This window comes from Flammeovirga yaeyamensis, from assembly GCF_018736045.1.
Lineage (GTDB): Bacteria > Bacteroidota > Bacteroidia > Cytophagales > Flammeovirgaceae > Flammeovirga > Flammeovirga yaeyamensis.
Map to the genome: position 1 here is coordinate 3,515,047 of NZ_CP076132.1, position 57,671 is coordinate 3,572,717.

53 protein-coding genes and 1 pseudogene (2 of these 54 only partly in view) are annotated in these 57,671 nt (G+C 33.7%); 36 read left to right on the forward strand and 18 right to left on the reverse strand.

Going from position 1 to position 57,671, the window contains the following annotated elements; all coding sequences use genetic code 11:
* Window positions 1-418, forward strand: the 3' portion of a protein-coding gene (locus tag KMW28_RS13705; protein WP_169666234.1) for a nucleotidyltransferase substrate binding protein. Its footprint begins 11 nt before the window's first position; only the last 418 of its 429 coding nucleotides appear in the window; the start codon falls outside the window, past its left edge; it ends in the stop codon at window positions 416-418.
* 194 nt (window positions 419-612) lie between these two features.
* On the opposite strand, the gene KMW28_RS13710 is transcribed toward KMW28_RS13705, so the two are convergent.
* The 3 genes from KMW28_RS13710 to KMW28_RS13720 all read right to left on the reverse strand — a co-directional run bounded on the left by KMW28_RS13710 (window position 613) and on the right by KMW28_RS13720 (window position 3,713).
* Window positions 613-2,007, reverse strand: coding sequence for a nucleotide sugar dehydrogenase (locus KMW28_RS13710; protein WP_169666236.1), 1,395 nt, complete (start codon window positions 2,005-2,007; stop codon window positions 613-615).
* 585 nt (window positions 2,008-2,592) lie between these two features.
* The gene (locus KMW28_RS13715) at window positions 2,593-3,153 is read right to left on the reverse strand and encodes a helix-turn-helix domain-containing protein (protein ID WP_215585740.1); all 561 of its coding nucleotides are present in this window, start codon (window positions 3,151-3,153) and stop codon (window positions 2,593-2,595) included.
* A gap of 65 nt (window positions 3,154-3,218) precedes the next feature.
* The gene (locus KMW28_RS13720) at window positions 3,219-3,713 is read right to left on the reverse strand and encodes a hypothetical protein (protein WP_169666239.1); all 495 of its coding nucleotides are present in this window, start codon (window positions 3,711-3,713) and stop codon (window positions 3,219-3,221) included.
* Between the two features lie 709 nt (window positions 3,714-4,422).
* Here KMW28_RS13720 and KMW28_RS13725 point away from each other — a divergent pair.
* The 23 genes and pseudogenes from KMW28_RS13725 to KMW28_RS13835 all read left to right on the forward strand — a co-directional run bounded on the left by KMW28_RS13725 (window position 4,423) and on the right by KMW28_RS13835 (window position 24,395).
* A complete protein-coding gene (locus KMW28_RS13725; RefSeq protein ID WP_169666241.1) occupies window positions 4,423-4,935 on the forward strand; it encodes an ArsR family transcriptional regulator in 513 nt (170 codons plus the stop codon).
* Between the two features lie 369 nt (window positions 4,936-5,304).
* Window positions 5,305-5,712 carry a nucleotidyltransferase substrate binding protein gene (locus KMW28_RS13730; RefSeq protein WP_169666243.1) on the forward strand — a complete coding sequence of 136 codons (408 nt, stop codon included), beginning with the start codon at window positions 5,305-5,307 and terminating at the stop codon, window positions 5,710-5,712.
* A 102-nt stretch (window positions 5,713-5,814) separates the two neighbouring features.
* Window positions 5,815-6,012, forward strand: a pseudogene (locus KMW28_RS28695) (nucleotidyltransferase domain-containing protein); the annotation flags it as partial.
* 15 nt (window positions 6,013-6,027) lie between these two features.
* Window positions 6,028-6,528, forward strand: coding sequence for a UpxY family transcription antiterminator (locus KMW28_RS13740; protein WP_169666246.1), 501 nt, complete (start codon window positions 6,028-6,030; stop codon window positions 6,526-6,528).
* 4 nt (window positions 6,529-6,532) lie between these two features.
* On the forward strand, window positions 6,533-7,534 hold the full coding sequence (locus tag KMW28_RS13745; RefSeq protein ID WP_169666248.1) for an NAD-dependent epimerase/dehydratase family protein: 1,002 nt from the start codon (window positions 6,533-6,535) through the stop codon (window positions 7,532-7,534).
* Between the two features lie 64 nt (window positions 7,535-7,598).
* Window positions 7,599-9,029: an oligosaccharide flippase family protein gene (locus KMW28_RS13750; protein ID WP_169666249.1), complete on the forward strand. Its 1,431-nt coding sequence runs from the start codon at window positions 7,599-7,601 to the stop codon at window positions 9,027-9,029.
* Window positions 9,030-9,032: 3 nt separating this feature from the next.
* Window positions 9,033-10,262: a hypothetical protein gene (locus tag KMW28_RS13755; protein ID WP_169666251.1), complete on the forward strand. Its 1,230-nt coding sequence runs from the start codon at window positions 9,033-9,035 to the stop codon at window positions 10,260-10,262.
* Window positions 10,259-11,455 (forward strand): glycosyltransferase family 4 protein, encoded by a 1,197-nt coding sequence (locus tag KMW28_RS13760; protein ID WP_169666253.1) that lies wholly within the window; start codon window positions 10,259-10,261, stop codon window positions 11,453-11,455. Before KMW28_RS13755 ends, KMW28_RS13760 begins: the two co-directional genes overlap by 4 nt.
* Window positions 11,452-12,030: an acyltransferase gene (locus KMW28_RS13765; protein ID WP_169666255.1), complete on the forward strand. Its 579-nt coding sequence runs from the start codon at window positions 11,452-11,454 to the stop codon at window positions 12,028-12,030. Before KMW28_RS13760 ends, KMW28_RS13765 begins: the two co-directional genes overlap by 4 nt.
* A gap of 1 nt (window position 12,031) precedes the next feature.
* Window positions 12,032-12,727, forward strand: a complete 696-nt coding sequence (locus tag KMW28_RS13770) for a sulfotransferase family 2 domain-containing protein (protein WP_169666257.1) — start codon at window positions 12,032-12,034, stop codon at window positions 12,725-12,727.
* A complete protein-coding gene (locus KMW28_RS28515; protein ID WP_169666259.1) occupies window positions 12,727-13,344 on the forward strand; it encodes an acyltransferase in 618 nt (205 codons plus the stop codon). The genes KMW28_RS13770 and KMW28_RS28515 overlap by 1 nt, the downstream gene beginning before the upstream one ends.
* Window positions 13,341-14,513: a glycosyltransferase gene (locus KMW28_RS13780; RefSeq protein ID WP_169666261.1), complete on the forward strand. Its 1,173-nt coding sequence runs from the start codon at window positions 13,341-13,343 to the stop codon at window positions 14,511-14,513. Before KMW28_RS28515 ends, KMW28_RS13780 begins: the two co-directional genes overlap by 4 nt.
* Before the next feature lie 4 nt (window positions 14,514-14,517).
* The gene (locus KMW28_RS13785) at window positions 14,518-15,066 is read left to right on the forward strand and encodes an LbetaH domain-containing protein (RefSeq protein ID WP_169666263.1); all 549 of its coding nucleotides are present in this window, start codon (window positions 14,518-14,520) and stop codon (window positions 15,064-15,066) included.
* Entirely contained in the window at window positions 15,059-15,877 is an 819-nt protein-coding gene (locus tag KMW28_RS13790) for a glycosyltransferase family 2 protein (protein WP_169666265.1), read from the forward strand. The genes KMW28_RS13785 and KMW28_RS13790 overlap by 8 nt, the downstream gene beginning before the upstream one ends.
* Window positions 15,874-16,821: a UDP-glucuronic acid decarboxylase family protein gene (locus tag KMW28_RS13795; RefSeq protein ID WP_169666267.1), complete on the forward strand. Its 948-nt coding sequence runs from the start codon at window positions 15,874-15,876 to the stop codon at window positions 16,819-16,821. The genes KMW28_RS13790 and KMW28_RS13795 overlap by 4 nt, the downstream gene beginning before the upstream one ends.
* A gap of 28 nt (window positions 16,822-16,849) precedes the next feature.
* A complete protein-coding gene (locus KMW28_RS13800) occupies window positions 16,850-17,596 on the forward strand; it encodes a glycosyltransferase family 2 protein (protein ID WP_169666268.1) in 747 nt (248 codons plus the stop codon).
* Window positions 17,597-17,633: 37 nt separating this feature from the next.
* Window positions 17,634-18,746 (forward strand): GDP-mannose 4,6-dehydratase, encoded by a 1,113-nt coding sequence (gene gmd / locus KMW28_RS13805; protein WP_169666270.1) that lies wholly within the window; start codon window positions 17,634-17,636, stop codon window positions 18,744-18,746.
* Between the two features lie 20 nt (window positions 18,747-18,766).
* On the forward strand, window positions 18,767-19,195 hold the full coding sequence (locus KMW28_RS13810) for a DUF2061 domain-containing protein (protein ID WP_169666272.1): 429 nt from the start codon (window positions 18,767-18,769) through the stop codon (window positions 19,193-19,195).
* Between the two features lie 12 nt (window positions 19,196-19,207).
* Window positions 19,208-19,822, forward strand: coding sequence for an adenylyl-sulfate kinase (gene cysC / locus KMW28_RS13815; RefSeq protein WP_215585742.1), 615 nt, complete (start codon window positions 19,208-19,210; stop codon window positions 19,820-19,822).
* A 2-nt stretch (window positions 19,823-19,824) separates the two neighbouring features.
* Window positions 19,825-20,730: a sulfate adenylyltransferase subunit CysD gene (gene cysD / locus KMW28_RS13820; protein ID WP_215585744.1), complete on the forward strand. Its 906-nt coding sequence runs from the start codon at window positions 19,825-19,827 to the stop codon at window positions 20,728-20,730.
* A gap of 19 nt (window positions 20,731-20,749) precedes the next feature.
* The gene (locus KMW28_RS13825) at window positions 20,750-22,051 is read left to right on the forward strand and encodes a sulfate adenylyltransferase subunit 1 (protein WP_244994460.1); all 1,302 of its coding nucleotides are present in this window, start codon (window positions 20,750-20,752) and stop codon (window positions 22,049-22,051) included.
* 18 nt (window positions 22,052-22,069) lie between these two features.
* Window positions 22,070-23,014 carry a GDP-L-fucose synthase gene (gene fcl / locus KMW28_RS13830; RefSeq protein ID WP_169665072.1) on the forward strand — a complete coding sequence of 315 codons (945 nt, stop codon included), beginning with the start codon at window positions 22,070-22,072 and terminating at the stop codon, window positions 23,012-23,014.
* A gap of 250 nt (window positions 23,015-23,264) precedes the next feature.
* Window positions 23,265-24,395 carry a glycosyltransferase family 4 protein gene (locus KMW28_RS13835; RefSeq protein ID WP_169665073.1) on the forward strand — a complete coding sequence of 377 codons (1,131 nt, stop codon included), beginning with the start codon at window positions 23,265-23,267 and terminating at the stop codon, window positions 24,393-24,395.
* Between the two features lie 402 nt (window positions 24,396-24,797).
* Here the strand turns inward: KMW28_RS13835 and KMW28_RS13840 are convergent, their stop codons facing one another.
* From KMW28_RS13840 to hemB, 3 genes are all read right to left on the reverse strand, one after another.
* Window positions 24,798-26,141 carry a tetratricopeptide repeat protein gene (locus KMW28_RS13840; protein ID WP_169665074.1) on the reverse strand — a complete coding sequence of 448 codons (1,344 nt, stop codon included), beginning with the start codon at window positions 26,139-26,141 and terminating at the stop codon, window positions 24,798-24,800.
* 90 nt (window positions 26,142-26,231) lie between these two features.
* Window positions 26,232-27,866 carry a M61 family metallopeptidase gene (locus KMW28_RS13845; protein WP_169665075.1) on the reverse strand — a complete coding sequence of 545 codons (1,635 nt, stop codon included), beginning with the start codon at window positions 27,864-27,866 and terminating at the stop codon, window positions 26,232-26,234.
* A gap of 332 nt (window positions 27,867-28,198) precedes the next feature.
* Window positions 28,199-29,170, reverse strand: a complete 972-nt coding sequence (hemB, locus tag KMW28_RS13850) for a porphobilinogen synthase (RefSeq protein WP_169665076.1) — start codon at window positions 29,168-29,170, stop codon at window positions 28,199-28,201.
* Between the two features lie 230 nt (window positions 29,171-29,400).
* Here hemB and KMW28_RS13855 point away from each other — a divergent pair, with 230 nt between their 5' ends.
* Window positions 29,401-29,577: a hypothetical protein gene (locus KMW28_RS13855; RefSeq protein WP_169665077.1), complete on the forward strand. Its 177-nt coding sequence runs from the start codon at window positions 29,401-29,403 to the stop codon at window positions 29,575-29,577.
* Between the two features lie 187 nt (window positions 29,578-29,764).
* On the opposite strand, the gene KMW28_RS13860 is transcribed toward KMW28_RS13855, so the two are convergent.
* From KMW28_RS13860 to KMW28_RS13900, 9 genes are all read right to left on the reverse strand, one after another.
* Entirely contained in the window at window positions 29,765-30,109 is a 345-nt protein-coding gene (locus KMW28_RS13860) for a HepT-like ribonuclease domain-containing protein (RefSeq protein ID WP_169665078.1), read from the reverse strand.
* A complete protein-coding gene (locus tag KMW28_RS13865; RefSeq protein WP_317171277.1) occupies window positions 30,099-30,347 on the reverse strand; it encodes a nucleotidyltransferase family protein in 249 nt (82 codons plus the stop codon). Before KMW28_RS13865 ends, KMW28_RS13860 begins: the two co-directional genes overlap by 11 nt.
* 142 nt (window positions 30,348-30,489) lie before the next feature.
* A complete protein-coding gene (locus KMW28_RS13870; RefSeq protein ID WP_169665080.1) occupies window positions 30,490-31,539 on the reverse strand; it encodes a class 1 isoprenoid biosynthesis enzyme in 1,050 nt (349 codons plus the stop codon).
* Window positions 31,502-33,286 (reverse strand): mechanosensitive ion channel family protein, encoded by a 1,785-nt coding sequence (locus KMW28_RS13875; protein ID WP_169665081.1) that lies wholly within the window; start codon window positions 33,284-33,286, stop codon window positions 31,502-31,504. The genes KMW28_RS13870 and KMW28_RS13875 overlap by 38 nt, the downstream gene beginning before the upstream one ends.
* 125 nt (window positions 33,287-33,411) lie before the next feature.
* The gene (locus tag KMW28_RS13880; RefSeq protein ID WP_066212968.1) at window positions 33,412-33,768 is read right to left on the reverse strand and encodes an RNA recognition motif domain-containing protein; all 357 of its coding nucleotides are present in this window, start codon (window positions 33,766-33,768) and stop codon (window positions 33,412-33,414) included.
* A gap of 964 nt (window positions 33,769-34,732) precedes the next feature.
* Window positions 34,733-35,854: a D-alanyl-lipoteichoic acid biosynthesis protein DltD gene (locus KMW28_RS13885; protein ID WP_169665082.1), complete on the reverse strand. Its 1,122-nt coding sequence runs from the start codon at window positions 35,852-35,854 to the stop codon at window positions 34,733-34,735.
* A 3-nt stretch (window positions 35,855-35,857) separates the two neighbouring features.
* Window positions 35,858-37,321 (reverse strand): MBOAT family O-acyltransferase, encoded by a 1,464-nt coding sequence (locus tag KMW28_RS13890; protein WP_169665083.1) that lies wholly within the window; start codon window positions 37,319-37,321, stop codon window positions 35,858-35,860.
* 268 nt (window positions 37,322-37,589) lie between these two features.
* Window positions 37,590-37,988, reverse strand: a complete 399-nt coding sequence (yciA, locus tag KMW28_RS13895; RefSeq protein ID WP_169665084.1) for an acyl-CoA thioester hydrolase YciA — start codon at window positions 37,986-37,988, stop codon at window positions 37,590-37,592.
* Between the two features lie 819 nt (window positions 37,989-38,807).
* Complete coding sequence (locus tag KMW28_RS13900) at window positions 38,808-40,724, reverse strand: arginine--tRNA ligase (RefSeq protein ID WP_169665085.1); 1,917 nt, start codon at window positions 40,722-40,724, stop codon at window positions 38,808-38,810.
* Between the two features lie 157 nt (window positions 40,725-40,881).
* On the opposite strand from KMW28_RS13900, the gene KMW28_RS13905 reads away from it, so the two are divergent.
* From KMW28_RS13905 to KMW28_RS13930, 6 genes are all read left to right on the forward strand, one after another.
* Window positions 40,882-41,676 (forward strand): glycosyltransferase family 2 protein, encoded by a 795-nt coding sequence (locus KMW28_RS13905; RefSeq protein WP_169665086.1) that lies wholly within the window; start codon window positions 40,882-40,884, stop codon window positions 41,674-41,676.
* Between the two features lie 419 nt (window positions 41,677-42,095).
* Window positions 42,096-43,277: a class I SAM-dependent rRNA methyltransferase gene (locus KMW28_RS13910; RefSeq protein WP_169665087.1), complete on the forward strand. Its 1,182-nt coding sequence runs from the start codon at window positions 42,096-42,098 to the stop codon at window positions 43,275-43,277.
* Between the two features lie 385 nt (window positions 43,278-43,662).
* The gene (locus KMW28_RS13915) at window positions 43,663-44,259 is read left to right on the forward strand and encodes a hypothetical protein (RefSeq protein ID WP_169665088.1); all 597 of its coding nucleotides are present in this window, start codon (window positions 43,663-43,665) and stop codon (window positions 44,257-44,259) included.
* A 303-nt stretch (window positions 44,260-44,562) separates the two neighbouring features.
* A complete protein-coding gene (gene dcd / locus KMW28_RS13920) occupies window positions 44,563-45,099 on the forward strand; it encodes a dCTP deaminase (RefSeq protein ID WP_169665089.1) in 537 nt (178 codons plus the stop codon).
* Between the two features lie 2 nt (window positions 45,100-45,101).
* The gene (locus tag KMW28_RS13925) at window positions 45,102-45,908 is read left to right on the forward strand and encodes an MbnP family protein (RefSeq protein ID WP_169665090.1); all 807 of its coding nucleotides are present in this window, start codon (window positions 45,102-45,104) and stop codon (window positions 45,906-45,908) included.
* Entirely contained in the window at window positions 45,884-46,894 is a 1,011-nt protein-coding gene (locus KMW28_RS13930) for a cytochrome-c peroxidase (protein ID WP_169665091.1), read from the forward strand. The genes KMW28_RS13925 and KMW28_RS13930 overlap by 25 nt, the downstream gene beginning before the upstream one ends.
* Window positions 46,895-47,035: 141 nt before the next feature.
* On the opposite strand, the gene KMW28_RS13935 is transcribed toward KMW28_RS13930, so the two are convergent.
* The gene (locus tag KMW28_RS13935; protein WP_169665092.1) at window positions 47,036-47,623 is read right to left on the reverse strand and encodes a DUF4625 domain-containing protein; all 588 of its coding nucleotides are present in this window, start codon (window positions 47,621-47,623) and stop codon (window positions 47,036-47,038) included.
* Window positions 47,624-47,866: 243 nt separating this feature from the next.
* On the opposite strand from KMW28_RS13935, the gene KMW28_RS13940 reads away from it, so the two are divergent.
* The 3 genes from KMW28_RS13940 (at window position 47,867) to KMW28_RS13950 (ending at window position 53,298) form a co-directional block, all read left to right on the forward strand.
* Complete coding sequence (locus KMW28_RS13940) at window positions 47,867-50,092, forward strand: FUSC family membrane protein (protein ID WP_169665093.1); 2,226 nt, start codon at window positions 47,867-47,869, stop codon at window positions 50,090-50,092.
* 367 nt (window positions 50,093-50,459) lie between these two features.
* Window positions 50,460-51,383, forward strand: a complete 924-nt coding sequence (locus tag KMW28_RS13945) for a PP2C family protein-serine/threonine phosphatase (RefSeq protein WP_169665094.1) — start codon at window positions 50,460-50,462, stop codon at window positions 51,381-51,383.
* A gap of 88 nt (window positions 51,384-51,471) precedes the next feature.
* Window positions 51,472-53,298, forward strand: a complete 1,827-nt coding sequence (locus tag KMW28_RS13950) for an ABC transporter ATP-binding protein (protein ID WP_066205747.1) — start codon at window positions 51,472-51,474, stop codon at window positions 53,296-53,298.
* Window positions 53,299-53,332: 34 nt separating this feature from the next.
* On the opposite strand, the gene KMW28_RS13955 is transcribed toward KMW28_RS13950, so the two are convergent.
* On the reverse strand, window positions 53,333-54,805 hold the full coding sequence (locus KMW28_RS13955) for a hypothetical protein (RefSeq protein WP_169665095.1): 1,473 nt from the start codon (window positions 54,803-54,805) through the stop codon (window positions 53,333-53,335).
* A 372-nt stretch (window positions 54,806-55,177) separates the two neighbouring features.
* On the opposite strand from KMW28_RS13955, the gene KMW28_RS13960 reads away from it, so the two are divergent.
* Window positions 55,178-55,408 (forward strand): hypothetical protein, encoded by a 231-nt coding sequence (locus KMW28_RS13960; protein WP_066205743.1) that lies wholly within the window; start codon window positions 55,178-55,180, stop codon window positions 55,406-55,408.
* 78 nt (window positions 55,409-55,486) lie between these two features.
* Here the strand turns inward: KMW28_RS13960 and KMW28_RS13965 are convergent, their stop codons facing one another.
* Window positions 55,487-56,686, reverse strand: a complete 1,200-nt coding sequence (locus tag KMW28_RS13965) for a J domain-containing protein (protein WP_183363976.1) — start codon at window positions 56,684-56,686, stop codon at window positions 55,487-55,489.
* A gap of 201 nt (window positions 56,687-56,887) precedes the next feature.
* Between KMW28_RS13965 and KMW28_RS13970 the strand changes: the two genes are divergently transcribed.
* Window positions 56,888-57,671, forward strand: partial view of a phospho-sugar mutase gene (locus tag KMW28_RS13970; RefSeq protein WP_169665097.1) — the 5' end (the start) only. It continues 941 nt past the right edge of the window; the window shows 784 of its 1,725 coding nt (coding positions 1-784); the start codon lies at window positions 56,888-56,890; its stop codon lies off the right edge, out of view.

Sequence of the window (57,671 nt, forward strand, 5' to 3'; positions counted from 1 at the left end):
CATCCGATGGAAACAACGTTTTCAAAACCTTAAAAAAGCATTTACACAGTTAGATAATGCATATAAGCTTTCTCAAGAGCGAGAACTTAGCGAATTAGAAAAACAAGGCCTAATTCAAGCCTTTGAATATACCCACGAACTTTCATGGAAAACTCTTAAAGACTTTTTAAACCACAAAGGTTATACGGATTTATATGGCTCTAAAGATGTAACTAAACTAGCATTTGAAATGGACCTTGTTAACGATGGGTATGTTTGGATGGAAATGATTAAAAGTAGAAGTCAAGCTTTAGGCTCATATGAAATTGAGATATCTGAAGCAATTAAAAACAACATACTCAATAAATATATGTCCAAATATTCTAATTTAATTAGTAAGTTAAATAGTTTAGCGGAATACTCTGGTTCGAGTGTTTAGCGCAGCGACACTCGGACCCACAAACTTCAGAGGTCTCCCGACCTCGTTTATTAATAACAAAAAACGAGCGTTAATTCAGCACCTGCTACCTAAAAAAAAGAGTCATCAGGCTAACCCAATGACTCCATCAATATCATAATAATAAATAACAAAATTTCCTCCCCACCTGCTACCTGCTACTTGCTACCTACTACCTATTTCCCAATATTATATACATTAAAACCAATCACCTCCAAAGCCTTTTTATCAAGTATGTTTCTTCCATCAAAAACATTCGCCGGCTTAAGCGTTGAAGCAAAGATCTTATTCCAGTCATACTCCTTAAATTCATCCCATTCAGTCAATACTGCAATAGCATGAGCTTCAGAAGTCGCTTCATACGGATCGTTTACAATTTTTACTCTTTTACGAATTTCTTCAGGATCATGAGTATTTAAGTATTCCAAATCAGCATATACTTGTTCAGCTGGCACTTTTGGATCATAGACAACCACTTGAGCGTTTTCGTCTAATAGATGATCTGCTACATAGATTGCTGCTGATTCACGGGTATCGTTCGTATCTTTTTTAAACGCCCAACCCAAGAATGCAATCTTTTTATCGTTGACTGTATTGTATGATTTCTTGATGATCTTATCTGCAAAACGACGTTTTTGATAATCGTTCAATTGGATCACTTGATCCCAATATTCAGCTACCTCAGTTAAACCGTAAGATTTAGCAATATATACCAAGTTCAATACATCTTTCTGGAAACAAGAACCTCCAAAACCTACTGACGATTTTAAGAATTTTGGACCAATACGAGAATCCATACCTATCGCTCTTGCAATCTCATCTACATCTGCTTCTGTTTCTTCACATAAAGCAGACATTGCGTTAATAGATGAAATTCTTTGTGCTAAGAAAGCATTGGCCGTTAATTTAGACAATTCTGAAGACCAAACATTTGTTTGTAGTACTTGTTCCTTAGGCACCCAAGCCTCATAAATAGCTGATAAAGTATCTTTAGCCTCTTGCCCAGAAGGAGTATCATCACCACCAATCAACACACGATCGGGAGCCATTAAATCATCTATTGCTGTACCCTCTGCTAAAAATTCAGGGTTAGATAAAATTTCGAATTTGAAACCACTTTCAGAGTTGGATAAAATATCTTTTAATGCTTCTGCAGTTCTTACTGGAAGTGTTGATTTCTCAACAACAATTTTATCTCGTTTGGCAACTCGTGCAATTTGTCTCGCACAAAGCTCAATATATTTTAAATCCGCAGCCTGACCTTTTCCTTTTCCATACGTCTTTGTTGGCGTATTTACAGAAATAAAGATCATATCCGCATCCTGAATCCCTTGATCAACATTTGTTGAAAAGAACAGATTACGTCCACGAGTTTCTGCAACCACTTCTTTTAAACCAGGTTCATATATAGGTAATTTATCTAAATCAGCATCATTCCAATCAGCAATTCGTTGCTCATTGATATCTACAATATTTACTTTAATATGTGGGTTTTTTAAAGCAATCACTGCCATTGTCGGCCCACCAACATACCCTGCACCGATACAGCAGATATTTTTTACTTCTTTCATTTTATGAGTTACATTTTAAAAAACCCGAATTTAAATGAGTTTATCCTTTTATGCAAAGAAATATCTTTTTTGGTGAGATTATTTATGAAAAGGGTTGGAAAGGTGATAGTTTAGGGAGGAGGTAGGAATTAGGATTTAGGAGTTTGGTAATAGTATTTGACGAATTAAGATTGAATTATATGAAGTAAAAGGTAAGAAGTAAGAGGTAAGGGAAAACTACAAATTGTAACTTGACTCATAATCAGCAAATAAACCTTCATTTAAGATTAAATTTATTCTTTTTGAAATAGTATAATCAATTTATCAAATGTCTCAATTTACAGGTCTGATTATTTCAAGAAAAGAAAGGGAGATGATTAATAAATCGTGAGCAAATGCGAATTGATTTATTTAATGAAAAAGAAGGCTAAGAAAATTAGATTTTGCTTAATTTTCTTAGCCTTTAAATTATCATTTTGATAATTCTTTTGAGATTTTTAAGAGGGAATTATTAAAAATCGTAATTCATTGCTTCGTCTTATGCAGGCTTATCGCATAAGTCCCAAATATATTAGCATATAAAACCTTATCATCAATAAAAGATTCTCAAGCTCCTCTTGCATATTTATAAAACACCACCCTCACGTACTTATTCATCATCTCATTTTTTGCTTTCTCTTCTCTTCTTTCTACCTTAAAAGTCAGATATTTATTGGGCTTTCTAGTTTTCAACATAAGCACCATTAATTCTTTTAGAACAGGAACATCATTTTTATAATGATGAGTCTTTTCCCAGCCTAAACGAATTTTATATCTGTGATATTTACCTCCAAAATACCATCGTATGATAAAGTATGTTTTCCGAGTCCAAGGTGTATCTGAATGCCAATAAATATGTCTACGATCGGCATATAGTTCGTATCGGTTTGTTCTTTTAATTGTCTTGGTTCTTTTGATTTTAGGCAAACTCCCTACCACTTTCTTTCTAGCTACAGCCAAAGTATTGGCCTTTTCTGCTACATATTTTCCATCCACACTATTTCTCTTGATCTCTCTATATAAAGTAGACAAATGAATACCCAAGATTTGGGCGATTCGTTTTTTTGCACCACCATGTTGAAGAAGGTATTCCAGTTGTTTTCTTTGAGATAGATTAAGTTGTGACATAGTTTTTATTGATGTAAACAAGAAAAGAACAGTGGCTAACTCACTGTTCTTTATAAATAGATAGATTAAACGACTACTTCTAGTTCTTTGATCTGATGATCGTTTAAAGTCCATGCGTTTGTTGCAGCATGATCTTTAATTTGGTGTAGAAGTTCGTGCAATAAAGTAGTTTCTGTATCCAACATGATGTTGTCGATTTCTTGGAAATACACCTCCATTCCATCGTTCTGTTCCAGTTTTAGCTCTAGTTCGCTAATATCGGCCACTAATTTATTTTTCTCTACCACTTTCTCTTTGTACTTGGAATGAGAAGTATCCATAGTCGTCAATTCATTTTCGACATACGTTAATTGATTTCTCTTTTCATTCAGTTCCGAAGTTCTACTTTCGAAACGAGTTCTCTTTTTCTCCGAAGAGATCTCCTTCAATACGCTTGAAGAATTGTGGTAAATGTATTCCTGATGAATACCATCATACGTTTTCTGAGTATCTTCTTGTGTTGTACAAGAAGTAGAAAGTACTCTTGCAAAGAGTGCTGATTTGTCTGTTTCTAAAGGCATGTTTGAAATCTGTTAAGTCAGTGTAATGAAATCGTTAGCTTATTTTTTACACTAGATTGAATAATTATTTGACGCAATGTTAATATGATTAAATACCCAACACAAACATTTCTCTTAATTTTTAAAGCAAATGGATATCAAAATACTAAAGTTCAATTAATTGTACAAAAACTACTATATATAATTCTATTATAACTCCAAAACGGTCAACCCTATTTAGGGAAGTACAACCTGCTACCTGCTACCTGCTACCTAATATAACCTCAAACCTCACTAAAGTCCAAAATCAAAACCAAGTTATTAAACGTACACTACACACCTTTTCTCCTCATAAACCAAAAAAATAACAGTATAATCCAATCAATTTTAACATCTTAATTTATCATAAAACGCTCTAACTGTTTCATTTTATTACATTTACGATTTCGAGTAAAAAAAATACTCATAAAAATTTGACATTAACATTCATTGCTATCATTTTTGGCTTGCCTTAATGATGCAGTCACGGAAAAAACTGGATGTGACTGACGGGGCGAAGCCATGGAAAAAAATCACTTTTCAACTTCCACACATCTTCATAAACATCAGATTTATAGCATTTTAAAACAACTGCGATATAGGTAAAAGGTAAGAAGTAAGAGGTAATGCTAATTTATTTATGTAAAAAAGCGAAAACCTACTACCTACTACCTACTACCTACTACCTAGTATGATCGACGCCTTAATTACCTCCAAAACCAGACTAAAACTCCTTCTAAAATTCTTTCTAAACCCCGCTAACACTTCCTATTTAAGAGGATTAGCCACAGAGTTTTCCGAATCCACCAACAGTGTTCGTGTGGAATTGAACAGATTAGAGCAAGCGCAAATGCTCGAGTCATTTTTTGAAGGAAACAAGAAATTTTTTAAGGTAAATACCTCACATCCCTTGTTTGTCGACATACAGGCAATCATTAAAAAATACATAGGGATTGATACTATTATAGAAAACGTATTAAACCGTTTAGGAAATCTGCAAGAAGTCTATCTCATCGGAGATCTTGCTCTAGGCAAAGAAGCAGATAAGATTGAATTAATCCTTGTTGGTGATATTAATTTGGTTTATCTCGACCAATTGATCCTAAAAATGGAAAATACTATTGAAAAGTCTATTTCATACACAAGAGTGGATGAGGTGGATGGAAATGATTCTTCTAATATGTTGAAGATATGGAGCAGGTAAGAGGTTTGAGGTAAGTTATTTTATAGATGAGCTTGATCCTAATATTGAAAGAAAAAAATAGATGTAATAATATAATTTCTCAATAGATTTTATTGAAAAGACGTCTAAATAAACAAACCTCTAATCTTAAATAATTGTAGGCTACAACTCCGTCTCCAACGAGGTGGCCTTGGCCCCACGGTACGCGAGCTGCTTACACAGGCTGGTTACATGTCCTAGATACACATACCGGTTACACTTACTACTTACACACATTATAAGTGAACATATAGTAATTAGGTAGAAACAAGAATTTATATTAGACGTTGTTTTTAAATAAAAAAAGTATCAAAAGCCCAGGAATTCATTCCTGGAATATGTAATAAATCTATGGAACAATTAAGATATCAACAACGGTTTGAAAATTTCAAAAGAGCTTTTGCTCAACTTGAAAGGTTCATGCAGCATCCTAATCTGAATGAGATGGAGGCACAAGGTCTAATTAAGGCTTTTGAATATACTTATGAGTTATCATGGAAAGTCCTTCAAGATTATTTAAAAGAAGTAAAAGGCTATGTTGATATTAGTGGACCAAACCCTGTTATTAAACAAAGTTTTCAAGACAATATTATAAGTAATGGGACTGATTGGATGAAAATGCATAAAAGCAGAAATCTCACCTCTCATGTCTATGATGAAGAAATTGCAAATGATATTGTTCAAGATATTAGAAGTATATATTTTGGTTTATTTTTAGATTTTAAGAATAAAATTGAAGCTGAAATCAAATTATCATAAGGTAGGATTAAGTCCTGAAGAAATAGACATAATTTTGGAGAAAGTGTCTCAAAACAAGAATATTACAAAAGTTGATATTTTTGGATCTAGGCTAATGGGAAATTTAGAGATGGATCTGATGTAGATTTAGCCTTGTATGGTGATTCATTAAAATTAAATGATATTTTGGAATTGTCTATTCAGCTTGACGAAACACTTTTACCTTATAAATTTGATTTGATAATTTTCAATCAAATAAAAAATACTGCTCTAATTGAACATATTGATACAATTGGGATAACATTATACCAAAAACAATAAATAAAACAAACCACATTGACAGAAAACAAAAAACAATGGATGGCCATCTACACCAAACCACGCAACGAAAAAAAAGTAGCTGATCGTTTGGGAAAATCAGGCTTTGAAGTCTATTGTCCTATGTACACCACTCTCCGACAATGGAGTGATCGTAAAAAAAAGGTAACTATCCCAGCAATTCCTTCTTATTGCTTTATTAAAATTGAAGAGAATAAACGTTGGGAGGCACTTCAAGATCCTGGAGCAGTACGTTATGTTTTCTGGCAAGGAAAACCTGCAATTATTAAAGATAACCATATCCATGCATTCAAACGCTTTATGGGTGAAATCGAAGAAGAAGATCAAATCTTTAATGCTGAGATTTCTGATGGTGATCGTGTATTAATGCGTAAAGGAGCGTTTATGGGGAAAGAAGGTGATGTGATTCGAACGCATAAGAACGGTATTGTTGAATTAATTCTTTTTCAGATTGGTTTGAAAGTAGTAGTACAAAAAAAGAATTTAGATAAGATTTAATATTATGAAAAAAATTCTAATAACTGGGGCAGCAGGCTTTATTGGTTTTCACTTATCAAAAAAATTAGCAAAACAAAATTTTGAAATTATTGGCATTGATAATATTAACGATTATTACCCAATGTCATTAAAGTTTGATAGATTAAAAGAATTAGGGATTGAATCCGACTTCATCAGATACAATGATAAAGTTAATAGTAATAAATACAATAATTTCAATTTTATTAGGCTTGACATAACTGACGAACATAATCTAATAGAACTATTTAGGAAAGAAAATTTCAATTTTGTAGTAAACTTGGCAGCACAAGCTGGTGTAAGATATAGTATAGATAACCCTCGTGCTTATATTTCTTCAAACATCAGTGGTTTTTTAAATATTCTTGAAGGGTGTAGACACTATCCAGTAGAACATTTAGTTTATGCTAGTAGTTCAAGTGTATATGGACAAAACACAGAACAACCATTCTCCACTAATCATAGAGTTGATTCACCTGTAAGTTTATATGCAACAACAAAAAGGTCTAATGAACTTATGGCTAATACATATAACCATCTATATAAAATCAAATGTACTGGCTTAAGATTTTTCACTGTTTATGGACCTTGGGGTAGACCTGATATGGCTCCAATGTTATTTGCAAAAGCTATTTTAAATGGTGACCCAATAAAAGTCTTTAATAATGGAAAATTAGAAAGGGATTTCACTTATATAGATGATATAATAAATGGCATCTTAAAAGTACTTATTGGGAATCCAAAAAATAGAAAAAAATTATATAATATTGGATGTGGAAGCCCAACTAAATTAATGGATTTCATCGAAACAATGGAAAAGCATTTAGGTAAACCTGCCATAAAAAAAATGTTACCAATGCAACCCGGAGATGTATATTCAACTTTTGCTGACACGACTGATCTTCAGAATGACTTCAATTACGCTGCATCTGTAAAAATTGACAAGGGAATTGAAAATTTTGTGAATTGGTATAAAAAATATAAGTAAAAAAATCTTTATTTATTTTACATTATCCCCCCCTACTAAGAGAAGTATTTGATAATTAATGATCTTGAAAAATATCTCAAAAAACACTTCTAAGGAAATAATAAACGGTTCTCTTTGGTTATTAATCCAAACAATTGGAAATAAAGCAACCTCTTTTGTTTCTCAAATTGTATTAGCAAAAATATTAATGCCTGAAACATTTGGTAAAATGGCAATAATATTAACAATTACAAATATCACGAGTTTTGTTCAACAAATAGGCCTTAACGATATTTTAATTAAGAGAGGCAAATCTTTTGACCTGTGGAAAAACTTAACTCAAACAATTGCTCTTATTATTTCTATTTTGAGTATAGTAATATTGATGATTGCCGCAAAAATTGGTTCAATCATTTATAATGATTATTCGTTATTAATATTAATTCCTCTTTACTCAATTTCAATACCTTTCAATGCTCTAGCTATAATACCAGAATCTAAACTTCGGATTGACTTGAAGTTTAAAGCTATATCAATAATAAAAATTTCAGAAACTTTAATGTTACAAATTTTCACAATTATTGGTGCTTATTTAGGATTAGAAGTTTACAGTTTTATTCTTCCATATATTATCGTAGGGGTCATTAAATGGCTCATGTTTAATTATGCCTCAAAAAATGAATTATTTTTCAAACTTAAATTCAAATATTGGAAGTATATAATAAATGATAGTATCTATGTTTTTTTACATTCATTTGCAAGTAGAATTACTTTTCAAGCAGATTATGCAATATTAGGATTATTTGCAAGTCAGAATCAAGTAGGTGTTTATTACATGGCCTACACGCTCTCAGTTCAAGTTGTAGGATTTGTAGCAAACAATCTACCGCAAGTTTTATTCCCTAGTTTAGTAAAACTGAAGAAAAATAAATCTGATAAATTATATAACAAATATATTGAAAATAGCTTTATCATAACTACTATTATTGGTACTCCTTTCGCGATGCTGCAATTTACTTGTGCAGAACCCATTATTCATTTCTTTTTTGATGAAAAATGGTTTGAAACAATCAAATATATCCAAATATTATCGATCGGAATGGTTTTTAGAACAATGTCATCAAATTGGGTAGTACCTCTAAAATCTGAAGGTAATTTTAAAAAAATGTCTAAAATTACTAATATTTCATCTATAATCTATATTATTATTATTTTAATACTATCAAAAAAATATAGCACTTTGGGTACTTCAATTGGAGTAACACTATATTATTTTCTAATTACTCCATTATTATTATTTACTTCTTTAAAAAACACCAGTGATAATATTATAAAATCTGTTTTAAGAATATACTTTCCTTGTCTAATTGGAATTATTATATACTTATCTATTTATTTTGTTTTAAAAAATACCACAGATAACCAAATATTATTATTAACGATTAATTGTTTTTTACCTTCAATTTCGTATTCCCTAATTATTTTCACATTACGTAAAAAGCTTAGTATAAGCTAGTTTATGAAATATATATTAATTGTAATTATTTTCATCTTGATTTTGATTCCAATAATTAAGGTCAAAAATGATAAATCTAAACTCTATCAATTACCTTTTCTTTACTCAATAACAATATTAGGTTTTATTTTCCCTAGTTTAGTTAGTAACTTCAAATTGAATTATATTTCTGATCAAGAATTTAATTTGTTTTCAATAAATCTTATTTTATGTTTTTCAGCAGCTCTTATCGGTTATAGAATTTACTCAAAAAAATATATACCAAAATTTTTCAATAAATATAAAGATGATACTTACACGAGTATCGTTATAAGCATTTTTTTCTTTATTGGTTTTAGTATTTCAATAACAATTGACCCGTATGAATATGGTAATGAACAAGGTGGTTTTTTCGCAATTAAACAACTTTTTGCTCGTTTTTTAAGACCTACTGCTCTAATAATTTTTTGCTTTTATTTGGTAAAAAAAACAAATTACAGGTTAGTATTACTAATGCTATGGCTATTTTTAACCTCAAGATTTATCATTATTTCTGGAAGAAGAAGTGAACTCTTTACTTTTTTCATCACAATCGGTTTCCCTCTTTTTTTTATAAAAAATTACATACCTACAAAAGGCATAATTGCCTTATTGATTACAATTTCAGGTTTTGCATTTATTATAATGCCTGTAGCTAGAAACTTTACAAAAAAAGGTGACTTTGGTAAATTACTTGAATTAGATTTTTCTGAAATATCAGGAAATTATATTCAAGGTAAAAAAACAAATGAAATTTTTGAATCTGCAGTTGATTTAAACTCAGTCTATCAAAATAATGCTTATTCATATGGCGCAATCGCTATAAATAAATTTACTCATCAATATGTAAGCTCAACAATTTTCGGAAAAGAATTTAAAGAAAAATCTAAAATCACTACTGCTGATTTTGAAAAATTAAGAAAATACAATTATAAACACGGTAACTTTAAAGGATATTTAGCTAGGACAGGTTTCGTAGATACTTTTTTTGATTTTGGTTTTTTTTCTTTCATTTTTTATTTCATTTTTGGAATGATAAGCAAACATTATTTCATAATTGCATATAAATCAAATGATATTTTTTCAAAAATTTTCTACTCCCAATTTTCAATTTATATCTTTCTATCTGTTTACGATTCTCTATTTAGAATTTTAGTTCTAATCATTCCATTTCTTTTAATTTTTCATTCAATAAAAAATACTTCTAAATCATGAATAATAAATACTTAGTTTTACTTTTAACATCAAGAAGAGATTACGATACTGCTAAAATTTTAAATAAAAAAAAACTGCTACATACATTAGTAACAGATGCGTATTATTCTAGATCTAAATATCAAATTTTTAAGATAATAGATTATTTAATGCCAACAAAATTACAAAAAAAATATACTATTACTGGGTCAACATTAAATGATAAACTTATAAATTCAGACTGGTTCGTTGGAATTTTTTTTTACTTAACAATAAATATATCAAAAATAAATGCATTGATATTATCTTATAAAAAACTTTCTCAAAATGCAATTAAAATCACAAAAAAAAATCAAAATATTAATAGTATTTTTTGCTATGACACAGGTGCTTTAGAACTTTTTAAGTGGGGTAAAAAGCATAATAAAAAATTAATACTAGAACAATGTGTTGCACCTAGATATGAACAGATAAAACTATATAAATTATTTGAAAGTAAATATGATGTTGATTTTAAGAAAGAAATCCAAATTTGCAAAACTCTTCAGAAAAGAGAAGAAGAAGAATGGAGTTTGGCTGATAAAATAATAGTCCCTTCACATTATGTCTTAGAAAAGTTACTACAAAGAGGTGTACCAAAAGAAAAGTTATATTTAATACCATATGGCTACAATAAACCAAAAAATAATAACAATTTAAAAAATATATTTAATCATTATAATACAAAAACTACTCATGTGCTATTTGTGGGTAATTCTTCATATAGAAAGGGAATACTTGATATAATAGAAACAGCGAAAAAGATCAAAAGTGATAACATTTTATTTCATATAATTGGTAGAATGGATAGTAAAATTGAAAACATCCCCAATAATGTAATTATTCATGGTAAAAAACATAAAAGTGAGTTAGAACATTTTTATTATTCAGCTGATATTTTCTTTTTCCCTACCTACTTAGAAGGATCTGCCGTTGTTGGTCTTGAAGCATTATCATATGGCCTGCCAACAATTACTACATTTGAATCTGGAACCGTTATTTCTGAAGATGAAGGCATAATTTGTAAAGCTGGTAATATTGATGAATATACAAATGCAATTAATAAAATAGCTAATAATAACAATCTAAAAGAAAAAATGAGTAAAAATTCTTTAAAGCTTTACTCACGATATACAATCGAAGAATACGAAAAAAAACTCTTAGAAATATTATGAAAAAAAAATTTCAATACGAAAACCCTATTTGGATTTTTAAAAAACACAATCTCAAATTGTTAAATGGTATTTCATTATTGCTATACTATTTCTTTGCTAAACACCTCCCCGACACACCTTTACCTGGAAGTAATATTAGTATGAAGTTTAGAGAATTTCTTTGCAAAAATATTTTCAAAAAAACATCAAAGCTTTTCAAAATTCATAGTAATGTTAGTTTTGGTACGGGAAAAAATATAGAAATTGGTTATAATTCATCATTAAATAGAGGAGCCTGGATCGGTAATGACACAATAATTGGAAATAATGTAATGATGGGGCCTGAAGTTACAATATTGTCTGGAAGTCATAATTTTGAAAGAACAGATATTCCTATGAATGAACAAGGAGCTCCAAATCGAAAGCCTGTTATTATTGGTAATGATGTATGGATAGGAACAAGAACAATTATTTTACCTGGAGTTAAGGTAGGAAATCATTCAATTATTGGTGCTGGAAGTATTATTACAAAAGATATACCTGATTGGAGTATTGTTGCAGGTAACCCTGCTAAATTAATTAAATACAGAAAATAACATGACATATTTAAAAGAAAAAAACTTATTATTCATTCACATTCCAAAAAATGCAGGAAGGTCTATAGAAATGGGCTTAAATATTATTAGCAAAAAAAAATTAATTGAAAATACTGCTACTAGGAGCACAATAAATAGAGGTTTCACCTATCTCCAACGGTTAACTTCTAATGAAAATATAAAGAATAATCTTTGGGGTACTCTAGATTATACATTATGTGCTCAACATTTGACTTATCAAGAAATCGAACTTCTACAATTAATAGATAAACCAACCTTAAAAAATTCATTCAAATTTGCTGTAGTCAGAAACCCTTGGGATAGGGCTTTATCTTCTTTCAAACATTTCTTAGAAAAAGATAAAAAACCCACTAAAAAAGAATTTGAGCTCTTTTTATCAAGTTGGTTTGATAGTAAATCAAATGATCATAATATCATTGCACACAAAAGAAATCAAATAGAATATATTCGAAATATTAAAGGTCAAAATGCAATGGATCAAATAATAAGATTCGAAAATCTAGATAATGATTTTAATGAATTAATAAATAATACAGGTATAAAAATTGACGAAAAACTACCTGTTTTAGGAAAAACTCAAAGTATTCTATACAGAGATTTCTATACTCAAGAAGCAAAGAAAATCTCTGATAAAATATTTGAAGAAGATATTGAAATGTTCAAATATACTTTTTAATGAAATATCAAAATAAAAATTTAAATGGATTATCTTTTTTTAAATATTTTAAATTAAAGTCATTTTTTGCCTTAACTTGGTTAATTGTTAGATATTTAAAACGCTCAATAAATAAATTTTATATTTCGACAATTGGGTCATACAGTTTTAATAGTATTGGAAAAGGTGTAACATTTGAAGATATTCCAAAAATATTATATCCTTGTCAAAAAATTAACCTTGGAAATAATGTCTATATTGAAAGAAGATGCACATTCCAAGCAGTTCCTAATTCATATATTGAAATAGGTGATAGAGTCTCATTAAATCAAGGTTGTATTATTACTGCTCTTTTTGGAGTTAAAATTAAAAAAAACACCTCAATTGGAGAATATACTAGTATTAGAGATAATAATCATACTTTTGATGATAGAGAAAAATTGATCAAGGATCAAGGCATGAATGGTAACCCGATTGAAATAGGAGAAAATTGCTGGATTGGTAGGGGTTGCATAATTTTAGCTGGTGTAACAATTGGTGATGGAGCTATAATAGCAGCAAATTCAGTGGTCAATAAAAATATTCCCTCAAATACAATTTACGGCGGTGTTCCTGCAAAATTCATTAAAGACAGATGAAAATATTAATTATTTCAGGTAGTAATTCAAGACAATCTGGAGGACTTTTTTTTAGTGTAAAGTCTTTAAGTAAAGCTCTTCTTAATAATGATATTCAATTATCCCTATTAACTCATAATGATAAATATAGTGAGGATGATATTAATACTTATGGAGACATTCCAATGCCTATATATGATGTATTTGGACCTAATAATTTAGGATTTTCAAAAAATATATCTAAGAAAATAAAGGACGTATCCCCTACTCTCATTCATCAACAATGTATATGGATGTATTTATCTTATGCTGTTCTAAAAACTAAAAGGAAGTTCAAGACTAAAACTATTATTACTCCTAGAGGAATGTTAGATCCATGGGCTGTAAATAACTCAAAGCTAAAGAAAAGAATTATTGGTTTTTTATATGAAAATGAAAATTTGCGAAATGCTGATTGTTTTCATGCTTTATGTCTTTCTGAATATGAAAGTATAAGATCGTTTGGTTTAAAAAATCCTGTAGCAATAATTCCAAATGGTATAAATTTACCAAAGATTCAAAATAGATCATTTGATGACAATTGGAAAATAAATACTAAGAAAGCTATGACCTTTATAGGACGGATACATCCCAAAAAAGGTGTTAAAGAATTAGTTGAAGCGTTGTACATCTTAAAGAAAAATAAATCTTCTCTTCTGGATAATTGGACAATTTATATTTGTGGATGGGATCAGAATGGTCATATTCATGAGTTACAAGATCTAACAAAAAAATATAAATTAGAGGAAGATATAGTATTTTTAGGGTCAGTTTATGGAGATAAAAAAGATAGTATTTTATTCCATTCACAGTCATTTATTCTACCATCTTTTAGTGAGGGATTACCAATGTCAATTCTAGAAGCATGGTCGTTTAAGTTACCCGTTTTAATGACAGAAGAATGTAATTTATCTATTGGTTTTCATAAAAAAACATCATACAAAATTTCAAATGATCCTCCTACTTTAGCTAAACAACTTGATATTTTCGGTAAGGTTTCTGACTCAGAATTAATAGAGTTTGGAAATAATGCATTCAATTTAGTTAAAGAAAATTATACCTGGGAAAAGATTGCTGACATGACAAACAAAATGTACCAATGGGTTGAAAACAAGAAAGTTCCAAAACCAGATTTCATTTATTTAGATTAAAGTGATGGAAATTAAACTATCAAAATACCAAAATAAATTAACAAAGAAGCACCAATTAATAAGATTAATTTGGAATATATCATGGTCAATTTTTTGTAAATGGCTACCTAGGTCTGTTGGTAGAAAATGGAGACTATTTTTTGTTAATCTATTTGGAGGTAATATAAGTTATAAGGCTAATATTTATCCTTCTGTAAAAATTTATGCACCTTGGAATTTAGAAATGCATGATTTTTCATGCTTAGCACCAAATGTAGATTGCTATAATGTAGATAAAATCATATTAGAAGAAAATACTATTGTTTCCCAAAAATCATATTTATGCACCGCATCTCATGACATTTCCAAAAGTACCTTTCCATTGATAACATCTCCAATAACAATAAAAAATGGATCTTGGGTGGGAGCCTCTTGCTTCATTGGAATGGGTGTGATAATTAATAATGGAGCAGTAGTTGGAGCAACTTCATCAGTCTATAAAGACGTTGAACCTTGGACAATAGTTGGTGGAAATCCAGCAAAATTCATAAAGAAAAGAATAATAAATGAGTAAGTTACCAATATCTGTTCTTATTCCTGTTAAGAATGAGGAAAAGAATATTGAGCGTTGTATTTCAAGACTAATAGATTTTGATGAAATAATTGTCATAGACTCTAATAGCACTGATAAAACCCCTGATATTGCTAGTAATAATGGAGCTAGAGTAATCAACTTTATTTGGGATGGAAAATTTCCCAAAAAAAGGAATTGGGCATTGAGAAACATTGATATTAGAAATGACTGGGTTCTATTTATTGATGCTGATGAATTCTTAACGAATGAGTTCTTAAATGAAATTAAAAGTAAATTCAATAAAGAGTCAAACCATAAAGGTTATTGGTTAAACTTCACAAATTTTTTCATGGGCAAGCAATTACTTCATGGTGATAAAATGAAAAAACTGGCTCTCTTCAATCGAAATTATGGAGAATATGAAAGAATTGATGAAGACAGTTGGAGTCATTTAGACATGGAAGTTCATGAGCACCCAATTATTAATGGAGACATAGGTGAAATAAAAAGCCCTATTACTCATAATGATTTTAGAGGATTAACTCATTATATCGATAAACATAATCAATACTCTAGTTGGGAGGCTAAACGCTATGTTAATCTAAAAGGAGATTACACTAATCTAACTAAACGCCAAAAATTAAAATATAAATTACTCAAAATTGGAATATTACCAACATTTTATTTCTTCAGTACATATTTCTTAAAATTTGGTTTTTTAGATGGCATTGCTGGTTATTATTTTGCCCATTACAAAAAAAATTATTTTATACAAATACAAACTAAAGTAAAAGAGTTTAAATCAATATGAAAAGAGTTTTAATTACTGGTGCCGCTGGTTTTTTAGGTTCTCACTTATGTGATAAATTCCTATCAGAAGGATACTATGTCATCGGAATGGATAATTTTTTAACTGGAAGCGAAGATAATATCTCTCACCTTTTTGGAAATAAGAATTTTGAATTTGTTCACCATGATGTCACAAAATTTGTTCATGTTTCCGGAGAATTAGATTATATATTACACTTTGCTTCACCTGCATCCCCAATTGATTATTTGGAAATGCCGATCCAAACTTTAAAAGTAGGATCATTAGCTCCTTACAACTTATTAGGATTAGCTAGAGTAAAAGGTGCTAGATTTATTATAGCTTCTACATCAGAAGTATACGGAGATCCAAATATACACCCTCAACCAGAAAGTTATTGGGGTAATGTTAACCCAATTGGACCAAGAGGTGTATATGATGAAGCTAAACGTTTCCAAGAAGCTATTACCATGGGGTACCATACTTTCCATGGTGTGAATACAGGAATGGTCAGGATTTTTAATACATATGGACCCCGTATGCGATTGAATGATGGCCGTGCTTTACCTGCTTTTATGTCACAAGCTCTTAGAGGTGAAGACATTACTGTTTTTGGAGATGGTTCACAAACAAGATCATTCTGTTATGTAGACGATTTAGTAAATGGTATTTTCAAGCTTACTTTATCAGACGAACATCAACCAATAAATATTGGTAACCCTCAAGAAATTACGATTAAAGAATTTGCAGAAGAAATTGTAGAATTAACTGGTTCAGGTAGTAAAGTTATTTATCAAGATCTACCAAAAGATGATCCTAAACAAAGACGTCCTGATATTACAAGAGCAAAAGAAATTTTAAATTGGGAACCAAAAGTTGGAAGAGAACAAGGTTTAAAAAGAACTCTAGAATACTTTCAAGAAAAAGTTCAAACACAAACAGTTTAAATTCTATCTAATTTTAGAATTCGAATTAATGAAAATATCAATAATTACTGCTTCATACAACAACAAACTTACTTTAGAACAAACAATCAATTCCGTTTTATCTCAAGATTATTCTAACATTGAATATATAATTGTGGACGGTGGTTCTAAAGATGGCACAGTGAAATTGGTTGAATCTTATGGCCGTAAAATTCAACAATTTATTTCCGAACCTGACAAAGGAATATATGATGCTTTGAATAAAGGTGTAAAAATGGCTACAGGAGACGTTGTAGGTTTTATGCATTCAGATGATTTCTTTGCTTCTAATGATATCGTTTCGAATATTGCTAGAACATTTACAAATTCAAATGTGGATGCCGTTTATGGTAACTTACATTATGTAGGAGCTGAAGACTCTTCCAAAATAGTAAGAAATTGGGTAAGTAGTGATTTTTCTTTTCGTAAGTTAAGACAAGGTTGGATGCCTCCCCACCCTACACTATATATCAAAAATGAATGCTATAAGAAGTACGGTTTATACAATACGGATCTAAGAATTGCTGCAGATTATGAACTTATTCTACGATATTTTGGTAAATATCAAATCACATCTGCATACCTTCCAAAAACCATTGTAAAAATGAGATTAGGAGGAGCTAGTAATCAAAGCTTTAAAGCCATAATAAAAAAGATGAAGGAAGATTACTGGGCGCTTAAAAACAATAATATTGGGGGCGTTTACACTCTACTTTATAAAAATTTCTCAAAAATCACTCAATTCATTAACAAATAGCTTCACTATCTTTGTTTAAAGAAATTAATATACATAAATGAAAAAGGCATTAATTACAGGTATTACCGGACAAGACGGTGCATATTTAACAGAACTATTACTTGAAAAAGGATACGAAGTACACGGCATCAAACGTCGTTCTTCTTTATTTAATACGGATAGAATAGATCATTTATATCAAGATCCTCATGAAGAAAATGTAAAATTAAAATTACATTATGGTGATCTTACAGATTCAATGAACCTTACACGTATTATTCAAGAAGTTCAGCCAGACGAGATTTATAACCTAGGAGCCATGTCTCATGTTAGAGTAAGTTTCGACACTCCTGAATATGTAGGTAATGTAGACGGATTAGGTACACTTAGAATTCTTGAAGCAGTTAGATTATTAGGACTTACTGAGAAAACAAGAATTTACCAAGCTTCAACTTCTGAGTTATACGGATTAGTACAAGAAGTACCTCAAAAGGAAACAACTCCTTTCTATCCACGTTCTCCATATGCTGTTGCTAAACTATACGGTTATTGGATTACAGTAAACTACCGTGAAGCCTACAATATGTACGCATGTAATGGTATTTTATTTAATCACGAATCCCCTATTCGTGGAGAAACTTTTGTAACTCGTAAAATTACAAGAGCTGTATCAAAAATTGCTTTAGGATTACAAGATACATTATATCTTGGTAACCTTAACTCAAAAAGAGACTGGGGACATGCCAAAGATTATGTAAAAGCAATGTGGTTAATACTTCAACAAGATAAAGCGGAAGATTTTGTTATTGCTACTGGCGTGACTACTACCATTCGTGATTTTGTAAAAATGTCATTTGCAGAAGTGGGTATTGAGTTAGATTTTGAAGGTGAAGGTGTTGATGAAGTTGCCAAAATAAAATCATGTAACAATCCTGAATATCAAATAGAAATTGGAAAAACAGTACTTAGAGTTGATCCTCAATATTTCCGCCCAACTGAAGTAGATTTATTAATCGGTGATCCAACTAAATCTAAAGAAAAGTTAGGATGGGAATTAGAGTATGACTTAGAAGGATTGGTAAAAGACATGATGGAATCTGATATCAAATTATTTAAAAAAGATAAATATTTGAAAGAAGGTGGGCATGATATCTTAAATCAATATGAGTAATTCTAAATAAATCATCTTTGATGTTTAGATTCATAGATAGAAAATTAGCAAAAGCAATTTCTTGGCGATTTTGGGGTACCTTGGATACTATATTATGGGGTTCTCTTATTTCAGGAAGCTCCAATATTGGATTCAGTATTGGAGCTTTTGAATTAATTACTAAAATTTCGCTTTATTATTTACATGAATGGATTTGGGAAAAATGGAGAACAAAACCATTCTGGAAGAAAAGGAAAAACAGCTTCAGACATTTAGTCAAAGCTATCAGTTGGCGTTTAATTGGTACAATCGATACTATTATTTTAGCTTGGGTAATATCTGGCCAACCTCTTGTAGGTGTAAAAGTCGGTATTGCAGAAGTGGTTACTAAAATATTTCTTTACTATTTACATGAAAGATTGTGGCATCTGTTTAGAAATAATAAAGATGAACAAGAAAAAGTTGTTTAACATATCTGGATAATGACAAATTCCGAAAATATACATCCGATATTCAATTCTCTATTAAGCAGAGAAAAGAAAGAAGGTCTTCTAAAGCAAAACGGAGTTGTTTTATGGATGACGGGTCTATCAGGTTCAGGAAAAAGTACTCTTGCAAGAGCATTAGAGTTTGCTTTACATGATTTGGGTTATAAAACCATGTTATTAGATGGAGATAATCTTAGAACTGGGGTAAACAGTAACCTGGGTTTCTCTGAAGAAGATAGAATGGAGAATGTTCGTCGTTCGGCAGAAGTATCGAAATTATTTGCTTCGGCAGGTTTGGTGACTATCTGTTCTTTGATTAGCCCAACAGAGGAAATTAGAGCAATTGCAAGAGACATTATTGGCGAAGAAGATTTTAAACAAGTACATATTGATTGTCCTTTTGAAGTGTGTGCGGAACGTGATGTAAAAGGATTATATAAAAAGGCATTGGCAGGGGAGATCAAAAATTTTACTGGTTTGGATTCTCCTTTCGATATTCCAAAAGACCCATTTGTGCGTATCCCAACGCATGAACAATCTTTGGAGGATAGCTTAAAACAGCTTTTAGAAGCCGTATTGCCGATCATTAAATTAGACGAAAACAAATAGGTATGCAGACTCATACACTAACTCACTTAAAACAGCTGGAATCTGAAGCGATCTATATCTTCAGAGAGGTGGCGGAACAATTCGAACGTCCAGCTATGCTATTTTCTGGTGGAAAGGATTCTATCGTAATGTTACATTTGGCTAGAAAAGCTTTCTGGCCAGGTAAAGTTCCTTTCCCATTAATTCACATCGACACGGGTCATAACTTCCCAGAAGCAATCGACTACCGTGATTGGATGGTGAAAGAATACGATCTTGATTTAATCGTAGGGTCTGTTCAGGAATCTATCGATAAAGGTACTGCAGTAGAGGAAAGAGGGGTAAACCCAAGTAGAAATGGCTTACAGGCGATTACTCTATTGGAAACATTGGAAGAATACAACATCGATGCTGCCTTTGGTGGTGGACGTCGTGATGAAGAGAAAGCAAGAGCAAAAGAGCGTTTCTTCTCTCACCGTGACGAATTCGGTCAGTGGAATCCAAAGAACCAACGTCCAGAATTATGGACACTTTACAACGGTCATTACAACGATTATGAGCACTTCCGTATCTTCCCAATTTCCAATTGGACGGAGATGGACGTGTGGCAATATATTGCTCAGGAAAAAATTGCCTTACCTTCTATCTACTTCGCTCACAAGCGTCCTGTAGTAGAAAGAAACGGTATTTTACTGGCTGAATCTCCTTGGAATACTTTGTTGAAAGACGAGCAATACGAGGAGCGTTTAATTCGCTATAGAACTCTAGGCGACATGACTTGTACGGGTGCTGTGTTATCTGATGCAGATAACTTATCGGGCATCATTCAAGAAGTGGCCTCTTCTAGAGTAACAGAAAGAGGTAACCGTTCGGACGATAAACGATCGGAAGCCGCAATGGAAGAGCGTAAATTACAAGGTTATTTCTAACATTCAGACATCAAAAACAATGAGCGAAGTATTAAATCATCCAAGTATCATCAGAGAAGAATCAGCTTCAGCTGTTGATCAATCGTATTTAGATATGGACCTTCTTCGTTTCACTACAGCAGGTAGTGTAGACGATGGTAAGAGTACCTTGATTGGTCGTCTGATGTACGATACAAAAGCAATTTTCGAAGACCAATTAGAGGCGATCGAAAAATCAAGTCAGTCTAGAGGGGACGAGAATGTAAACTTGGCCTTACTAACTGATGGATTAAAAGCAGAAAGAGAGCAAGGCATCACTATTGATGTAGCTTACAGATATTTTGCAACACCAAAGCGTAAGTTTATTATTGCCGATACTCCAGGTCACATTCAGTACACACGTAACATGGTAACGGGTGCATCGACTGCAAACTTGGCAATTATTCTTGTAGATGCTAGAAACGGTGTCGTAGAGCAAACAAAACGTCACACATTCATTGCTTCATTATTGAAAATCAAGCATATTGTAGTGGCTGTAAACAAAATGGACTTGGTGGATTACTCTGAAGAGCAATTCAACAAAATCAAAGCTGATTTCTTAGCATTTTCTGAGAAAATCGGTATTGAGGATATCCGTTTTATTCCTATCTCAGCACTTAAAGGGGATAACGTAGTAGATAATTCTACACAAACTCCTTGGTACGCAGGTGGATCATTATTGGAAAACTTGGAGAAAGTAGAAATCGATCAAGACCTTGATTTGGTGAATGGTCGTTTCCCAATCCAAAGAGTAGTGAAAACTGACGATTTCAATGGTTTTGCTGGAAGAGTTGACGGTGGTATCGTTAAGGTAGGTGACGAAGTGGTTGCTTTCCCATCAAAAGAGACCGCAAAGATTAAATCTATTGAGACAATGGACGGAAGTATTGAAGAAGCATTCCCTCCAATGTCAGTAGTAATCACTTTAGATAAAGAATTGGAACTGAAGAGAGGGGACATGATCGCTAAAGCGGACAACCAACCTTCAGAAGTGGATTCAATTAATGCAACAGTTTGTTGGATGAACCAGAATGGTTTATCAGTTGGTGGTAAATATTTACTGAAGCACACAACAACAGAGGTAGAAGCTACTGTAACCGCTGTAGTGGACAAATTGGATATCAACACAATGGAACACATCAGCACAGATTCAGGTCTTCAGATGAACGAAATTGGTGAGATTTCGATTAGTTTATCATCAGCTATTGTTACAGATAGCTATAAGACAAACAGGGCGACAGGTAGCTTGATCTTAATTGACCAAGAGACAAATGAAACTGTTGCGGCGGGTATGATTAAATAATTTATTATTTTTATGAAAATGAATAAATCTTCAAAAATATATGTAGCTGGACACCGTGGCATGGTAGGTTCAGCTATTGTAAGAAAATTAGAAAAAGAAGGGTATAATAATATTATCATTAGAACTTCGAAAGAATTAGATCTTACAAGTCAGGTAGCTGTTACTCAATTCTTTGAGCAAGAAAAACCTGAATATGTTTTTCTTGCTGCAGCCAAAGTAGGTGGTATCTTAGCCAACAACATCTACAGAGGACAATTCTTATATGAAAACTTGATGATTCAAAATAATGTAATTCATCAGAGTTATGTACAAGGTGTCAAGAAATTAATGTTCTTGGGTTCTTCATGTATTTATCCTAAAATGGCACCTCAACCTTTAAAAGAAGAGTATTTATTAACAGACACTTTAGAGCCTACCAATGAACCTTATGCGATTGCTAAGATCTCTGGTATAAAAATGTGCGAGGCTTACCGTGATCAATATGGATGTAATTTCATATCTGCCATGCCGACAAATTTATACGGATATAACGACAACTATCATCCAAAGAACTCGCATGTACTCCCTGCGCTTTTAAGAAAGTTCCATGAGGCAAAAGTGAATAACCTCCCTACTGTTGAAGTTTGGGGTTCAGGATCTCCCCTACGTGAATTTATGTTTGTAGATGATTTGGCTGAGGCTTGTTATTACCTTATGCATAATTATGATGGAAAACAGTTTGTGAATGTAGGCACTGGAGTAGATTTAAGCATTAAGGAATTAGCCGAAACCATTAAAGATGTAGTTGGTTTTGAAGGTGAATTGGTTTGGGATAGCTCTAAACCTGATGGTACTCCAAGAAAACTAATGGATGTATCGAAACTTCATGAAGTAGGATGGAAACATCAAGTGGATTTGAAAGAAGGGATTGAGTTGACTTATGCAGATTTTAAGGAGCATTATTCAGAGCTTGCAGAACGTTAAGCATTAAAGATTAATAATAGTTTTATTTAATTTCTACTATTTAATCCAATTTATTAAGTAATTATTAATGTAAACTTAAAACAAAAGCCTAGGATTTAAGTCTTAGGCTTTTTGTTTATAAACATTAATCCTAATATTTAGGTTATCTTAAAATTATTTTCAATTTTTGTTGAGATTTTAAAAATCCAATGAATTAATTAACATTTTATTCTTTAAATACCCGTTACTATAAAATTATTTCAACTGTCGTATGTTAAGAATAGCACTAACGTTTCTGACCTCTTTAAGTATTGCATTGATCGCTGTTCCTGAAGTTAGAAAGGTAATTATTAAGAATAATGTATTTGATCTCCCTGGAGGACGTAAAGTACATACAGACCTCATCCCGAGTATGGGTGGTGTGGGTATTTTCCTAGCTTTTTTCCTTTCGACCTGTTTATGGTTACCTAAAGAAGGAATGTACGATCTCAACTTCCTATTTTTCGGGTTAATGCTCGTTTTTTTTATGGGTGTTAGAGATGATATGCTGGCGATGAGTCCAAGAAATAAGTTGATTATCCAATTAATGGCTGCCTCCACAGTTGTTGTATTTGGAGACATTCACATTGAATCATTATATACATTATACCCTGATATTCAACTCCCCATTGGTATTAGTTATGCCTTAAGTGTATTTGTGATCATTGCACTCACTAATGCTTTCAATTTAATTGATGGTATTAATGGTCTATCAGGAGTTATTGCAGCTCTAATTACTTTTATATTAGGTATTTGGTTCTTTCTTGTAGGAGAACAACTTTACTCAATCATGATGATAGCGATGGCAGGTGGTTGCATTGGTTTTCTCTATTACAATTGGGGAAAAGCAAGTATCTTCATGGGAGATACAGGAGCATTAGTTTTAGGGTTCTTTATATCAAGTTCATTAATACTATTTGTGAATGTAGATCACCACTTACCAAGTGATCACGCTTACAAAATCACTGCTCCAATCAGTTGTGCAATTGCATTATTTATTTACCCATTCATAGATACATTACGTATCTTCACTATTCGAATATTGAATGGTAGATCTCCATTTAGTCCTGATAAAAAACATATACACCATATATTAATAAGAACAGGTATCACTCATGCATTAGCAAGTACCTTTATTCTTGTTTTCAATGTCGTTTTTATTACATCTGTATTTATTACTAGTTTCTTTATGAACGACTTGATGCTCCTAACTTGTATCTTCACATCATTATACTTCGTCCCACTCATCTTAAAACTGCGTGTCAACTACTTTAGACACCATAAAGAAGGGAAGTTGTTGAAATTGAAGGCGAAGAAACAGAGGATGACGAAGAGTGAGTTTGTGGTGGAGAGGAAAGCGTAGGGGCGAAGTTAACGCTCGTTTTTTAAGTAATAGGTAATAAGTAATAGGGAAGCTTAGAGAGGTGGCCTTGGCCCCTCGATACACGGATTATTAGTGAGGAATTAGGAACTAGGAGTTAGGAGTTTCTGGCTTTGATAAAACCGTTACATCTCCGTCTTCAACGAGCCGGCCTTGGCCACTCGGTACACGGACCGCTTACACAGACTGCTTTTCATAGATCAATTGTAGAGGTTACTCCGGTTACTTTACATAGAGTATTAGTGAGCAGATAGGAGTTAGGAGTTGTTGGCTTCGTCAAACCTCATACAGTACAATGAAAAGACACAAAGAAATAAAAAAAGGCAACCATCAGGTTGCCTTTTCTATTTATGAGAAATATAGAGTTGGTTATATTCTTTATTATTACAACGCCTGCTTATTCAAAGACATCATTGTATAGTGATCTAATGAATAAGACGCTACATGATAGTAAGGCCCTTTTCTAGCAGCTTGTAGCGACTGTTTACACTTTAGTGGATCTTGCATACCATAGATATGTCCCATTAAAAGTGAGGCTTTTACAAACTCTTGTGGAGTGATATTGGTATCGCTCAACAATTCTAGGCCAGTATTGATTGCTTCTTCTCTTTTATTTAGTTTAAAAAGAGCTACAGTTTTGAAAAATAAAAGGCTACGTGTTCTTTTGAAGTTGACTAGTGCCTTGTTAGAATATTCTAAAGCTTCTTCGTATTTCTTTGAGCAAAGTAGAATGTCGATGAATTCGTTATAGGCGTGAAGGTAGATTTTATCGTTTCCTTGATAATCTTTAAGGCCTAATTCGAAATAATGAATTCCTTTGTGGTGGTTCTCTTGTTTGACGATGATATCTGCCAAAAGGATGTTGGCTTTGATATAGGTTTTGTCCACCTTCATCGCTATATGCAATAGATCTTTTGATCTTTCAAACTCGTAGATGTCTTCATAAGCTTTAGCTACAGAGAAATAGTAATCTGGCTTTAACTTGGCCACCAATGATTGATAGGGTCCCATGTTCGCCTCCTCTAAGATAGGCATTGCTCTATCGTAATCTTCCAATAAGTAGAACGCCAATCCTTTTTCGTATTTGTACTTTGCCAACTGTTGAGGTTTCGCATAGCTTGGATACATTCCAAGGATCTTATCGATCGTTAAGATGGCTTCCTGATTTTTACCGATTTTATTGGCAATTTTTGCATCAAGGAATAAGATATCTATGTCGTTTGGTGATAATTCTATACCTGCTTTAGTGTAGATACGGGCATCATCAAACATTTCTTTATCAAAGAAGAATTTAGTGGTTTCTAGACATAATTTGATCTTTTTGATAGGATCTTTCTCATGTTCTAACCACATGGATTTCACTTTCTTGTAATTATCGAAATCCTTTTGGTTTTCGTAGATACTCGAAAGACCAAGGTAAGCTGGGATATAGTTGTTATCCAACTCCAAAGCTCTATTCCAATCCTTTATTGCATTGGCACTATCCTTTGTTAAAAGGTAACACACTCCTTTCCAATAACGCACTTTCGCAGTGGAATCGGCAATAGAAATGGCCTGGGAATATTCTAAAATAGCGCGGTCATAATCCTTTGCTGCTCTAAATTTTTCAGCATTCTTAAAAAATAAGTCGACCGCATTCCTTTCTTGTGCAACAGCAAGTGAACACAAAAATGTGAAGAGTAATAGAAGAAGTTTACGCATAGGTAAGTAGATCTTAGAGTTTGTCATGTTTGCTAAAGGAATCTTACACGATTCCGCACCCAAGACAAATTTAGTAGTTATTATCGTTTATTTAAACTTGTTGATGTTCATTTACGTCTAATCGTTCCATTTAGTGACATAAATCTTCTTAAAATACAATTTATTCTTCTTATCTAACTCGTTTTTGTGCAATTTATGCTCTCTTTCGAAGGAAATCTGTATTTTATCTAGTCCTTTAGTAAGTGCAATGAGTTGTTTACTATCTCCCTGAATATCATTAATAGCAATAATTTTATCTCCTTCTGTAATTCCCGATTTTATATTTTCAACATCGGTAACTTTCCCATTTTGATCTATTTTAATTCCAAATTTAGTTTGAAGATCATTCTGCTCATTGTAATGAATATCTGATTTAAATCCTAAAACAGACAAAGCCTTTTTCACTTGATTTTCTAATGATTTCGTTCCATATATCACCTCCTCGAAATATTGGGTCAAATCCTCTCCAAATACTTCTTCTGCTACTTTTTGATAATCATTTGAGGTATATCCTTTTCCCTTCTTCCCAAAACGCGTCCACATCAAACGCATCACATCATCTAAAGATTTCTCTCCAGCAAATTTCTTTTTGATTTTTGCATCTAAGATTAAGGCCGCAATTGCCCCTTTAACATAAATTGATGTTTTACGTTGAGGAATACCCTTTTCATATCCATCTAACCATAACTCCAAAGAAGAGTCCGCCACTGACAAATGATGTCGACCTAAATTCTCAAAGTGACGGGTTAATAGTGTGTTTAACTCTTTGATGTATTGTTGGGTATCAAAAGCTTTTGAGCGGAATAAGATCTCATCCCCGAAGTAAGTCGTCACCCCTTCTGCTACATAACCAGTATCAAAATAAGCCTCTTGGAATAAATCATAGGGCATTAATTCTTTTGGACGAATCTGTTTGATATTCCATACATGAAACAGTTCATGACAGCTTACACCAAGTAGGTTATTGTAAAATACCTCAGAATGAAAATCTGAAGCAGGTCCTAAAGTAATTACAGTATTCTTATGGTGTTCTACCCCATGATAATGTTTAAAATCGGGTACCAAAATCAGATAATGAAACTCATCGTGAGGGAACTCTCCAAAGATATCTAATTGCACACGGGTAAATTTCTTAAAGTCATCCACCAATTTAGTCCAATCGGGCTGTACTTTACCGTGAATCCAAATATGGAAATTCACTTTATCCATCTCAAACTTTTTATGATGCATATGTCGCCCTAACATTAAAGGCGATTCTGTCCAATCTTCAAAGTTTTCAAAATGATACTTCCCTCCTTTTTTCTTCGCATTGGTCGCCACCTCAAAATCATTAGTATACTTGATCTTCAACTGAATTTCTTCCTCCTCTAATCCTTCAGGCAATAAACCACACCCAATACCATTGATCAACCAAAAATCATCGCTCACCCAAGTTCCTCCAGCATCTTTGTGTTGGGCATAATACTCAAAAGTCACGGTCAGATTATCCTCCTTCTCGGCACCAACCACCTTCCAAAGATTTCTACCCACAGTCATTACCTTCAATTCCTCTTTCCCTCTATACGCTTTCATCCCACGAATATTTTTCGCAAAATTCTGCACCTGATACCGGCCTGGACGCCATAGAGGTAACTTTAATAAGTTCGAGTCTTTTACGGTGTAAGAAACTTTTATTTTTAAGAAATGGAGGTTTTGGGAGATGGTGTAGTTCATGGTGGTGGAGAATTTTTTGGAATTAAAAATGAAAAGTTAAAAATGAAAAACGTGAAATGTTAGGTAGTTTTTGTAAAGGTATGTGTATGAATTATATATCGTGGGGACGTTGCAGTGCAACATCCATACAAAAAATGTACACGTACCATTCAACTAACTACGTTTTTCATTCTTAACTTTTAATTTATTTCAAGCTTTTAATTATTTTGTAAAAGCGATCTATTTGAAATATAAACTAGAGGACGTTGCAGTGCAACGTCCGTACGAAAAATGAACACGTACTATTTAACTAACTACGTTTTTCATTTTTAACTTTTAACTTTTCATTTTTTTTACTTTAGCAAAATCGCGGCTTCTTTCGCAAAATACGTAAGAATCGCCGACGCTCCTGCACGCTTAAACGAAAGCAACATTTCCATCATGGCTTTATCGTTTTCTAGCCAACCGTTTTGTGCAGCTGCCTTAAGCATAGCATATTCACCAGATACGTTGTAGGCTGTGATCGGGATATCGAAGTTTTCTGATAATGTTTTGATGACGTCTAAGTATGGCATTCCTGGCTTTACCATCAAGAAGTCAGCTCCTTCTACAAAATCTAATTCGGCTTCGATAAGGGCTTCTTTGACGTTGGCAGGATCCATTTGGTAAGTCTTTTTATCACCAAATTTTGGTGCTGAATCTAGGGCATCTCTAAATGGACCGTAGAATGCTGAGGCATATTTAGCAGAGTAAGACATGATAGATACATTAGTGTAACCGGCATCATCTAGTACTTCTCTGATGTAGCCAATACGTCCGTCCATCATATCGGATGGTCCGATGATGTCTGCTCCTGCTTCTGCTTGTGCTAAAGCCATTTTACCTAGCACTTCTAATGTTTCGTCGTTAAGGATTTCACCATCCCGTACGATACCATCGTGACCATCTGAACTGTATGGGTCCATGGCAACATCGGTCATTAGTATAGCTTCAGGGTATTTTGCTTTGATAGTACGTAGTGCTACTTGATATAATCCCTCAGGATTATGGCCTTCTGTGGCTGTGCTGTCTTTTTTGTCCTCGCTTACACTTGGGAATAGGCAGAATGTTTTGATACCAAGATCAAGACACTCTCCAATTTCTTCTACCAACAAGTCTACAGTGTATCTATAGATGCCTGGCATAGATGCAATTTCTTCTTTTTTATTTTCGCCTTCAATCATGAAAAGAGGGAAGATAAAATCATTTACGGTCACTTGGTTTTCCTGTACCATGGCACGGATAACCGCCGATTTTCTATTTCTACGTGGTCTTCTAGTCAGCATAAAATATATTTATTGTTTCGGTCGAAGTTATTGTTTCAATATCTAAAATTCAAGAGTAATAAATCCTCTTTACACGTTAATATCCTTATCATTTGTTAATATCTTCGCTCAACTCCTATTAATATACGTTTATAAATATATAACTTTCAATAAGTTAACAAACACATGAATTAAGGACGAACGATTCTATAAATAAATTATAATAATTACAAACTTCAAATATCATTATCATGAAAAAATTCTTATTAATAGCCATCCCAGCTGCTTTATTGGTTTTGGATTACATGATTATCCAATCTGTAGTACATGCAGACAACACATCTAGTCAGATTTTAGCAGCAGCTGCTTTAATTATTATGGTAACAGCTACAATTAGCTCATACCCTTTGATTAAGCATGCGGAGTAAGGGTTGTACCTTACATTATTGTATATCCCTATGGACTTAGTAATTCATAGGGATTTTTTTGTGACTTTTTACTTATGAGAGTGTATACCAGACATACCATATCTAGGAGGGCATATACTAATAGTACCATAATTCTTGAGGCATCCATATCCGGAGGGGTTACACGAGCTATTAGATTGATATCAACTTAGCTTTCTCTTTTGGATATTTCTTGATCAACCTCTTTTATAAGATTTGGTAAATGGTTTATTATAATATTCCAAATGATAAAATCATCAACAAAATCACAACCATGTATTACCCAGTTTCTTGTATCTACAATTTTCCAAGCATTACTTATTGGGAAATTAGGGTCTATTTTTAATATTCTGTATGTAGCTTCTCCTATAATTTCAATTTCTCTCTCGATAGCACGTCTTAAAAGGCGATTCTTTTGATATTCATTAAAATCTCTTTTACCATCCAAATAATCAAATATTGCCTCAATAGAATCTTTAATATCAAAAAGTGATTTTAGAAGATTATTTTTCATAAACGAGTTGTTTTGTTTCTTCTAATTCCTTTTTTAGATATGGGTTTTTAATACTCTGTTCAGTAATCAAATCAATTTCTCTTTTAAAGATGTTTTTTAGTTGTTCTTTTAAAGTGTAATAGCTATCAGCATATTTTTCAAAGCCAACTTTTGAGTCAATCTTTACAAGAAAATCAATATCACTATTATGGCTGAAATTTTTAGTCAATACGGATCCAAACACATGTAGCTTGAGTATTGCAGACTCCTACATATATTAATTATTTGACTTTCATAGGGTTTTAAATGATCCATAAGCAACTTTTTTTACAAAATATATAAATTAATTCGGTAAAATCAACTAAATAACTTATTCACAAAGCTCTAAATCTACTTACCTTTTACAATGATTGAAGAATCCCATCCCCCACACAATACCTCACCGATCTCCAAAAGTTACCCCACTTTTCCATATCACAAATCAATTCCTTTCTGGAGTAGTCATTTAGTTTAAACTCCCCTTCTGTTTTGGCCTCTAGCTTTTGATACTGATCCAAACACACTAAACATCTAGAAAATACACCTAAGGAATACATCAAGAAGAACTTATGTTTTGAAGATGTACTATAAGGTAAATCAAATAATAAGGTTTGGAAGCTGGAGATGAATTGAAGATAGATTTCTCTTACTTTTTTGATTGAATTTGTGGAGGTCAATAAAGTTTGTACTTGATTTTCTCTGTCTTTGTAGACATCAAAAATATCATTACTAAATTGGGTTATTCCTCCTAATAAATACAAGGCTTTTTCTTCCTCTTTGGTCATTTGATGTTGAAACGCAGCTCTGAAATATAAGAACGAACTCCCTCCTTTATATATAGTTAGCTCTATCAATTGATCCCATGAGAGTGTTCCTTTTTCCTGCTGAAGACTATCTGTTTGTGCCTGATTTACGTCGTCCATTAATGTTAATAAGGTATCGAAATCTTTGTTGTATTTGACGCTTTCTTTATATAACTCTATCCCTAGTTTTTCAGCATCATTTTGTGTTTTGAATTCGTTTGTTTGAACATAAAATGACTTCATTCTTTCTTGAGTCATTCCATATTCATCAAAATAATCATCGATTAAACCTGTGATAGCTGCTTGAAAAGTACTCGTATACCTTTCTTGGTAAGTAATTTTTTGATTACGTAATAGTGCTATTGATTCACCAAAGATACCTGTGACTGCCAAACCATAATAATGGGTAATTTTCTTAAAGTCTTTAGAGGTTAACGTTCCATCATTCTTATCATATTTCTGGAGGAAAGGACGGATATACCTTTTTATGAATTGTTTCTGTTTGATTAAACCAACAATCAATAGATAAATAATATACGGTAAAGCAATCACATTTTGTAAAATGCTCCATCTACTTTTCTGGCTCTGGAGGTTGTTCTGAGGCTGCATCGTTGATGCCTGGCTCGTCGTCTTCTTTATCGTCTTTCTGAGGTTGCTGAACACTTTTCGGTTTTTCTTCGTCTTTCATCAATTCGAATGGCGGAGTGGTAATTTCGTTATCTTCCCGATTGGCTCTATAATGAGGCGACATAATTTCCACTCCCTCTCGACTAAATACATCTTGAATATTCTGATGCAATCGAGAGTAAATTCTACCCAATTTCTCGGGCTGCTTAGTATACGCATTTAATTGATAAGATACGTAGTAATCGTCTAAAGATGTTTGCAAAACGAAAGGAATTTCTCCTGCAATCAATCCATCGGTCATCTCCGCGGATTCTTTCAGCATTTCGTGAACTTTACGCCAAGGCACATCGTAACCAATCGTTACCGTGGTATGGATAATTAATTTGTACCTATTAATCGGTTGAGAATAATTGATGGTTTGAGAATCAGATATTTTACTATTGGGCAAGGTGATGATTTCATTTTTTGGTGATCTCAAACGCGTTACAAACATGGAGCGTTCCACCACCTCTCCCATTACATCACCTACCTTGATCCAATCGCCAATTTTAAATCGCCTCATGTAAGTGATGACAATCCCTGAGATGGCGTTGGTAATGACTGAAGTGGAACCAATAGACAGCAGCACACCTACAAATACCGATATCCCTTTAAATTCGTTAGACTCTGCTCCTGGTAAAAGAGGAAAAATCATGATGACCATAAACGTGTACAATACAAAACGAATAATTTTCATGGTCGGCTGTACCCAATCGGGATAAAAACCGGGCACCTTTAAACGTTCTGTTCGTATCGCTTCTGCAAAGATTTTTATCAGTTCGATTAAATAATGGAAGAAGCCAATGATGATAAAGATCTTCAGTAAGTTGGGTAAGAAGGCGAAAGCTGATCTAAAAATATCTTTAATAGGGTCGATTACATACCCTAATAATTTATCTGATATATCTTGAAGAGGTGGAGAAAACTGACCAACAATCGGAAGGTATAAATAGATTAATGATAGAATAATGGAAAATCGGATAAAAAGCATGATATAACGGAGAAACCTCAATTGATTTTCTTCCGTTAGTATCCTCACATTTTTCACCCATATATTCTTGAACCAGTTTTTCTGAACGACTTTAGTTAAAGAGAATCGGTATATTCTATTGATCAATTTGATGAGAAATACCAAGACGATCAACCCTACAAGAGCATATATCCCTGCCTTTTTCCCCTGTCCATAAATTTTATCATGAACCGTTTTATTAATTTTTTGCTGACGTGTTTTGGCCAACTTCTCTCTAGACGTCCCCATTTTTAAGGCATCCAAAGAATCTATAGAGTGGATTACCCTACCATCAAAGACTAACTGATAATGATCTTCGAATTCGCTTAACTCTACTGTATCTAATGCAAAAAGGGAATGTTCTGTAATATTTCTGATAGTGTCGGCAATAGCATGTGCCCTTTTAAAGGCCGACATATGTCCTTTACTATGCACATAAAAGATGGTATCATTAAAAGGGATAACTGGCACTCCTTTATCAAAATTCTTCGGCAATGCTTTTTGATCCCCTTTCACAAGGGAATCTAAACGGTCAATTTGTGTTCTTAAGTAGTTTCTATATACAGAATCGGCAACAATTAAACTCTGGATTTCCTTATACACTTGTGTCTCCGTTTTTGAATTTTGGGCAAGTAAAGGAATGGTAGAAAGCAGAAATAGTATTGTGATGTAAGTTCTCATTATGGGTTTCAAAGGGTCTGTATCACAACAATTTAAAAAAAATTAGACACAAAAAAAACGTGATACTTTACGTACCACGTTCTTGTCACGAATAATTTATATAGATCAACTATACTAGATAGTGATTAATAATCGTTTCCGTATCCGCCGCCACGGTTGTAACCGCCGCCTTGGTTGTATCCACCGCCACGGTTGTATCCACCACCGCCACGGTTGAAGCCACCACCTCTTGAGTTTTGCTCTCTTGGTCTAGCCTCTTTTACTACGATTGTACGTTCGTCTAGTTCAGACTCGTTCAATTGGTTAATAGCGTTCATGCCTTCCTCTTGGTTTGGCATTTCTACGAAACCAAATCCTTTAGATCTGTTAGTTTCACGATCAATAATGATTTTAGCGGAAGCAACTTCACCAAAACCTTCGAACAAGTTTCTCAAAGTTTCTTCTTGAGTCTCGTAATTTAATTTTGCTACAAAGATATTCATCTTACAAATAATAAAAATAATAAAAACATGAGATGAAATATCAAAAGTGAGAACAATTAAAAAACCAGTCGGACTAACTTTTAAACTAAAAATCAAGTTTGTTATCAAATCTCTTCCGAAAGGTAAGCATAATAATTGGTAGAATAAACATTTTATTATAAAAGATCTTGTTTTAATGATTTTTTAATAATCGATTCATTTTCAAATGAGTATATTCTTATCAAAATGATGGTTTTAGCCTAAAACTGTTGGCTTCAAATAATTAGCATATCTGTATCTTGGTTCATGCTTATTATATTGAATCACACTTCATCTACTTACCTTGCTGTATTATACACCGATAGCCCTCGAGGGGCCAAAGCCGCCTCGTTGAAGACGGGGGTGTTGATGGTTTTATTTAGACGATATATTCGTATTGTAGATTAGTTATTACGACTCTCATCTTATTGATACATTTACGTCACCTATCGACCATGCTGTATTATACATCGATAGCCCTCGAGGGGCCAAGGCCGCCTCGTTGAAGACGGGGGTGTTGATGGTTTTATTTAGACGATATATTCGTATTGTAGATTAGTTATTATGACTCTCATCTTATTGATACATTTACGTCACCTATCGACCATGCTGTATTATACATCGATAGCTCTCGAGGGGCCAAGGCCACATCGTTGAAGACGGGGATGTGGATGGTTTTATTTAGACAATATATTCGTATTGTAGATTAGTTATTACGACTCTCATCTTATTGATACATTTACGTCACCTATCGACCATGCTGTATTATACATCGATAGTCCTCGAGGGGCCAAGGCCACATCGTTGAAGACGGTAGTGTTGATATTTTCATTTAGATTGAGAAGTTTCCATTTCCCTCTTACCTTTTACCTCTTACTTCAAAACCCTCCCCTGGAATAAATTCCCGGGCTTTCGATACACATATTCTATGTCATTTACCTATAAGCTAATTTAAATAAACCTTCAAATCATTCACCGCGTTCTCCAAGTCATTTTCAAGTTGGGGTATATTACAATGTTGATTTAGGATAGATTTTTCTTTAAGCATTATCAAAAGCAGTCGAAGATATTGTTTTTCGCCTCCATGATAGCCATCTAGCATTTCAAGATCGTTAGATTGATGTTTCGCCATGCTGGTAAAGTCATAACTTTCGAACCCCAATTGATCAAACATAGGTTGTATCCGAGGGAATATCTTTGAAATGTATGCATAGTTATAATCACACATTTCTTTATTTACCTTTTCGGCAAAAGGAGGAAGAATACCGATTACATGAATCTTATTTTCTTTACAAAACGTCAGAAAAGTATAAAGCTGGTTGTAGGCATCAAAATCAAGCTCAGTAGAATATTCAAAATTTTGATCACCTGCTTTGATCTTCTTGATGGTTTCTTCAAACTGAAAGTCATAGACTTCATAATCTTCATTTAGTAAATGATAAATTTGATAGCCGTAATATTTACTTCCATCATTTCTAAAGCCAGTATTATAAACGCTTGCGTTAATTCCTACTCTTTTTAATGGACCTTTATGTCTTAAGAACAACATATTTCTTTCCTCTGTAATATATCGCCATGCCTTAGATATATTATTCATTGTTGGAAAATAGATGAATTTACTTTCCCAATGAGGTTTTGATATATAATGGCTTGGAACTTTATTGGTATTGGGATTGAACATCCATTGATCTAAACCGATTATAAGTATTTTAGGTCTTTTCTCTTTTGGAATCTCTTTGATGAAAGGTAAAAAGTCCTTCATCTTTTGGATAGTGAAGCCCGCATTGTAAAAGGGAGAAGTAAACATTTCTTTTCTAAATTGAAGGACCCTTGAAGAACCCAATGCCATCACTTCATTTTTCGGCCTTTTGATAATCGATTGCCATTTCAGGTATTTATAATTCTCTTCATTCATTCCATAACCTATTAGATAAGGTTCATCGCTTTTAATGTACTTATCTACATTCACAAAAGCTTCTTTTGTGACGATTAAAAGAACGAATGCAGGCAGAAAAAATAATAGAGATAGGCCTACAAAAATGCTACTACGTATTAAGTATTTTTTCATAGGTTAGAACTGAAAATAAATAAATGGCTGTTCCTCTCCGCTAAATAAGAAGATGAAAACGAGTAGACCGTAATAAAAACCAAACCGAATAATTCTCGGCCATTTCACTCCAAATTTTTCTAGAGTGTGACGTTTTTCTCTATTTACCCATTCCATTATCAAAAAGAACATAAGAATGGTTAGTAACCTTTTATAAGGTATGGATGCAACATCAAATTGATCTAAAGACAAGAAAAATGACCAATCTATGGAGAACATCCCTATTAAATAGTCAATGGCTTGAGGTAGTGTTTCTGCTCTAAAAAAGACCCATGCTATCAATGTTAAAAGAAACGTAGAAGCAATTTGATAGACTTCTTTTACAGAAGGAATGACTTTCCCTTGAGCTACAATATCCAAATGATTTCTATTCTTATTCGTGATGAGTAGCGGTAAGAAAAACAATGCATTTAAGGCTCCCCAAACGATAAAGTTCCAAGAAGCTCCATGCCAAAAACCACTTACAATAAATATGATAAAGATATTTCTAATTTTCTGACTCGTCCCCCCTCTACTACCTCCTAAAGGGATATATAAATAGTCTCGAAACCAACTTGACAGACTGATGTGCCACCTCCTCCAAAATTCTGCTATATCTCTGGAGAAGTAGGGAGTCGCAAAGTTTTGCATCAACTCAAAACCAAATAATCTTGATAACCCAATGGCAATATCAGAATATCCCGAAAAGTCACCGTATATCTGAAAAGCGAAGAATATCACTCCCAACCAAAGGGCAGATGCACTAAAATCTTGATAATTACTAAACATCAAATTGGCATATTCCGCACAATTATCAGCTATCACCACCTTTTTGAATAGGCCCCATAAAACCTGTCGCATTCCATCGGTCGATTTATCATAGGAAAAAGATCTGCGTTTCTGAAACTGGGGTAGTAAGTGATTGGCTCTTTCAATAGGCCCTGCCACCAATTGTGGGAAAAAGCTGACATATGCCATGAAAGACACAAAATCTCGGGTAGGCTTAATCTTCTCTTTGTATACATCAAGGGAGTAACTTAATGTTTGGAAAGTATAAAAACTGATACCAACAGGTAAAATAATATCTAAAAAAAGGGGATCAGAAGGCGTTTGCCCAATAAATGTGATAGCCTCAGAAAATGATTTTGAAAAGAAATTAAAGTACTTGAAGAAACCTAAAACCCCTAGATTCACACCTAAACTAAGGTACAACCAATTTCGCTTCTCTTTCTTTGATGTTGCCTCCCCTATTTTTTTACCGATGATAAAATCTGATACGGTACTTAAAAAAATTAGACTTAAAAACCGCACATCCCACCAACCATAGAAGACATAACTACTCAACACCAAAAATATATTCTGATGTTTAATGTTCTTCTGAAAGACAAACCAATACAAGAAAAACACTATAGGAATGAATATGGCAAATTCCAGTGAGTTAAAAAGCATTTTTATGGAGACAGTTCTAGCCTAACTTTAACACAAAAAAAATACCCTATTGGTTCGAGGGTATTGAAAGTGTGATATTGTAACTGTAAAAAAGGATATAATTATTATGAAAATAGCGATGAATGAAAAACTACAACTGATTGAACAAAAATACCTACGACAGAATAAACTAAAAGCCCGCGACTGAAGATCGTGGGCTGGTGATAGGTTGTTTTTGACAAAACTAAAGTGTTATCAAAAATAGGTTATAGGATATAACAACCAATAATTAATTTCTTACCTCAATGGGTTTTGGTTTTTTATTATCGTCTATACTTACATAAACAAACATACCTTCTGTTACTACATAATTGGATAGATCATTATGTCCTTTCAACAAAGGTTTCGCCCATACTTCTAAGTGAATTTTCATCGAGGTTTTCCCCAATTTCACTACTTCTCCATAAATACAAACAGCATCGCCTACAGCCACAGGTTTATGGAAAGTCATACCATCCACAGCCACTGTTACAGTTCTACCCATAGCTGTTTCCTTCGCTAGAATTCCTCCAGCAATATCCATCTGAGACATGATCCAACCACCAAAAATATCTCCATTGGCATTGGTGTCTGCAGGCATAGCAAGTGTTCTTAGGAGCAAATCTCCTTTAGGTGTTTGTTGTTCCATAGTATTAAAGTGTGAGTTTTTATCGCACGTGTGTTTGACAAATATACGAATTTTTAATAAATGTTAATTGAAATGAAAAATTAAAAGTTAAAAATGAAAAACGTAGTTAGTGGGATATATCTCTTTTCTTATCTTATTCTTCGAGCACCCACTCAATATTAATAATTAAAGACAAATACGCAGTTCGTTGTGCTTATAGTAGTTGGGCACTCAATACGTTGTGCTCCCAGTACTTAAACGAGGGGCCAAGGCCACCTCATTGGAGACTGAGTTATTTATTACTTATATGTAAGATTATAGATTTTTGATATTTACCACTATTGCCTCAAAAGCCACAGACGGGCATACTCAAAACTATCGACCTACATCATAATATCTAATATGTATAAACCAATTAGCTACTCCGTCTTCAACGATGGTGGCCTTGGCCCCTCGTTACACGGACCGGATACACAGACTATTAGTGAGGAGATAGGAATTAGAAGTTAGGAGTTTGAGTATTGAAGACCCTACTACATCTCCGCTTTCAACAAATTGTGGCCTTAGCCCCTCGTTGCTACAGACCGGATACATAGACTACATACACAGACTATCGGTGAGGAGATAGGAATTAGGAACTAGGAATTAGGAGTTGAGGGGCAAAATAATACATTGGAATAGCCACAAAAAAATGGCAACATCATCGCTGACATTGCCATTATATATAGAACTAATTTAATAAAAGAATTAGCCCTTAGTTATTCCTTATAAGTTATTAGTTAAAAAACGAGCGTAAAATCAGAAAACTCCTAATTCCTAACTCCTCCCTCCTAACTTAAATTACATTCTTTCCGGTGACTGCACCCCAATCAACGCCAATGCATTGTTAATTGCTTTCGCCGATTGTGCAGATAATGCAATTCTAAAGGCTTTCTTTGCACTGTCTTCTTCGTTGAAGATTGGCGATTCTGAGTACACTTTAGAGTATTGTTTTGCTACATCAAATGCGTAGTTTGCAATAATTGATGGAGCGTAGGCATCAGCTGCTTCGGTGATCTTGTCGTTCATTTTACCAAGAAGAGCTACTAGATCTGATTCAGCGTTTGATAACTCAGAAAGACCATCAAAAGCTGATGTTGAGTAATCGATACCGTCTTTATCTGCTCTACGTAATAACGCTTGGATTTTCGCGTGGTTGTATTGGATATATACACCTGTGTCTCCTTGGAAATCAATTGATTCTTGAGGATTGAAAAGCATTGTTTTCTTAGGATCTACTTTCAATAAGTAGTATTTCAATGCACCTAAGGCCAATTGCTTGAACAATACTTTGGCTTCATCATCAGAGAATCCGTCGATTTTACCTGATTCTTTTGTACGTTCTTCGGCAGTATCAATCATTTCTTGGATCAAATCGTCTGCATCTACAACAGTACCTTCTCTTGATTTCATCTTACCTTCTGGCAATTCGACCATACCGTAAGACAAGTGATAGATACCATCAGCATACGATCTACCTAGATGCTTCATGATTGCTTTCAGTACTTTGAAGTGGTAATCTTGCTCGTTTCCTACTACATATACTGATTTATTCATTCCGAAATCTTTGTATTTTAGGTCGGCAGTACCCATATCTTGTGTCATATACACCGCAGTACCGTCACCTCTCAATACCAATTTTTCGTCTAATTTCTCTTTCTTCAAATCGATCCAAACAGAATCGTTTTCTTTCTTAAAGAATACGCCACTGTCCAAACCTTCTTGAACGATATCTTTACCTAAAAGGTAAGTTTGAGACTCGTAATATACATTATCGAACTCCACTCCCATCATTTTGTAAGACTGAGCGAATCCATCGTATACCCAACCGTTCATCTTCTCCCAAAGTGCAACAGTTTCTTCGTCACCTGCTTCCCACTTACGAAGCATTTCTTGTGCTTCTAATAGTAAAGGAGCATTTTTCTCAGCATACTCTAATAATGCTTTGATGTCTTTAATCTGAACTTTCTCCTCATCAGTTAAAGGAATTTTGTTCTTTTTAGAGGCACCCTTCGCTTCGATAGACTTTTTCAATGTTTTCACATCTTCTACACCTGCCAAAGAAGCATAATCAGCTTGTTTTTCTGAAATCAATTGAGCGATTTCTTGCTTGTAGGCTTTATCGAAAGCAACGTAGTAGTTACCTACCAATTTATCACCTTTCAAAGTCGCAGAAGGCTCCTCTCCGTTACCGAATTTCACATAAGCCAACATCGACTTACAAATGTGAATACCTCTATCGTTTACTAAGTTCACTTTCTGAACATCGTAACCGGCAGCATCTAAGATTAAAGATACCGAGTGACCCAAGAAGTTGTTTCTCAAGTGACCCAAGTGCAATGGTTTGTTGGTGTTTGGCGATGAATATTCCACCATCACTTTCTCACCATTACGAGCTACCCTACCATAATTTTCATCAGCTACTAATTGTGCCAAAGAAGACACCCAAACTGAGTCAGAAATAACTAAGTTCAAGAATCCTTTCACGATATTGAAATCAGCTACAGCATCTACATTTTCTTTCAAATAATTACCGATAGCCTCTCCAATTTCTACAGGATTTTTACCTAACTGCTTTGTCAAACCAAAAGTGACAAACGTAAGTGATCCTTCAAATTCTTTTTTTGTAGGTTGAAGTGCAATGCGTGAAGCTTCTAATTCTACTCCGTAAAGTGATTTTACCGCTTCTGCAATACCATTTATGATAAGTTGCTCCATTCTAAATTTTGATAAATATATTCTTGTCCAATCGACAACCTGCAAAAATAAAAATAATGAGGGAAGTTTTTAATTTCTGATGCCTATTTTCGACATTTCCCTATTTAATATATATCAATTTTACTTTCAACTTACATCTTTCTCCTATCTTTGCAGCATGACAAAAGTAAGTATCATCACCATTTCTTGGAATTGTGCCGACGAAATCGAAAAGACATTACAAAGCGTGGTAGCACAAGATTTTGAGGATAAAGAGTATGTTGTTGTCGATGGAAATTCGAAAGACAATACCCTCTCTATCATCAATAAGTATAAAAATGATATTGTAATTTTGGTATCAGAACCTGATAAAGGAATATACGACGCCATGAACAAGGGTACTCAATTGGCTTCGGGAGAGTATGTGATATTCATGAATGCAGGTGATCAGTTTTATGATCCTCAAACATTATCCCACTTCTTCGAAAAAGTAACCGATCAACCCGACTTAGTCTACGGTGATCATGAAGTGGTCTACGATCATTTTGTGAAAATCAAAAAAGGTGGAAAACCAGAAGACCTCTGGAAAGGCATGATTTGCAGTCACCAAGCAATATTCGTAAAAAGACAATTGCTACTCGACCATCCTTTCGATTGGAACAACTGGAAAATCTCTGCCGATTTCCATTTCATTTACAATCGATTTATCGATGGGTGTTCTTTCCAACATATCCCCATTAATGTGGCCAAATATGCTTCTGGTGGATTAAGTGAAACAAGTTCAGTCCCTAGTAAATTGGAAACTTGGGCCATCGTTAAAGAACATAATTCATCTCCGGAAGTTGATGCATTCTACTCCAAACTAATTCGCTATGAAAAACTAGTGAATATTCCGAGGAAGCTTTTGGGTCCGAAGGCGTTTGAGGTGATGATGAAGGTGAAGAATAAAGTGATGGGGAAGGAAGTTAGGTAGCAGGTAGCAAAGTTAACGCTCGTTTTTAAGTAAGAAGTAATAGGGAATAACTAAGGAAAGCTACTTCGTTTATAATGAATCCGTATCGAAAGCCCAGGAATTTATTCCTGTGGAGGCTTTGAAGGTAAGAAGTAAAAGGTAAGAGGGAAGGTGAAGTCTCTAAAGCTACCATAGATCTTTGGGACATCCTTGTCTTCTACGAGGTGGCCTTGGCCCCTCGGTACACGGACCGGATTCTCAGATTGGATACACAGACCTGTTCACGAACCATCAGAGTGATACACTTTCTAGAGTGTTGAGAAATGGTTCATAAATCAGTCAGCTACATCCCCGTCTCCAACGAGGTGGCCTTGGCCCCTCGAAGACTATCAGACTACAATATAGTACGGGACATATTAGTATTTACATAGTATAGAGATATGCAGAAGATATATATAAAGAAAAACAAACTAAAGGCGTTGGATAATCGTCACCCTTGGATTTATTCTGGGGCGGTGGCGAAGATGCCGGAGTCTTTGGAGGATGGCGAAATTGTTGAGATCGCTGTCGGAGAGAAATTATTAGGATATGGGTTTTATGCTCCCGGTAATCAGATTGTTTGTCGTGTATTTGAATATACTAGACGAACAATGGAGGTGTTGACTCAGGAATATTGGAACGAAAAAATTGCTTCGGCTTATGCTTTAAGAAAGTCGCATGTGATCACCGAGGAGACGAACTGTTTCCGATTGATTCATGGTGAGGGTGATTTCTTCCCAGGCTTAATTGCTGATGTTTATAACGATTTAGTCTCTATCCAGATTTTGATTAAAGGGGTTGATAAAATTGCTCCTATGATTGTGAAAGCAATTCAAAATTTAGGATTTGAACGTATCTACAATAAATCGAAAGAAATTTCTAAACGTTTAGAGAATGTTGAAACACCAAAAGGATGGCTAACAGAAAAGCAAGGTTCTCCTAAGGTGGAAGTTCTTGAAAATGGTGTGAAGTTCTGGGTGGATGTTGAAACTGGTCAGAAAACAGGATTCTTCTTGGATCAGCGTGATGCACGTTCATTGGTAGGTCAGTATTCTAAAGACAAAAAAGTATTGAATACTTTCTCTTATAGTGGTGGTTTTTCGATGTATGCCTTAAAAGCGGGGGCTACATTGGTTCACTCAGTGGATGCCTCTCAGTCGGCTATCGATTTATGTGATGAAAACGCAGAACTAAACGGTTTCAATAACGGTGAACATACCGGATATTGTGCCGATGTATTCGATCACCTGAATGCTATGGAAAGTAACGATTACGATGTAGTAATTCTAGACCCTCCAGCATTCGCCAAATCGTCTAAAGTATTAACTAAGGCAGCAAGAGGTTACAAACAACTGAACCTTAAAGCCTTCAGAAAAATCAAGAAAGGAGGAATTCTATTCACTTTCTCATGTTCACAAGTAGTCGATAAAGTACTGTTTAGAAAAATTGTATTCCAAGCAGCTGCAGAAGCACATAGAAATGTGAGAATCCTTCATCAAACATCACAGCCTAACTGTCACCCGATTAACATATTCTATCCTGAGAATGAATATCTTAAAGGATTGGTGCTTTATGTAGAATAGGATATAGCAGGTAGCAGGTGCAAAGTTAACGCTCGTTTTTAAGTAAGAGGTAAGAGGGAAGAAGTAAAACTGGCGCAGATGTTAAGCGATAGCGACATTTGTGCCCATAAACTTTAGAGGTCTCCCGACCTCGGTTTTTAACTAAGGAACTAAGGAACTAAGGAAAGTTACTTGATGGATGATGAAATCTATCAAAAGCCAAGGATTTCAAACCTGGGGATATTTATTATTGAAAAGCGGTTTTGCACATAGTCCTGTCCATAACCCATATTATATGATTTAAAATTATATAATATGGGTTATAAATAAATACCTCCACAATTCCCCTACCGCTCTTCACTCTTCCCTTTTCACTATTCACTTTAAAAATCTTCGATTTTTAACCATGCAAACTACATTTAATATCGACTTCCCCTTCGAATCTTGGAGGAACATTTATGAACAATATGCAGACGAAAGTTGTGATTACAACTTTAAAGAATATAGAGTTTCTCGCATAGATTGTGATTATTGGTTTTCCATCATTTTTGAGAAAATAAGATGCACTTTTGTGGCTAAAGATTTAGAGCATCACAGAAATTCCAATAAAGGAGCTATAAGTGAGAAGGTATTTGAAATCTGGATGGAAGCACCAGAACCCCTATTCACTTTTAACCTTAGACCCAAACTATCTTTTATCCAATTTATCAATAAACTGATTGGTAGAGATATTGATATTTCTAACCTCCAATTAGGAAGGAAGTATCAATTAAGTGGTAAAAAGAAGTATGTAAAACCATTAATTCCTTTCTTGGAATTTGTGGCAGATCATCCTGCTGAAATTAATATCACCAACGATTATATCGATCCTGATACCGTAAAACATTACTTGATTATTTCTTTTGATGAGTGGTTGACCGATGAGAAAGAAATAATAAAAATGACAAATCATATGAAGGACCTATTTATAGCATACGAAAAACTGCGTTTTTCTAGAGAATAGTGATGAGGGAAGAGTGAAGAGCGGTTTTGCACATAGTGTTTTTTATAACCCTTATTTTATTATTTAAATTGTAAAATATGGGTTATAAATAAATATCTCCACAATTCCCCCATCGCTCTTCACTCTTCCCTATTCACTCTTCACTTTAAAAAGCACCGCTTTTTAAATCTTTCTTAATTCTTTACAGTGAATTCTTATTCATACAAGATTAATGTTTAATTTTATCCACTTATTTTTTGATGGCAAATTATTGCTATCTTTATTACTATAATCAGCATTAGTATTGCGTGGCAACGCTAGATAATGATACTTTCAGACACACAAATATTAAAAGAAATTGAGGAGGGCAATATTCTTATTGAACCTTTTGATCCAGATGCCTTAGGAACTAATTCCTACGATGTACATTTAGGGCGTCACCTTGCTGTATATAAAGATGAGGTTTTGGATGCGAAAGCACATAATGATATTGAAACTTTTGAAATCCCAGATGAGGGATTTGTTTTATATCCTGGTAAAATATATTTGGGAGTCACCAAAGAATATACAGAAACTCTAGAGCATGTCGCTTTTCTAGAGGGATTGTCTAGTGTTGGACGTTTGGGCATTAGCATCAATGCGAACTCAAGAGCTGGAGATGTTGGTTTTTGCAATACTTGGACCTTAGAAATCAGTGTTGCTCAACCCGTCAAGATTTACAAAAATATGCCCATTGGTCAGCTATTCTATTTTAAGGTAGATGGCGACATCCGTAATTATTATCATATAAAGAAAGATGCAAAATACCTCAACAGAAGTATGAAACCTGTGGAGTCTATGATGCATAAAAATAAATTCTAAAAATGAAATACCTACCTTATTACCTACTCTTATTCTTATTACTTGGTTTTTCATCATGTGATAAACATAAAGAAAATTTTGATGTTCCTGGAACAGGTCAGATTACGCTTAAATTTAATCTTTTACACGACCTCTTAGGGAATCAAATTCCTTTAAATTACAATACACCTTATCAAAACGCCTTAAATCAAACCTATCTTTTCGATGATTTTAGAATGTATATATCTAATGTCACATTAAGAGATACAACAGGCACGCATTACTATAAAGTACCCAATAGCTATCATTTAATCGAAATGATTGATAATGCGGATACTTCTATAGTCATTAAGGATCTACCGAATAGCAATTTTACCGAAATCAATTTCTCTGTTGGTGTTGATAATGATGCCAATTATAGTACTGACCAAGTAGGCGATTTAGATCCTGCTAATGGAATGGCTTGGGATTGGAACACAGGATATAAGTTTGTTTATTTAAATGGATTGAGAATATTACCTGATTCCTCCACTCGTGGATTGGTATATCACATCGGTGGTGATGCCAATTACAGAACCGTTCGATTTACTCAAAAAGATATCAACTTAAATCAAAATAATAATTTAACCATAGAATTTGATGTTCATGTAGATTATGTCTTTGGCAATAAAAATCTAGCAGAACAACCTAATCCTGATGTGGGACCCGTTAATCATTATATCGATTTAAATGATGATTCGACAAACGATACCATGTTTGGTCCGAATACTCAAAAAATAGCTGATAACTATGAACAAATGTTCGAATGGAAAGAAATTACTGTAGATTAATCGCCTTAGGTTTTCTAGTTATTTTAGGAGCTTGTGGGTCCTCTCAAGAAGAGGATACACAAGCTTCTATCATTTCATACGAAAACATCCCTGCCCCGAAAAGAAACTTAATGACCGATGAGCGAGTAGCTTTAGGCAAAATGCTTTTTCACGATAAAAGCTTATCTGGAAATGGAAAAGTAGCTTGTGTAGATTGTCATGAACAACATTATGCCTTTGGAGAAAACATGGCTTTAAGTACCAACGGCATTACCCAAGAACCCCTCCATAGAAATACCCCTCCACTCATTAACATTGCATGGGCTGAGGGTTGGTTTTGGGAAGGAGGTGCAAAAAACATTGAGTCATTAATGTTTGGTCCACTCACTCACCCGAATGAGATGGGAGCCAACTTAAAAGAAGTGGTAAAAGATATAAATGATCATCCAGAGTATCCTGTTCTTTTTCAAAAAGCCTATCAAATTAAAACCATTAAGAGTGCTCATATTGCTAGAGCTCTAGCCGCTTATTGTCGCTCACTTATAAGTAATCAAAGTAAATACGATCAATATTTAAACGGAGAAATCGATTTTAGCTATGATGAATTGCAGGGGATGAAAATCGTAGAAACCAGATGTGGCAGTTGTCACCCTGCTCCATTTTTCACCGATTTCAACTATCATAATATTGGCTTAGATAGCGTATTCTCTGATACCTTAGAGAACCTTTTTCAAGGGAGAGCTAGAATCACCTTAAAAGAAGAAGATATGGGAAAATATAAAACCCCTACTCTCAGAAATATATTTGCTTCTGCTCCATATACTCACGATGGGAGATTCGAAACGATTGATGAGGTATTTGATCATTATGAATCAGGTATACTTCCTCATAAAAGTCTTGCCCCTCAAATGCGTAATGACATAGATCTAAATGAAGAGGAAAGAGAACAAGTAAAGATCTTTTTAACCACTTTAATGGATTCTACTTATTTAGGTCTGAAACAATAAAGTCTATTTGATAAAGTCTTAAACTACTGTTTTTAAAATAGTTTTCAGGTGTTATTAGAACGTTCTAGGAACAAGAAATGAAAAAAGGTTTATCCCAATTATATTGAGATAAACCTTTTATATTTTTTATTGAACTCTAAATTATAGAGATGCGTGTGGTTCGTGATCCTCAGCAGCAACCTCAACAGTTAAAGCTTTTTCAGTTCTTTGACCTTCTTGATCTACTAAGAATAGAACAAAGTGGTAATCACCTTCTTCAACTGGACCTGTAACACCATCTTTTGTCCATGTTGTAGGAACATCCATGTGTACGTGTAAATGATGCTCGTTAGGGAAATCACCTGCCGCTGTTAAAGCATAGTTATAAGCACCTTTTGCTTCCGCTTCTTCTTGGCTAATTCCGAACCAGTAAGTATATTTTTGTGTCCACTGAACATGATCATCTGTATTTGCTACTCTTGCAGAATGTTCGTGACCTGCACCCCAGTGTACGTCTACTTGAGCATAGCTTAATGAAGTTCCTTTCAAATCAGCTTCAACAACTGCTTCTTCACCAGGTACGATGTGAGCATGATCCTCTTCTGATAAACGTGCGTGATCTCCGTGATCATGACCGTTTTCAACTACATAGTTTTCAATTGTTGGAGCAGGGTTATTCGATGAGTCATCATTGTTACAAGCGACAAGACCTAAAAACGCTAACGCTAGGATAGTGTATTTGATTTTCATATATATAAATAAATTAAGATTTTGCAATACAGTCGCAAGTTGGCAAGGGTTGACTATTTTTGCAACTTATTCGCATTAATTTTTTGACATTTTTGAATTTTTAAGGGAAATAATTTTACTCTTTTGTGTGCTTACAAATTTAATAAATTAAAAAGTAAAACTAAATTATTGGGTTTGATCCTTCCTTCTATTAATTTTGATCACATCACCCTAATTGTATTATCAATCATCTCAGAAAATTAAATGGCTAAGTTCAGGCAATACATTTCGAGTATTTATTTTTCCAATGGTCTAAGAATGACCTGGTGTATTGTTTTTCCATTAATTATAGGTGTTTACACCGATCATATTGCTGAAGCTATTAATTTAGCCATAGGTGCATTATGTGTAGGCTTATCCGATTCACCGGGTACTTGGCAAGAAAAAGCCAAGGGTCTTTTAGGTGGTACATTCATCAATCCTATTGCCGCAGTCTGTATGGCGATCATCATGCCCTACACTGTTTTCGCTGAGATCTACCTATTCTTTGCTGTGTTTGCATCTGCCATTATGAGTATTTTTGGCAACCGTGCAACCATGATTGGGAATAGTATTCTTGTAGCCGTTAGTTTAGGTGTTGGTTTTGGTTTGCCTTTAAGTAATATAGGTGTGATGGGAGTTTTCCTTTTTATAGGGGGGCTATGGTACACATTAAACTCTCTTTTGTTATGGCAAATTCGACCTTATGCAAGCATAGAGAAAATATTGGGAGAATCGTACATATTAATGTCCCAATACTTCGAAACAAAAGCCCAATTGTTCACTCAACCCAACAACAATTCATTACAAAATAAACTATTCACAATTCAAACTAAGATCGATCATCAACAAGAAGAAGTACGTACTTTATTACTTGGCCAACGTTCGGCATTGCAGGGTGCGACTCCTTTGGGTAGATCACTTATTTTAATGTTGAGGGCGTCAATTGATATTTTCGAGAAAGCCTCTGCTACTCATATCTCCTACTCAGAATTACATCAACATTTACATCAAACTGATCTTTTGGAGGATCTTCAAAAGACATTTTCTAAAATGGGACTCCAACTAAATACCCTAGGTCGTGCCATTATGAGTAGAAAAAAAGTGGCAGAAATGAAACGTCATTTTGAAGAACTGGAGGCACTACAGAAGAAGTTTGAAACTATTCGTGATCATCAGGAAAGAAACATACCGATTGATATTTTAGCAGAAGTGAAGAATATCATGAGGAACTTTAATCGAATAGATCGTACAATTTCTGAAGCTTCTACTTATACCGATCCTAAAAACAGTCAAAATATAGGTTTTACAGACGGATTGAATCTTCCCCTATTTAAAACTACTTTAGAAAAGGGGACATTTTCCGATCACCTCACCATAAAATCCATACATTTTAGACACGCTATCCGTATCAGTATTGCTATGGTAGCAGGAATGATTGTCGCCAAGTTTTTTGATTTAGACCGAGGATATTGGGTTTGGCTTTGTATATCTGTCATTCTCAAACCGTCTTTTGCGATTACAAAACAACGAATGTTAGCTCGAATTATCGGAACTATCCTAGGCATCATCATCGCATTAGGTATATTAAATCTATTTAATTCTCAACTAGCCTTTATCCTATTCCTTATTCCTTTTGGGATCGGAACATTTGCTACCTTATTTAAAGATTATAGAACGGGTATCACCTTACTTACTCCTTTTATCCTTTTGATGATCTCCTTATCCATGCCGGTTACACATCAAATAGCTATTTCTAGAGTAGTAGATACTTGTATCGGAGGGTTAATAGCCTTTTTGGTGAGCAGTTTTGTTTTTCCTGAATTTGAAATCAGAAAAATCAAATCAAAACTATTAGAAGCGATTGAAGCAGATTGCGAATATTTCACAGAAGTATTACAGAGTTACACCAACCAAAGATCACTTGATAAAAACACCTACAGATTATCAAGAAAGAAAGCACAATTGGCCAATGCCAACCTAGCTGTCAGTTTCCAAAACATGTTAGGTGATCCGAAAAGTAATCAATTAGATGGTAGTAATTTGTATTCATTTATTGCTGCAAGTCGAATGTTGTTTGCACACATTGCCACCCTTTCTGCTAATGCAGAACGACTATCTCAGAAATATAATTTTACGGAGTTAAGAATATTCGAAGATAGCATCAAAAAGCAACTGAATAACATTGCAAAAGGAATTAAAGAAGAAGAGGCCATTATTGAAATTGATAATCTATCTGATCAACTTCAATTCTTCATTCATAAAACAGACGAATTGAGTTGCCTTAGAGAAAAAGAACTTAAAAAAGGCATCAAAGACTCTCCTCTTATCAAAGAATTATCTGATTATGTTTTAATTACGAATCAGTTATTGAGGGTTTCTAAGAATGTGAAATTTATGGGCAACTATGCGAATCAACTCATTTACATTAATAACACTAAACTATCATAAGTACAATTTCAAAAGGTCAAAACATAACTAATTCGTGATTTCGTTCAATTATTAGTGCAAAAAATTCAACATACAAAAATATTGTTGTAACTTGTATATCTAGTAAGAGGTCGTAAAATTATGCCAAACAGATTTCTGCCTAGACCTCTTCTTACCCGTACAACTACTAAAATTTATTATTATCGAATTTCTCATAAAAAATACTATTCTTAATCTCTTTGATCCATGCAATAAAATTCTATTTCATTCAAGTATCAATTGGCTTGATACGTCTTGGAATAACATAGTACCTTTTTCTTTACTTTGGTCACCTATCACCTCTACAGTTTTTTCTGTTACAGAAGAGCAATATCAACAAAGACTAATTGTGTACATCATCTCTATTCTTAGTCTTAGCTTTTTAGTGATTGCCTTGTTTATGGTTATTCGAAAAACGAAACTTCAAAAGCAAAAAGTCGAACAAGTAAAAGAAGAGTTAGATAAAGCTTTACTTGAAGTCAATGAACAAAATATAAAAATTACGAATAGTTTAAGAGCTGCTCAAACAATTCAGCATGCCATCCTACCTCCTTCCGAATTACTAAAAAAAGTATTTAATAGTTATTTCACCATCTACCGACCTAAAGATATTGTGTCTGGTGATTTTTACTGGTATGGTGAATCCCAAGGAGAAGATGATATTACTTACAAATATTTTGCTTGTGTGGATTGTACAGGACATGGTGTTCCTGGAGCCTTAATGTCAATGATTGGCAAAACGATCCTTCAAGAAATCGTCGATAAAGGATTGGCAAAAGATCCTGCAAAAATCTTAGAAATGATCAATACAAGAATTATCTCCTACTTAAGACAACAAGAAAATAGTATAAACGACGGGATGGATATTTCTTTAATTAGATTTACTGATCAGGAAGGAAGTGTAAAAAGCATTGATTTTGCTGGAGCTAAGAGTGATATCTACAAAATAGATAAGCAGAAAAACACGTTGAAAAGATATAGAGGAAGTAGAAAATTTATTGGTGGGCATCAAAGAAAAGATATCAATTTTTCTACCACAAATATACCTATCAATAAAGGTGATTATATTTTTATGCTTACGGATGGATTACTTGATCAAAACAATATCAAAAATGACAAGTTCGGTCGTCGATATTTCGAAGATTATCTTCGTCAACATAGCAATAATCCTCTAAAAGATGTGGGCGATTTATTAGAAGCAGCACTTGATGTTCATCAGAAAAATGTTCCTCAGAGAGATGACATTACCGTTATCGGTATTGAGATGAAATAAGAAACATCAGCAAAAAACAAAGAAAATTACACGACCTAATATTTTTATTCCTAAATTACGATTTGAAAAGATTTTTTAATATTTGTCGATGCAAAAAAACAACTCTGATATTCTTCTTGAAGTAAAAAAACTCTCTATTTCTTTTGATCATGAAGATAGAGGCAGTTCTTCTGCAGTTAAAAACATCAGTTTTGTTTTAAGAAAAGGAGAAACTTTAGGAATAGTTGGTGAATCTGGATCGGGTAAATCTGTGACCGCTTTATCCATGCTTCAGCTTTTGAATAAATCAAGTAGAGAAGTTGATGGAGAGATCCTATTTCATAGCAATAATCATGGAACAGTGGATTTACTTCAAGTTCCAAAAAAAACAATACAAGATATTCGTGGTAGAGATATAGGGATGATCTTTCAGGACCCGATGAGTTCCTTAAACCCTTCTATCACTTGTGGTAATCAGTTGATTGAAACGATTATTGTTCATGAAAAAGTAAATAAAAGAGTAGCTAAGCAGCGAGCTTTAGAAACTTTTGCCACTTGTCAATTAGGCAATCCCAAAAAAGTATTTAATTCGTATCCACATCAGTTATCCGGAGGTCAGAAACAAAGGGTACTTATTGCTATTGCGTTAATCTGTAACCCTAGTTTACTTATTGCAGATGAGCCTACTACGGCTTTGGATGTTACCTCTCAAAAAGGCATCTTAGATCTTTTTAATGAGTTTAAGAAAACTCGAAATACAGCTACCATTTTTATTTCTCATGATTTAGCCATTGTAGCTCAAATGGCGGATAGAATCGCAGTCATGCGTAAAGGGAAATTAGTAGAATATGGCACTGTATATGAAGTCTTTAATCAACCAAAACATTCCTATACAAAAGGTTTGTTAGCTTGTAGGCCGAGATTAGACTTCTCGCTAAAGAGGCTACCAACTTTAAACGATTTTACAACAGACGCAGGAGGAAATGGTCGCAGTAAAGCACGTTTCATGTCTGTAGGGCAAGCTTTAATTGTCAATGCAGTTGACGAAAACAAAGTACTTGAACAAGAGAAAGAGATTTTAGATCATCAACCTTTGTTACAGGTGAAAAACTTATCTGTAGAATTCCCTGTGAAGAAAAACATCTGGGGCAAGGTCACAAAATCTTTTGTTGCAGTAAATAACGTAAGCTTTGATGTAAAAGAAGGAGAAACATTAGGGCTTGTAGGTCGATCGGGCTGTGGAAAAACGACACTAGGTAGAACTATATTACAATTAATAGCCTCTACTAATGGAGAAGTAGTTTTTGATGGTCGTGAACTCACAAAAATGCCTAAAAAGGATCTTAATAATTTACGTTCTGATATTCAGATCATATTCCAAAATCCATATACTTCTTTAAATCCTAGGTTAACTATTGGTCAGACACTTATTGAACCTATGCAAGTGCATAAGATTTATTCTGATGATAAAACTAGGAAAAAAGAAGCAATACGTTTACTTGAAACAGTTGGTTTAAGTGCAAATTACATGAACCGTTACCCTCATGAGTTTTCTGGAGGTGAACGTCAGAGAATATGTATAGCACGTGCTTTATCAACTAAGCCTAAGTTTATTATTTGCGATGAGTCAGTGTCTGCGTTAGATGTTTCTGTTCAGGCGATCGTACTAAATTTACTTCAAGATCTTAAAGAGAAATTTAACCTTACTTATATATTTATATCACATGACTTGGCCGTTGTTAAATTTATCTCCGACCGAATTTTAGTGATGAACAAAGGAGAAATCGTGGAATGGGGATTGGCTAATGAAATTTATAAATCTCCAAAAACAGAGATCACCAAGAAATTGATTGAATCCATTCCTGAAGCCAATTTTGAACAACTTCAGAAAAATTTAATCTCACAAAAATTGAAAGACCAAAAAAAATCCCATTAGAAAACTAATGGGATTTTTTGAAAGAAAGTTGTAATTAAAATTTATTGTCGACCAGTGAAATAAAACTTACTACAGCATCTGAAGTAAAGTCCCAATCGTATTTCACTGCATAATCCGTTTTTATTAGACTAATTGCTGATGTATAATCCTCGCAATTATCAATTCTATTGATCGCATGCGTAAGCACTTCTTGGTCTCCACCAAACAATTCCTTTTGGAAAAGAAAACGATCATTTAAATTCATATTCTCTTTAATACTTCCAGAGTTTAATTGATCAAGTATACCATTGGACTCATTTTCTTTTTCAGCAGAAGCCAATATTTGAGAGGTTACCTCTTCCTCTTTAGAAATAGGCAATTCTTTTTCTTCAACTACATTCTCCTCTTCTTTACTTTGATCCTCAACTGTTGTTGGTTCTTCAGCCACTACAGGAGGAACCTCCTCCTCTTCTTCTGGAGTTTCGATTGTTTCAAAAGTAAATTCTTCGATAGAATTTTCTTCAAATTCACCAACATTATCTTCTTTTACATCCTCTTGATCAAAGCTTTTCAAAGATTCATCAACGATATCGTCAATCACATTGTCTACTTCATTAGCAGGTGTAGTAGAAAAATCGGGTTCTTGGAAAGTAGGTTCTTCAAAAAGAGTAGCTTCTTGCTTCTCCTCTTCTTCTACTTCCGTTTCTTCAATTTGTACTTCAGAAGTAACTATAGTCTCCTCTATCGGGGATACTTCTTCCTCTGCCTCATCAACTTGCTCTTTTACATTTTCATGATCAAAAGAAACAATATTGTTAGACATCTCTTCAATATCTATGGATGAAGTTTCTGTTACCTCTTCTTCCTCTTTTTCGACAGGTGCTTCATCAAGGTAGCCTGGGTGAAGTTCAAATATGCCTACAGGAAGAATATCATTAAACGCTGCAATAATTTCTTGAGGATCGTCTATCAATTCTGGATGTTTTCTTACGATATTCGATGAAATATTAATTGCTTCAGTTCTCTTGATATTGATACCTGCTTCCTCTTCTATTGCATTTTGAATTTCCTTCGTTAATCTTGGGTGAATTTTAATGTACCCAAACATTGGAATCAAGAAATTCTTTAATGGAATTTTCATTCCCTGCATTCCAAAAAACTCATCATAAAAGATTTCTGGAGAGAAAGTAAGCACTAATACATCTCTTACTGCTTTATGTAATAAAGGCAAGAAATGTATTCTAGAGATATGTATATTTTTAGACAATGCGTTCATTAAGTGAGATAGTGACTCACGAACAGCATCAGAAGTGTAATCAAAATATGGACTTTGAATTCTAATTGCTTCTTTTTGCCAATTCTCAAAAATTCTTTTTAAGACAAAAAGATTGACACTTTCTATATTGGTTAATTTCGTTATTTGAATACCTGTTATGTAATCATTGTTTGAAAAAAAATCATCACATATGGCATCTGCTACCTTTTCAGAGTAAATTTCTATTGCAGAAAGATTTGGCTTTTTATTCATGTCAAGTTGTCTACAAAAATCATGATATAAATACTTGGCGAAGATACTTTGCATACATCTTAAAATGTATGTCCTCACAACTTATCATTTACCTTCTACCAATAATTATACAAAGAACTGTTATTACAAAATATAATTTACAGAATTATGTAAAATATTAAACTATTTATCTTCATTTTTTAGCTAAAAACGAGATATATTAAATAAATAATCAAGATTTATCTACATATAGTATCTTCTTAGAGTATGAAAAAACAAGATTGATCTTTATAAATCTTTACAAATAATCTCACATTATATTGTGTTTACAGTATGATTATTTATTTTTGCTTGACTTTGCGCAATTAGTCAAACAAACACTATCAAAATTTTATGAAAAAGTTTTTTAATTATGTAGGCGTGTGTACAGTATTGGTGACTTTGTCATCGTGCTTTGGCCAGCACAACCACGCACCAAACCCAGGCGTTAACCTAAACAGCAAACGCATTTACGGGCCTAGCAGAGAAGCAGAACCAGTTCAGTTAAAGAACGAATACGAAAAGGCGGATGCTGAATTGTTAATGAGAATGGAAGATATCCGTAATAAATTATATAAAAAGTAATTTACTTTTTTCAAGATTATACCAAATCTTGAATCCAAAAAAGAGGTGAACTTATTGATAAATGAGCTCATCTCTTTTTTATTGCATACAAATCTGATTAAAACGATTTGATGATGGCAGGTGACCAAGATCCGAAGCTTTTTTAAAGGCAGCACAAGCTTCTCCGTATTTTCCAATTGCTAAAAAACTTTCGCCTAATAAATAAAAACATCTATGATCTTTGGGTCTAACCCTTGCCCCCCATTTACAATCTCGGATGACCTCCTCATGTCGGCCCAAAGTTTTCAGTAACCTTGCTCGAAGTAAATAAATGGTAAAATGCTCCTCAGGGACATCTGTTTCATTTAGCACCACCGCGTAGGCTTTACCATACGTTTCCACATAATAATCATTGGTTAAATTGGCAGCACCCGATAAAACATCAATTGCTTTTTCTGGTTGATTAAGTCCTGTTGAATATACCTCGGCCAATCCCATGTGAGCTTTAAAATCGTATCTATTTTTTAAGATCATTTGTCTAAACGTATAAGTAGACTGATGATATCTTTTAGTATTGAATTGTGCCACTGCCAATCTCCAATATAATTCATTGGGCATGCTCATCCCGACCTCTTCTTCTACCTCAGAAAGTAGACTCACCACTTCATCAAATGATCTTTCCTGAAAAAAATAAAGGGAAGCAATATCCACTTCTTTTAATAAACTATCGTATAACACATCTCTTTGGTGTGTAAGGATATGCAATGTTTTCTCCATCTGTTTGGCTTCAATTAAAGCCTTACCATAATGTCCTTCTTCAGTATATTTAAGTACATTTTCTATCGCTTTTATTTCGTTGTTTAATTCTTCTTTGTATACTTTTTCTTGATAATATTTTCCTCCATAGAACAACACATTTAAACCAATCACCATAAATACAACAGCAATCGATCCCCACTTAAAAATACGTTTATCATCTTCTTTCTGGATTTCTCGATTCGATTTGAAGTTTTCATAAAACTTCGATTTATCTTCCCACTTTATGTCTTCACTTTCATAATTGGTAGTAGTACTTTTAAGGTCTTCTTGATATTTAAGCCATTGATCGTACATCTGACGCTGATAATCATTCATCAAATATTCGTAAGCAAAAGCAATTTCTTTAAATTTTTCTGAGGAATTTGAATCGGTTTTGTTGGTGTCTGGATGATATTTTTTGGCTAATTTTTTATAGGCTGCTTTGATCTCCTTTTTCGAGGAGGATCTGGATATTCCTAATATTTCATAATATGAACTCATAATTCGCAGTGTACGGGTGCAATGTTATAGATAGAAGTAGATAATATTATCAATTATATATACTTATAATACGTAAATGCTTGTAAATGTTTCATCAAAAAAGGGTATTTTCATCTAAAACTGACATTAGTCAGCGTTGTTATGAGTAATTATTCTGTTAATTTGCAGCAAATTATATATATCTCAATTCTTTACATGAACATGGATCAAGTAATAGCAAATAAAGTTACAGAATGGCTCGAAGGGTCATACGACGAAGCAACAAAATCTGAAATCAAAAGATTGCAAGCTGAAAACCCTCAAGAATTAACTGAAAGCTTCTACAAATCTTTAGAATTTGGTACTGGCGGACTTAGAGGTATTATGGGTGTAGGTACGAACAGAATGAACAAATATACTGTTGGTATGGCTACTCAAGGTTTAGCAAACTATGTAAATCAACAAGTGGATGGCACTCCAAAAGCGGTTATTGCACACGACTGTAGAAATAACTCTGCTTTATTTGCCAATGTAGCTGCCAATGTTTTAGCAGCTAACGGATTCACAGTATATCTATTCGATGCATTAAGACCAACTCCTGAATTATCTTTCGCTATCCGTCATTTAGGTTGCGATACAGGTATTGTTATTACAGCATCTCACAACCCTCGTGAGTACAATGGCTTTAAAGCATATTGGAACGATGGTGGACAAGTTGTTCCTCCACACGATGTAAACATTGTTGCCGAAGTAAATAAAATTGCATCTGTTGATGAGGTGAAATTTACAGGTGGTGAAGATCGAATTGTGGCAATCAACAAAGAAGTAGATGAGCCATATTTAGAAATGCTTGAGAAATTATCGGTATCTCCTGAAGCAATTAAAGCTCAAAAAGATCTTAAAATTGTCTTTACTTCTATTCATGGTACAGGTATTACAATGGTTCCCCCAATATTAGAGCGTTTAGGTTTCGAAAACGTTCATATTATTGAAGAACAAAAAGTAA

What these genes read in the sequence shown, in the direction of transcription:
- KMW28_RS13710 (WP_169666236.1), bottom strand. Translation starts at nt 2,007, where the DNA reads ATGAAAGAAGTAAAAAATATCTGCTGTATCGGTGCAGGGTATGTTGGT.
- KMW28_RS13715 (WP_215585740.1), bottom strand. Translation starts at nt 3,153, where the DNA reads ATGTCACAACTTAATCTATCTCAAAGAAAACAACTGGAATACCTTCTT.
- KMW28_RS13720 (WP_169666239.1), bottom strand. Translation starts at nt 3,713, where the DNA reads ATGCCTTTAGAAACAGACAAATCAGCACTCTTTGCAAGAGTACTTTCT.
- KMW28_RS13725 (WP_169666241.1), top strand. Translation starts at nt 4,423, where the DNA reads ATGATCGACGCCTTAATTACCTCCAAAACCAGACTAAAACTCCTTCTA.
- KMW28_RS13730 (WP_169666243.1), top strand. Translation starts at nt 5,305, where the DNA reads ATGGAACAATTAAGATATCAACAACGGTTTGAAAATTTCAAAAGAGCT.
- KMW28_RS13745 (WP_169666248.1), top strand. Translation starts at nt 6,533, where the DNA reads ATGAAAAAAATTCTAATAACTGGGGCAGCAGGCTTTATTGGTTTTCAC.
- KMW28_RS13755 (WP_169666251.1), top strand. Translation starts at nt 9,033, where the DNA reads ATGAAATATATATTAATTGTAATTATTTTCATCTTGATTTTGATTCCA.
- KMW28_RS13760 (WP_169666253.1), top strand. Translation starts at nt 10,259, where the DNA reads ATGAATAATAAATACTTAGTTTTACTTTTAACATCAAGAAGAGATTAC.
- KMW28_RS13765 (WP_169666255.1), top strand. Translation starts at nt 11,452, where the DNA reads ATGAAAAAAAAATTTCAATACGAAAACCCTATTTGGATTTTTAAAAAA.
- KMW28_RS13770 (WP_169666257.1), top strand. Translation starts at nt 12,032, where the DNA reads ATGACATATTTAAAAGAAAAAAACTTATTATTCATTCACATTCCAAAA.
- KMW28_RS28515 (WP_169666259.1), top strand. Translation starts at nt 12,727, where the DNA reads ATGAAATATCAAAATAAAAATTTAAATGGATTATCTTTTTTTAAATAT.
- KMW28_RS13780 (WP_169666261.1), top strand. Translation starts at nt 13,341, where the DNA reads ATGAAAATATTAATTATTTCAGGTAGTAATTCAAGACAATCTGGAGGA.
- KMW28_RS13785 (WP_169666263.1), top strand. Translation starts at nt 14,518, where the DNA reads ATGGAAATTAAACTATCAAAATACCAAAATAAATTAACAAAGAAGCAC.
- KMW28_RS13790 (WP_169666265.1), top strand. Translation starts at nt 15,059, where the DNA reads ATGAGTAAGTTACCAATATCTGTTCTTATTCCTGTTAAGAATGAGGAA.
- KMW28_RS13795 (WP_169666267.1), top strand. Translation starts at nt 15,874, where the DNA reads ATGAAAAGAGTTTTAATTACTGGTGCCGCTGGTTTTTTAGGTTCTCAC.
- KMW28_RS13800 (WP_169666268.1), top strand. Translation starts at nt 16,850, where the DNA reads ATGAAAATATCAATAATTACTGCTTCATACAACAACAAACTTACTTTA.
- gmd (WP_169666270.1), top strand. Translation starts at nt 17,634, where the DNA reads ATGAAAAAGGCATTAATTACAGGTATTACCGGACAAGACGGTGCATAT.
- KMW28_RS13810 (WP_169666272.1), top strand. Translation starts at nt 18,767, where the DNA reads ATGTTTAGATTCATAGATAGAAAATTAGCAAAAGCAATTTCTTGGCGA.
- cysC (WP_215585742.1), top strand. Translation starts at nt 19,208, where the DNA reads ATGACAAATTCCGAAAATATACATCCGATATTCAATTCTCTATTAAGC.
- cysD (WP_215585744.1), top strand. Translation starts at nt 19,825, where the DNA reads ATGCAGACTCATACACTAACTCACTTAAAACAGCTGGAATCTGAAGCG.
- KMW28_RS13825 (WP_244994460.1), top strand. Translation starts at nt 20,750, where the DNA reads ATGAGCGAAGTATTAAATCATCCAAGTATCATCAGAGAAGAATCAGCT.
- fcl (WP_169665072.1), top strand. Translation starts at nt 22,070, where the DNA reads ATGAATAAATCTTCAAAAATATATGTAGCTGGACACCGTGGCATGGTA.
- KMW28_RS13835 (WP_169665073.1), top strand. Translation starts at nt 23,265, where the DNA reads ATGTTAAGAATAGCACTAACGTTTCTGACCTCTTTAAGTATTGCATTG.
- KMW28_RS13840 (WP_169665074.1), bottom strand. Translation starts at nt 26,141, where the DNA reads ATGACAAACTCTAAGATCTACTTACCTATGCGTAAACTTCTTCTATTA.
- KMW28_RS13845 (WP_169665075.1), bottom strand. Translation starts at nt 27,866, where the DNA reads ATGAACTACACCATCTCCCAAAACCTCCATTTCTTAAAAATAAAAGTT.
- hemB (WP_169665076.1), bottom strand. Translation starts at nt 29,170, where the DNA reads ATGCTGACTAGAAGACCACGTAGAAATAGAAAATCGGCGGTTATCCGT.
- KMW28_RS13855 (WP_169665077.1), top strand. Translation starts at nt 29,401, where the DNA reads ATGAAAAAATTCTTATTAATAGCCATCCCAGCTGCTTTATTGGTTTTG.
- KMW28_RS13860 (WP_169665078.1), bottom strand. Translation starts at nt 30,109, where the DNA reads ATGAAAAATAATCTTCTAAAATCACTTTTTGATATTAAAGATTCTATT.
- KMW28_RS13870 (WP_169665080.1), bottom strand. Translation starts at nt 31,539, where the DNA reads ATGCAGCCTCAGAACAACCTCCAGAGCCAGAAAAGTAGATGGAGCATT.
- KMW28_RS13875 (WP_169665081.1), bottom strand. Translation starts at nt 33,286, where the DNA reads ATGAGAACTTACATCACAATACTATTTCTGCTTTCTACCATTCCTTTA.
- KMW28_RS13880 (WP_066212968.1), bottom strand. Translation starts at nt 33,768, where the DNA reads ATGAATATCTTTGTAGCAAAATTAAATTACGAGACTCAAGAAGAAACT.
- KMW28_RS13885 (WP_169665082.1), bottom strand. Translation starts at nt 35,854, where the DNA reads ATGAAAAAATACTTAATACGTAGTAGCATTTTTGTAGGCCTATCTCTA.
- KMW28_RS13890 (WP_169665083.1), bottom strand. Translation starts at nt 37,321, where the DNA reads ATGCTTTTTAACTCACTGGAATTTGCCATATTCATTCCTATAGTGTTT.
- yciA (WP_169665084.1), bottom strand. Translation starts at nt 37,988, where the DNA reads ATGGAACAACAAACACCTAAAGGAGATTTGCTCCTAAGAACACTTGCT.
- KMW28_RS13900 (WP_169665085.1), bottom strand. Translation starts at nt 40,724, where the DNA reads ATGGAGCAACTTATCATAAATGGTATTGCAGAAGCGGTAAAATCACTT.
- KMW28_RS13905 (WP_169665086.1), top strand. Translation starts at nt 40,882, where the DNA reads ATGACAAAAGTAAGTATCATCACCATTTCTTGGAATTGTGCCGACGAA.
- KMW28_RS13910 (WP_169665087.1), top strand. Translation starts at nt 42,096, where the DNA reads ATGCAGAAGATATATATAAAGAAAAACAAACTAAAGGCGTTGGATAAT.
- KMW28_RS13915 (WP_169665088.1), top strand. Translation starts at nt 43,663, where the DNA reads ATGCAAACTACATTTAATATCGACTTCCCCTTCGAATCTTGGAGGAAC.
- dcd (WP_169665089.1), top strand. Translation starts at nt 44,563, where the DNA reads ATGATACTTTCAGACACACAAATATTAAAAGAAATTGAGGAGGGCAAT.
- KMW28_RS13925 (WP_169665090.1), top strand. Translation starts at nt 45,102, where the DNA reads ATGAAATACCTACCTTATTACCTACTCTTATTCTTATTACTTGGTTTT.
- KMW28_RS13930 (WP_169665091.1), top strand. Translation starts at nt 45,884, where the DNA reads ATGGAAAGAAATTACTGTAGATTAATCGCCTTAGGTTTTCTAGTTATT.
- KMW28_RS13935 (WP_169665092.1), bottom strand. Translation starts at nt 47,623, where the DNA reads ATGAAAATCAAATACACTATCCTAGCGTTAGCGTTTTTAGGTCTTGTC.
- KMW28_RS13940 (WP_169665093.1), top strand. Translation starts at nt 47,867, where the DNA reads ATGGCTAAGTTCAGGCAATACATTTCGAGTATTTATTTTTCCAATGGT.
- KMW28_RS13950 (WP_066205747.1), top strand. Translation starts at nt 51,472, where the DNA reads ATGCAAAAAAACAACTCTGATATTCTTCTTGAAGTAAAAAAACTCTCT.
- KMW28_RS13955 (WP_169665095.1), bottom strand. Translation starts at nt 54,805, where the DNA reads ATGAATAAAAAGCCAAATCTTTCTGCAATAGAAATTTACTCTGAAAAG.
- KMW28_RS13960 (WP_066205743.1), top strand. Translation starts at nt 55,178, where the DNA reads ATGAAAAAGTTTTTTAATTATGTAGGCGTGTGTACAGTATTGGTGACT.
- KMW28_RS13965 (WP_183363976.1), bottom strand. Translation starts at nt 56,686, where the DNA reads ATGAGTTCATATTATGAAATATTAGGAATATCCAGATCCTCCTCGAAA.